Here is a 57,671-nt window from a genome sequence, read left to right as displayed (position 1 = left end):
GACGAGCGATTGACTCACCAACAAGGTGTGCATCCAAATCAGGTTGTTTGATTTCGATGATGTTGATGTGTACTTGCTTACCAGTCAATTTGTTCAATTGAGCACGAAGTGCATCAACGTTGCTACCAGCTTTACCGATAACCATACCTGGCTTAGCAGTGTGGATAGAAACGATTACTTTATTTACAGCACGTTCGATTTCGATTGTTGATGTTGACGCATCAGCCAATTCTTTTTTGATAAAGTTGCGGATTGCAAGATCTTCATGAAGGTAATCCGCGTATTCTTTTTCAGCATACCATTTAGCATCCCAATCACGGATGATGCCAACACGCATACCAATTGGATGTACTTTTTGACCCACGTTTTTACCTCCTTATTTCTCTGCCACAACTACAGTGATGTGAGCTGTGCGTTTGTTGATTGGTGAAGCAGAACCTTTCGCACGTGGACGGAAACGTTTCAACGTTGGTCCTTCGTTTGCGAATGCTTCGCTGACTACCAAGTTAGCTTTTTCCAAACCAAAGTTGTTTTCAGCGTTAGCGATTGCTGAGTTCAAAACTCCCTCGATAATGCCTGCAGCTTTGTTTGGTGTGAATTTCAAGATTGCGATTGCGTCTGCTACGCTTTTGCCACGGATGTTATCCAAGACAAGACGTGATTTACGAGGTGAAACACGTACTGTGCGAGCAGTTGCTTTAGCTGAAGTAATTTCTGCCATTGTGTTTTCCTCCTAAATTATTTACGACGAGTTTTCTTGTCGTCAGCAGCATGACCTTTGTAAGTACGAGTTGGTGCAAATTCACCAAGTTTGTGACCTACCATGTCTTCTTGAATGTATACAGGTACGTGTTTACGTCCATCGTAAACTGCGATTGTATAACCGATGAAACTTGGGAAGATCGTTGAACGACGTGACCAAGTTTTAATTACTTTTTTCTTTTCGTCGTTTGCTTGAGCTTCAACTTTTTTCATCAAATGCTCATCGACGAAAGGTCCTTTTTTAAGACTACGTCCCATTTTAGTGTTTTCTCCTTTAAAATATGTACCACAGCGGCTTGTCCGCAAAATAGCGGACTACCGAGTTGGCGGATGATATAGAATGCTAAGCAACTAAGATTAGATTATTTTTGGTTGCGACGACGAACGATAAGTTTGTCAGATTTAGCTTTCTTGTTACGAGTTTTCAAACCAAGAGCTGGTTTACCCCATGGTGTAGATGGTGCTTTACGACCAACTGGTGCTTTACCTTCACCACCACCGTGTGGGTGATCGTTAGGGTTCATTACAGAACCGCGAACTGTTGGACGGATACCTTTCCAACGGCTACGACCTGCTTTACCAAGGTTAACAAGACCATGTTGTTCGTTACCTACTGTACCAACAGTAGCACGGCAAGTACCAAGGATCATACGAACTTCACCTGATTGAAGGCGAACAAGAACGTATTTACCTTCTTGACCAAGAACCTGTGCAGATGCACCAGCAGCACGAACCAACTCACCACCGCGACCTGGTTTCAACTCGATGTTGTGAACAACAGTACCGACTGGGATGTTTGCAAGTGGAAGTGCGTTACCAACTTTGATATCTGCTTCTGGACCTGAAACGATGCGTTGACCAACTTCAAGACCTTTAGGAGCAATGATGTAAGCTTTAACACCGTCTGTGTAGTGTACAAGAGCGATGTTTGCTGAACGGTTTGGATCGTACTCGATAGTTTTAACGATTGCTTCAACGCCATCTTTGTTACGTTTGAAGTCTACCAAACGGTAGAAACGTTTGTGACCGCCACCTTGGTGACGAACAGTGATGCGACCGTTGTTGTTACGACCAGTTTTGCTCTTCAAAGCAACAAGCAAGCTTTTTTCTGGAGTGCTTGTTGTGATTTCAGCGAAGTCCAAAGAAGTCATGTTACGACGGCCATTTGTCGTTGGTTTATAAACTTTAATACCCACGTTAATTCCTCCTTTGATTATTCAGCGTCAGCTGTAGCGAACAATTCGATCGCTTTTGAATCAGCAGCCAATGTGATGATTGCTTTTTTCACTTTGTTTGTGCGACCTACATAACGACCTACGCGTTTTGTTTTAGGTTTCACGTTGATTGTGTTAACATTTGCAACTTTAACACCCTCGAATGCAGCTTCAACAGCTTGTTTGATCAAGAGTTTGTGTGCACGAGTGTCAACTTCAAATACATACTTGCCTGCTTCGAGTTGGCCCATTGAGCTTTCTGTGATGACAGGTTTTTTGATAACATCATACAAATTCATTATGCAAGAACCTCCTCAATTTTAGAGATAGCTGCTTGAGTTACAAGAAGTTTGTCTGCATTTGCGATGTCAAGTACGCTTGCAGTTGTTGCAGTTGCAACTTTAACTCCTGGGATGTTACGAGCAGAAAGAGCTGCGAATTCGTTGCCTTCTTCAAGAATAACAAGGACTTTAGAATCAATGCTCAATGCTGCAAGTACTTTTGCAAATTCAGCAGTTTTTGGAGCTGTGAATTCAAGTGAGTTAACAGCTACAAATTTGTTTTCAGCAACTTTTTCCGAGTAAACAGATTTAAGTGCCAAGCGACGAACTTTTTGTGGAAGTTTGTACGCGTATGAACGTGGAGTTGGTCCGAAGACTACGCCACCGCCACGCCATTGTGGTGAACGGATAGAACCTTGACGAGCACGTCCAGTTCCTTTTTGACGCCATGGTTTGCGTCCGCCACCTGAGACTGCTGAACGGTTTTTAACTGCGTGAGTACCTTGACGAAGGCTAGCACGTTGGCTGATGATCACATCAAATACAACTGCTTGGTTTGGCTCGATACCAAAGATCGCATCGTTAAGAACTACTTCACCAGCTTGTTTACCAGTTTGGTCAAATAATGTTACGTTTGCCATTTCGACTGATTTCCCCTTTCCTTATTATTTACCAGCTTTAACTGCTGACTTGATAGTGATAAGAGATTTCTTAGCACCTGGTACGTTACCTTTGATAAGGATAACGTTCTTTTCTGGAACAACTTGTACAACTTCAAGGTTTTGAATTGTTACACGGTTGCCGCCCATGCGACCTGCAAGGTTTTTACCTTTGAATACACGGTTAGGTGCAACAGGACCCATAGAACCTGGACGACGGTGGTAACGAGAACCGTGAGCCATAGGACCACGTGATTGACCATGGCGTTTGATAACACCTTGGAAACCTTTACCTTTAGATGTACCAGTTACATCAACAACATCACCAGCTGCGAAAGTTTCAACTGTAATTTCTTGTCCAACTTCCAAGCCTTCAATGTTTTTGAATTCACGAATGAAGCGCTTAGGAGCTGTGTTAGCTTTAGCTACATGGCCTTTGGCAGGTTTGTTGCTCAATACTTCACGTTTGTCATCAAAACCAACTTGAACTGCTGCATAACCATCAGTTTCAACTGTTTTCACTTGAAGAACAACGTTTGGAGTTGCTTCGATGACAGTAACAGGGATAAATTCACCAGATTCAGTGAAGATTTGAGTCATTCCCACTTTTTTCCCTAAGATTCCTTTTGTCATGAGAAAAATATTCCTTTTCTTATTTTATAGTCAAAAAGTTTTTAACGAGCGTTTTTTATGCTCAAAATCAATTAAAGTTTGATTTCTACGTTTACACCACTTGGAAGATCCAATTTCATCAACGCATCAACTGTTTTTTGAGTTGGGTTGATGATGTCGATCAAACGTTTGTGTGTACGCATTTCGAACTGCTCACGAGAGTCTTTATACTTGTGAGTCGCACGGATGATTGTGTAGAGGCTACGTTCTGTTGGAAGTGGAACTGGACCTGCTACTTGAGCACCTGTACGTGTTGCAGTTTCAACGATTTTTGCAGCTGCTGTATCAAGTGTACGGTGTTCGTACGCTTTCAAGCGGATGCGGATTTTTTTGTTTGCCATCTTTTTCTCCTTTTCGTCTATTTAACATAATAGGCTAGCTCCACAAGAAAACCAACACGTGTTGCGTGGCAATGCAACCGAGCGTGTCGCAACCTCTTGCATCAAAGCTACAGCCGTAATTTTTACGGCACTAGAACATTCTATCAGATTATATTTCTCATTGCAAGAGTTTTTACTCAAAAATTCAAAAAATCCCAAAACTTTTATTTCAGGATTCTTCATTACTTCTATCCATTATGTCTAATATGACCAAAATATTTTTATCAGCCAGTAGACGCCTCTCTAATTCCTCACTCAGCCTCTTACTTCTTTCTGTAGATCTATCTTTCATCTGGCCTCCCTTTTGATTTTCAGGCTCATGATAAAAAGGTCCACTGGACCTTAATTCACTTTCTTGTTTTCAGGCTCACGATAAAAAGGTCCACTGGACCTTTTTATTCCTCTTCCATAAAGCTGTTAAAGACTTCTTCAATCATATCCCATTCTGCTGTTGCGTCTTCTGGGATAGGTTGCAAATCGCCTTCTGTGCCATTCTCATTCTCAATGTATGAGTAGGCTTGGATTTCAACTTCTCCGTTCTCATCTTCTTCTGCACTTGCAGGAATCAAGAGAACATAGTTCTTACCAAACTCTTCTTGACCGTCAATCGTCAATAAGATTTCAAAAAGTGTTTCGTTACCTTGGTCGTCTACCAAAGTAATCAATTCACGTTCGTCGTGATTGTGGTCGTGATTGTGGTCGTGTTCATGGTCATGATGATGTGCCATTAGAATCTCCTTTAAAATGTTCTATCTAAATAATTTTGTAAAATCAGCTGAGCTGCTAATTTATCAATAACTTTCTTGCGTTTTCCTCGGCTGATATCCGCTTGCTCAATCAGCATCCGTTCTGCTGCAACAGTTGTTAAACGTTCATCCTGATAATCAACTGGAAGTTTATAACGCTCAGTCAATAAATCACCGTAAGCTTGACTAGCTTCCACACGTGGGCCACTAGTATTATTCATATTCTTCGGCAAGCCTATAACAAATTTATCAACCTTGTACTGTTCTACAAGTTCGGTCAATCGCTCCAGACCGAATTCGCCCTTTTCTTCATCGATTGGGATGATTTCCAACCCTTGGGCCGTGAAACCTAATGGATCTGAAATGGCTACACCAACTGTCTTGGAACCGACGTCTAATCCCATTATTCTCATTAGAGGTCAATCCCATTCCCTTTCAAATAGTAGCGCACCAATTCTTCAATGATTTCATCTCGTTCATGCTTACGAATCTGATTGCGGGCATCATTATAGCGAGGAATATAAGCAGGGTCCCCACTTAATACATAGCCAATGATTTGGTTAATCGGATTATAGCCCTTTTCCTCTAGCGAACGATAAACACTAGTCAATGTTTTGCTGATTTCTTGTTTATCTGTATCATCTAGGCGAAAACGAACGGTTTCTTCGGTAAATCCCATACTTACACCTTCTTTCCCTATTTTTTACATTATATCACAAATTTTAATTATTCTCAAAAAATGCGCAAAAAGAACCCCAAAAGAGTCCTTTTGTACATCTTATAGAGCTGCTCTCATACGAGCTTGAGCATTTTCAACATTGCGCACTGCACGTGGCAAGAAAGCGCGTATATCATCTTCTTTATAGCCCACTTGAAGTCGTTTCTCGTCAATCAAGATTGGACTCTTCAAAATACGTGGGTTAGAGGTAATTAAATCAATGACCTCATTCACACTCAACTCTTCAATATCAAAGTCCAGACTCTTTGCATAACGGTTTTTTGACGATACGATACTTGCAATACCATTCTCTGTTTTTGTTAAGATGTTTAGGATTTCTTCCTTAGTAATGGCTTCCTTCGCAAGATTATGCTCATTATAAGATAATTGGTGAGCATTTAACCAATTTTTCGCTTTCTTACAAGAAGTACAACTAGATACAGTATAAATTTTAATCATGTAGTCACTCCTTTGCTACATTTTATTAAGCACATTATAGACTATTATATCATAAATTCCCTCGGTCTGCAGACCTATTTTTTGAAAAACATTAAATTTTAGGGTAAAAATTCGGTTTTTATTAGAAAAAAGCCTGGAATCTCCAGACTTTTTCGTGCTTATACTAAACAATTTCGCACATACCTATAATAGATATGCGCCAATGGTTCAATATTAAATCTATTTTGTTAGGAATTAATCTTCTAATTCAATACCGCCATCAAGATCTAGGATAACATCTTGGATCTCTTCCGCAACAACAGGAGCTTCTTCGGTCGCAACCTCTTCAACTCCATCTGCTTCAATCAAACCATAATGAACACGAATCTTGCGGTCAATTTCATCAAAGATGGCTGGATTATCTGCTAAGAATTTCTTAGCATTTTCAGAACCTTGGCCAATTTTCTCTCCATTATATGAATACCAAGCACCTGCTTTTTGGATGATACCGAGGTTGCTACCAATCTCAATCAATTCACCTGTGCGAGAAATTCCTTCACCGTACATGATTTCAACAACAGCTTCTTTAAATGGTGGCGCCACCTTGTTTTTCACAATCTTCACCTTGGTTTCCTTACCAACGTTTTGATCTTTCTTGTCGCCTGTTCCTTTGATTTGTGTGTTTCCACGAACATCCATACGGACAGATGCATAGAATTTAAGCGCACGTCCACCTGGCGTTGTTTCAGGGTTACCAAACATGACACCGACTTTTTCACGCAATTGGTTAATGAAAATAGCTACTGTTTTTGTTTTGTTAATGGATGCACCGAGTTTACGCATGGCCTGACTCATCATACGAGCCTGCAAACCAACGTGGCTATCACCAATATCGCCATCGATTTCTGCACGTGGTACAAGGGCTGCAACCGAGTCAACAACAACCAAGTCAACCGCACCAGAGTCAATCAGCTTGCCTGCAATTTCAAGACCCTGCTCTCCTGAGTCTGGCTGTGACAAGAGCAACTCATCAATATTGACACCAAGAGCTGCTGCATAGGCTGGATCCAAGGCATGCTCCGCATCGATAAAGGCAGCAATACCGCCATCTTTCTGGGCTTGAGCTACTGCGTGAAGGGCAACAGTTGTCTTACCTGAGCTCTCTGGACCGTAAATCTCAATGATACGTCCCTTCGGATAGCCACCCGCTCCAAGCGCAATGTCGATTGACAAGCTACCTGAACTCATGACTTGAACTTTTTGCTCAGCACGCTCACCAAGACGCATGACAGCACCCTTACCAAAATCTTTTTCAATTGATTTTAGGGCATCATCCAGCGCTTTTTTACGCTCATCGCCAAATTTCTTTGTAATATCTTCTAATTTTTTTCCTGGTTTCTTAGCCAATGATTTTCTCCTCTTTTCTTAGTCAAACTATTATAGCAAATATCTGCTATTTCACAAAGTGTTTCGTACAAAATCCCAGGCCTGCAGACAAGCAAGCTGGCGAAGGTATTGCCACGAATAACCACCTAAATCTATCTCTTTTTGGGAAATACCCGAGGTCATAGCCAAAGTGAGATATACTTTTGCAAGTACGTTGTCCTCTGTCGACTCAGGCTTGATAAGCACAGACACAGCCAGACCCAAATCAGCTTGCAGCTCCTGCCGAATGCAGTCAACTTCCTCTGATAGCCAGCCCGATTCTGTCCCTAGCTGACCGATGACTTTCCCTTCGCTAAAATACGGCTGATCAGCCAAAGCCAAACTCAATTCAGCTTGCAAGAGACCACCTGTCCCCTGTTCGACGATGGCTATAGTTTGTTTTTTCTCTATCAAACAAGACGCTACCATTTTGACCAAACTATTGTCCTCTCCGTAGGCATAGAAATAGTCTGCCAGTTTGTCATGTTGTAAGATTTCTTCTTCCAACTGATTCAAACGTAGATTTGCTTCTTCTTGGCTGGTCGCCTTGGTGGACAAGCGTAAAGTTACCTCTCCAACCTTAGCATAGGGTGCAAGAGTTGGGTCTGTCTGCTTGTCAATCAAGTCCGCCAAAACAGTCACCAACTGGCTTTCACCAATGCCAAAAAAGCGTAGGACTCGCGAATAAAGTTGCTGCTGAGATTGAGTCAAAAAAGGTAACAAACTCTCAGAAAACATAGCCTTGAGTTCACTTGGTGGTCCGGGTAAAACAATATAAGTCACACCATCTTGCTCAATCATACCACCAACAGCTAACCCTGCTGGGTTCTGTAGCGCCCGACTTCCCTCCACAATCTGCGCTTGACGCTCATTATTAGGTGTGCGAACACGACCTGGTCGACTGGCAAAGAAACGGTCTAATTTTGCCATCGCTAGTTCGTCAACAACCAACTCTTTTTGCAAAAATGTCGCTAAAGTTTGCTTAGTCAAGTCGTCTTCAGTAGGACCTAAACCACCACATAAAATGACCATATCACTCCGTTTACTTGCAATTTCAAGTACAGACAATAGTCGCTGTTCATTATCTCCAACAGCTGTGTGGAAATAAACATCAATTCCCAGCTCTGCACATTTCTCCGAAAGGAACTGAGCATTGGTATTAACGATTTGGCCTGTCAAAATCTCCGTCCCAACGGCGATTAGTTCTGCTTTCATATTCCTCCTCTGTCTAGGGTGCGATTGCTCGCTCATCTAATTAGTTCGTAATTTCTTTCCAATCTCACAAGTTTCTTCATGTTCATTCAACAGACCTGCAGCCTGCAAATAAGAATAAATACAGACAGGACCTACAAATTTGAAACCTCGCTTTTTCAAATCTTTTGAAATTCGCTCAGACAAGTCGTTCTTGGTCGGCAATTCTCGGAAGGACTTGACAGGGTTGTCGATAGATGTAAAGTTAACCCATTCCCAAAGATACGTATCAAACGTGCCGAATTCCTCCTGTACTCGAAGAAAGGCCTGGGCATTAGCACGGGTGGCGTACAGCTTTGCCTTGTGGCGAATGATGTTGGGATTGGCAAGAAGACCGTCTAACTCGCTATCTATCATGGCCGCAACCTTTTGAATATCATAGTTGAAAAAAGCAGAGCGAAAAGCCTGGCGTTTGTTGAGAACAATTTCCCAGGAAAGTCCAGCTTGGTAGGATTCCAAGCAAAGCAACTCGAATAGGGCCTGCTCATCGTGAAGTGGCTTACCCCATTCATCATCATGGTAAGCAATATAAAGTGGATTATTTAGATTAACCCAAGCACAACGGGACATAGAAACTCCTTTTCACATACAGTTTACTTAATACTTTTAGCTACTTGATTCAGCAAGCATCGTACTGGTAGGGTAATCGAACACGGCTACGATACTTTGCAAATCGTAACTCTAAGTCCTAAATATCACCGAGTAACGCAGTTGACATCTGGCAAAAGGCTTCGTCAAAACTCGCCTTTTACCTAGTTGTCATTGCGGAGGTCTCACAACGAAATTTTCTAACAAAATTTCTGTTCGGCCGTCTATTTTCTCTTTGTATCGCTTAACGCCTTTGTATCTGGACACGACATGAGCCGCAAAAATCGACATTATTTTTGTGGCGAATTAGTAAGGTACCTAGGCAAGTCGCAAATAGCGATTGCCGTAGTATGATGAGTTACTTTAGTAACCATCATACTGGTACGTTACTTCATCAACATTTTAAGGGCTGACTTGATGTAGTTTTCGGCGGTGTCATTGGTGCCGTCGAAGAATTTCTTGATTTTCTTGAGTTCGGCTGGTCGGTAACCAAGGGCTTCCATAGCCTCCATAGCTTCTTCGAGGGCGATATTTTCACTGGCAGGAGCTGTTGGTTGGACAGGACCAGCTTCTTCGCTGATAACAAACTTGCCTTCCAGGTCCAAAATCATCTGCTGGGCTGTTTTCTTGCCAATCTTCGGAAACTTGGTCAGGTAGGTAATGTTTTTCTGCTCAATGGCACGAACAAGCCCATCATTATCATCGACAGCAATAATAGCCAGAGCCGTTGTTGGACCAATTCCTGATACTGAAATCAGACTCAGAAAGACGGATTTTTCATTTTCTGTAGCAAATCCGTAAAGCAGATGAGCATCCTCACGAATCACCTGATGAGTATAGACAGTCACTTCTTGCTGGACTTGTCCTGAATAGGCGTAGGGGTTAGCAACCTGCAAGATATAGCCTACTCCATACGTTTCTACCACAATATATTTTGCAGTTATTTTCGTTAAAATTCCTTTGATATAGTCGTACATATACTTCCTTTACTAATGTGTCAACTTTTTCAACTATGTTAATACTTGCCCAATTCACGCAAACTCGTGTGATTTTCCTGAATGCGACGGAACATTTTTTCCATGTCCGACTTGCTAAAATGCACTAAGACAGGGCGACCGTGCGGGCAATTATAGGGATTTTGGCAGTAAGACAATTGTCTCAATAAATCACGCGCCGAATAATCATCCAAAGCATGGTTGGCCTTGATTGACCGTTTACAAGACATCATGATAGCCAGTTCTGCCCGATACTGCTTGATTGACACCTGATCCGTCAAGAGCAACATGTCACACATCTCATAGATGCCAGACTCAATCTCCTCTTCCTTCATCCAAATAGGATGTTCACGCAAGATGAATTGATTGACACCATACTCTTCCAAGTTGACACCAACTTGACGAAGAGCATCCATTTTGTGGACAAGGTTAAGGGCATCATTCTGCGGAAATTCAAAAATATACGGCACCAATAACTGTTGAGCTGAATTGTCAACCTGTCCAATTTTCTCACGATAGTATTCGTATTTGACCCGTTCTTGTGCGGCATGCTGGTCAATGATATAAAGTCCTGTCTTACCTTGTGCAAATAAATACGTCCCATGCATTTGACCAAAATATTCTAACTCTGGAAATGTCGAGGTTTCCTCACGGTCTAATTTATCTGCCAGTTTTGCCAATTCTTTTGCACTTAGATTAGGATGCTCCTGATCTTCTGATTCCACCGACTGACGTTCTGCAAATTGAACAGATGTAGGTTTATTTTCGACAGGCGACTCAACAATCTCTTGCCTATCCTCTTCGAGAGGTTTGACATCCTCAGCGACCACGTCTGGTTTTAAGAAGAAGTCTTGCTTAATCGTATCATAATAGATTTTTGGCTCTTTGAGTGGTAAGGTGCCTTGCTCTGCTTTTACTTTTGGTCGAGTACTTGACTGAGCTAAATTCTCAAGAGCATCTGGTATCAAGTCCTGCTCTTTAAGCGCTTGACTAATCGCCTCTCGAATCAAGGTCATGAGTTCTTTTTCCTTGGAGATGCGAACTTCCTGCTTGGTCGGATGGACATTGACATCAGCCAAATAAGGATCAATCTCAATAGAAATCACCGCCAGCGGAAAGCGTCCAACCATCAACTTACTACCATAACCTTCCAAAATCGCTCGATTAAGCAAAAAATTCTTGATATAGCGACCATTGATGAAAATGGAAATGTAGTTGCGGTTGGCACGAGTCAACTCTGGCAAGGAAACGTAACCTGAAATCTGAAAATCCAGGTCTTCTGCCTCAATTTCAACCATTTTTTTGGCAGAAGCAATCCCATAAATCCCTGAAATTGCCTGACGAAGTTTCCCTGTCCCTGCAGTTCTAATTAATTCTCGTCCTTCGTTTACTAAGGCAAAAGCTATTTCCGGATGAGCTAGACTCAATCGATTTACAACATCAACAATATGTGATAATTCAGCCTGTTGACTGCGAACGTATTTGAGACGAGCAGGGGTATTGTAAAATAAATCCGAAACATTAATCTGCGTACCAACTGGACGACTAACTGGCTCCTCTTTCTCGATGACACCGCCTTTGGCCTCCAAATGAAGCCCATGTGCAGAGTCTGCCGTAGCTGTCTCAATAACCATATGACTGACAGAAGCAATGGAAGGCAGAGCTTCTCCACGAAAACCGAGGGTACGAATACGAAACAAATCCGATTGACTTTTTATCTTACTGGTGGCGTGACGGCGGAGGGCAAGCGCTACTTCATCAGGGGCAATCCCCTCACCGTTATCCGTGATTTGAATCATTTTAAGGCCAGCCTCTTCAACACTAATTTCAATCTGACTAGCCCCTGCGTCAATGGAATTTTCCACCAACTCCTTAACCACACTGGCTGGTCGCTCAATGACCTCACCAGCCGCAATCTGGTTGGCTAGTATTTCTGGTAGTTCAATAATATGTGACATCATTTCTCCTACATTTCTTTAATAATTTTTCCCGAATGCTTATTTTTCCATTATACCACATATCCACTTTCCCTCCTTTTCCCAGATAGGCTATAGAAAAAATGACTGCCTGAGCAATCATTCATTCTTTTGATAAATCGTAAAGTAATCCGTTGTCTGAACAGACTGGTACTGTGATTCTAAATTTGTCTTGATTTCATCTAGAATTAGCAAATTCTTATTGACGACTACAAATTTTGCCTCATTTTTATTGATGTCATACATCAAGCTATTTTTATTGTCGTCAGTATTCAGATAGGGTTCTGCTGTAGTAATCGTTGCGGCGGATAAACGTTGACTTGAAAGATAGATACTTGCGCTATTATCCCAAACATAAATCTTATCCGAATCTTTCGTTTGTTCACCAATGTAATTGGCAACTTGTTCACGGTCAGTTCTCAAATCTCCCTGTACCAAATAAAGATAAGCAGGTTGAGCGATAATACCCAAGCAAATAGCTAATGGAAGGAAGAATTGACGACGCAAATACCCACGATGATCTTCTACATCCTCATCACGCAGGTAAACGACTGACATCGCAAAACCATACGGTAAAAGAAGAATGAGTTGGCTCCATTGAAAGTTTGCATTCCCAATAATAAAGACACATTGAACTAAGAAAGTCAGTAATAGGAGAACTTTGATATAGGTATGTCTTCCTTGTTTGAAAGAAAACACCATTTGGATGAAACTTTTAAAGAATCCAGATAAGAGTAAAAATACAGACACAATCGCCAAGGCTAAATATAGATAGGAATGGTGAAAGTCTAACTGTAAGTTATAAAGGAAAGTTTGTTGAATAGCTGTCCCCAGAATCTGTGCCTCAAAAGCATAATAACCTACCGCATATAGAATCAGAAGAAAACCAAAAATGGTCGCTAATAATTGATAGATTCCTCGAGTAACTTGGCGGTGTTGGATATTAAAAATAAATAAAACTAGACCCGCAACTAACCAAAGAATCAGACTTTTTGGGTAAATTAAAAATACCAATGCCGCATCGATTCCGTAGAGGATAAATGCCTCATCACGCACTGCATTTTCAAAATAGCGGACCAGAAACCACACACTAGTCAAAAGAAACGGAAGAGCAAACATTTCTGCATACATCCCTCCAAAACCAAGTGCAAAAATAAACACATAGAACCAATGACTAGAACTTGTCGCGAGGTGTTCTGACTGACTAAAATAAGCTACAATCTTATAGAAATAGATTCCCGCTATCAGTAACGCTATAAACTGGAGGATTCCAAAGATAATGAAAGTCCCTCCCAGATGACCTAAGAAAGCAAGTAAGTAGAATAATAACCCGCTTGTACCAAAGAAATCACCATAAGGGATTTGTCCATTTGCCATTGCCATCCCTGCATATAAATTTTGAGTTTGTATATTGGTTGCAAATGGCATTAGCAGTGGATTGGCTACGCTAAAAACACTTAAAACTAAGCTCCAAACAAGAGCTGGCCAATACTTTGTCTTTAATACTCTTTCATGAAATTCACCATTCAGTTGCACTTGCTGTCTGCGTGATGCTCTACGACTACGCCGATAAGTTTCCTCAGGATGAGTAACTACGTCCGAAACTACATCTAATTCTGTCATTTTCTTCTCCTTGGATTTGCTTTCCTTATTATATCAAAAAGCACTCCCGATGTCATTTCCTATCGGGAGTTCTAGAAATTTTTGCAAACTGTTCTAACTGGCGAAAGGTATGGCGTTTGAGCTTTTCAAATTCCTTTAGAAATGCTATTTTTTCTGCATGTGTCATACCTATTTATTCGCAAAATGATTGTCATTTTTTAAAAATCCGACGAACTTCTGAGATAAAGTAAAGAGAACCTGTGACAATCAAAATCCCTTGCTCGCTAGATTGCCAGTCTTCTATAAACTGCTGATAGTTCTCAACATAATCTCGTCCTTGACGGTTTTCCTCGGACAAGGCACCGTCATAAGCAAAGCTGGTTAATATAAGGGCAATATGTGGTAACTTTTCGTCCAATAATTCCAGCATTTCTTGAAAGTCCTTGCGCCGAAGAGCTGAAAAGAGAATGGTAACAGGCTCTTCTTGAACCTGAATAAATTCAACCAAACGTTCGATAGCTGGGACATTGTGGGCTCCGTCCAAATAGATTTTTGGCTCTTGAGCAACCAATTCCAAACGACCAGGCCAGCTGGTTTGGGCAAGGGCTTGTTGAATCAACTGAGGTTGAATATCTTTTTGGATATTGGTCATATAGAGTATAAAAGTTTGTAGGGCTACGGCCGCATTCTCTTCTTGATGATGGCCTGCCAGACCCAGAACTAATTCCGACAGATCGATGTCCGTATTGCTGAACTGTCCTGCTTTATAGGTGAATTCCTGACCAAATTGGTAGACAGGTGCTTGTTTATCAAGGGCAATTTGGTGACAGATGGCTGTGGTTTCTGGACAAAGTGGTCCAAGGACGACAGGCACGTTTTCCTTGATAATCCCTGCTTTCTGCTCTGCTATTTCCCCTAAAGTCGAGCCTAATAAATCCTGATGGTCCATGCCGATGGAGGTGATCACGCTTAGGGCTGGTGCCACGACATTGGTCGTATCCAAAAGCCCTCCGATGCCCACCTCTACTAGTGCCACATCGAGCTGCTGGTCCTGGAAATAGAGGAACATAATGAGCACCATGACCTCAAAATAGCGAAAAGGCTCATAACGAGTGGCGACTTCCTGCTCCAAGTCGTAGACTTTCTGTAAATAGTGCTGAAAATCATGGTCAGAAATGGGCTGGCTGTCGATACAAATCCTGTCGTGTACGCTCACCATGTGGGGTGACACGAAACTGCCGACACGCAAGTCATGTGCCTGAAATAGCTGGCGCATAAAGGCAATAGTCGATCCCTTGCCATTGGTTCCAGCAACATGAATGACCGGCACTGCAAACTGGGGATTTCCTAGCTGTTCTAGGGCATACTCAATCTTTTCCATCTTGTAATGAAACACCTGACCTTGCTTGGTGTTTAACCAATTTTCTAACATAGCCACCTCCTACATACTGTCTAGTATAACAAAAAAGCCTAACGGATGTTGGCTTTTGATAATACATTGAGGAACTCTATTATCCATCAGTCCATTTCCCCCAGTTACCACCAAGACGACCAAAAAAATTCAAAAAGTTAAACATATTACTAATCTCCTTTAATCTTTATGAGTTTAGTATAATGCTTTTTGCAATTCTTCAACAGGACAAAAATGTCACTTTTCCTCTTCTCTCCATGATGATTCTAATTTTTCTACTAAATGGGAGTCTCCTATTAATTTTGCGAACATAACTGCTTCTTCATAAAACCGTCTAGCCTCCTCGCTATCATTGTTCACATACAACTCATATTTCCACTTAAGCAGATTGAGAATGGGTTTCTTTTGAAAATCTTGAGTTGAAACCATAATTCTATCTAGAGCATCAAAAAGTGGAGGTATCTTGCCATATTCTTCATGTTCGCCAAGAATCCCTATCGACGTCAGCATCACATCTCTTAAAATAAATAATTCTCCAGATTCAATCAATTCTACTTGGCTTGGTAACTTTTCCACCAACTCTAAAAAGTGCTGAAAATCACTGCTCTGTTTAATTTCCATTCTCAAATTGATTAAATAGAGTCGAATTATCAACAAATCATTGGCTGAAAATTGGTTTTTTCTTTGGATTTGTTCAAAATAATCTTCTAGAATATCTTGACCAAATTCTGCTGTCTTCGTTTCAAATACATCAATAATAGATTGAATGGCATCAATCGCTATTTTCTCTTCTTCAGGCAAGTCATCATAATAGTCATCATAGATTTCTGTCATCATATCTGCCCGTTTTTCCATCAATTCCTCATTTTCATAAGTCGGTGTACGGAGTACATCAAACTTCAGTTTGGAATATCGTTCAGGCAGAGACACATAATCTGGCATAAGCTCATAGAGCCCCATGCCTAAGCGGGTTGCGATATATTGGATTTTTGAAAAAGTCGGCTTAGAAGTACCTGCTTCGATACGGGTTAATTGGCGGACGGAGAGCTCCAGTTCATCATCACAAAACTGTTCACGCGTCATATTGGCTGATTCTCGCAGCTGGCGCACACGTTGTCCAAATTCCTTATCGTTCATAAAATACCTCCAAATATTCTTTTGTATATTATAGCAAAATCATTACTCAATTTCCATACCTTTTTCTGTTTTTAAATAAAAAACAAACGGTTTTACGTTTGTTTTTGTTTGTATTCATCGGTTAATATTTGTTTTATGTTCAATAAAGAAACAATCTTCCAATTCTTCTCCACACCATCAATTTGCAGGTTGATACTCTGAATCCCTGCGTTGACAGCTGTCTCCACATCAAGCAGACGGTCACCAATATAGTAGGTCTTTTCCTTGTCCAGTCCGTATTTTTCGATGAGAAATAGCAGAGCTTCTGGACTTGGTTTGCGGGCAAAACCAGAATCACTGGTCAAGATTTCTGTGAAATGGTGAGCAATGCCCAACTCCTCCAAAACCTGAAAAGCATTGTCACTCTTGTGGGTATAAACGAAATTTTGAATTTCTTTCTCTGCTGTCCAACCCAGAATTTCACGCGCACCAGCCATCAAGGGAATCTGCGTATTTTTCTCCTTCAAGGAAGTCGCACGCACACGATTAAGTTCATCGCTATCCAGACCGTACTTGGCCGCATCACGCACCAGCAAATCCTTGACAGAATAGCGAAGAATGAAATTTCTTACTTCTTCGCGGTCAAAAGGAAGATCATAGTGTTCATAGGTTTCCTGAATTCCAGCCAAAATCGCTTCATAGGAATCCAAAAGGGTTCCATCCAAATCCCAAATAAATGTCGGTATCATCTTATCTCCATTCATATGCTTGATAGGGCTTGTCCAATTGGTAACCCAATTTTTCAGCCAGTTTCAAGGAAGTCAGAGTATGGGCATCCCAGCTAGGATAGAGATTACGGTCTAAACAAGCTAAGATTAACTGAGCAGCACAAGCTCTAGCTAAACCCAAACCTCGATAGTCTTCCCTAGTATCCACTTCTATCTCAATCCCACCTGAATAACTGGCATAGGATGAGGCACCTGACACCACCTGTTCCTTATGCAAGATGACATAGCCTAGACCCAAGTCTAAAAACTGCTCCACATCAGCATAATTACCCACCAAATCGCGTGACCATTCTTCTACCAGACAGGCATCATACAGATTACGGTCAATCACTTTCAGGTCAAACTCTTCAGGTAGGGCATCAATCAGTTTCTGCAAATGCCCAAGGTCAAAACTAGTATCTTTTTTCGTAGCATAACGGGTAAAGGACCGGATTCTGTCTCCGTAAGTCCCTTCTATCAAGTCTGACCAGGCTTGGTTTTGGGGTACTAAAATAATATCCTTTCCCTCACACATTTTTAGCAAGTCCACATTTGGTTTTCCGGCCAAAAAACCAAAGAAGCTCTGCCGTCCATAGAGAGCTAGGACTGACTGGGGAGACTGGGTATTATCTACATGAATCTGTCCCATTCTGCCCTCTAAACAGGTCCAAATAATTGCCTCAGGCCAATCTTCAAATAAACTGGCTACTCGTCTCATCTGCTCTGCCATTATTTTTCCGTATAAGGATAACCCAAGTGCTCGTAAGCCTTGGCTGTCGCAACCCGCCCCGTCCGTGTCCGCATGAGGAAGCCCTGCTGAATCAGGTAGGGCTCGTACATGTCCTCCACCGTTTCACGCTCCTCGGCGATATTGACCGACAGGGTGTTGAGGCCGACAGGACCGCCGCCGTACATTTCAATCATGGTACGGAGAATCTTTTGGTCCACATAGTCCAGACCTTCACGGTCCACGTCCAACATGGTCAGGGCCTTGTCCGTAATGCTATCGTCAATCAGGCCGTCACCCATAATCTGTGCAAAATCCCGCACTCGCTTGAGCAGGCGGTTGGCGATACGAGGGGTCCCCCGCGAACGACGAGCCAGCTCGATCGCTGCTTCATGGGTAATCTCCATCTCAAAGATATCCGCTGTCCGCTCGACAATCTCGGTCAAATCAGCCAGTTCGTAATACTCCATGTGACCAGTGATACCAAAACGGGCCCGCAGGGGATTGGACAGCATCCCCGCACGAGTGGTCGCTCCAATCAGGGTAAAAGGTGGCAACTCCAGATGCACAGAGCGACTGGCCTCCCCAGTCCCAATCATGATGTCAATATAAAAATCTTCCATGGCAGAGTAGAGAATCTCTTCAACCGCCATGGGCATACGGTGGATTTCATCGATAAAGAGGACATCGCCAGGCTCCAAATCGTTGAGAAGGGCCACTAAATCGCCTGCCTTTTCAATGACGGGACCACTGGTCTGCTTGATATTGACGCCTAGTTCGTTGGCAATGACAAAGGCCATGGTGGTCTTACCCAGACCTGGAGGACCAAAAAGAAGAGTATGGTCCAAGGCTTCATCACGGAGTTTTGCCGCCTCGATAAAGATTTTCAACTGGTCCTTGACCTTGTCCTGACCGATGTATTCATTTAATTTCTGCGGACGCAGGGTACGCTCAACGTATTCCTCGTCCTGCATTTGTTCCATGTCTAAAATTCTACTCATGCATCTATTATAGCATAGCCCGTTAACTGATAGAGAAAACTTATACCTCCCATTAAAAAAATAAAATTTTCAAGCAAAAGCATATATGTTACTATAAATTCAATACTTCACAAAGGAGGTGAATCTTCTGGATTGGAACTTTATTCAAGAATCCATACCACTCTATCAAGAGGCATTCATTCTAACGATCAGACTCGCATTCCTCGGAATTATCGGTGCTTTTAGCTCGGGGTTGATTATTAGTATCATCCGTTATTACCGTATTCCAGTTCTACAACAGATTTCTACAGCTTATATTGAGTTGTCACGCAATACTCCCTTGGTCATTCAACTTTTCTTCCTCTACTATGGTTTGCCGAGATTGGGAATTGTGCTAGATGCTGAAGTCTGCGCCATTGCTGGTTTGATTTTTCTAGGTGGTTCCTATATGGCAGAATCCTTCCGTAGTGGATTTGAGGCTATCAAGAAAAGTCAGATAGAAATCGGAGCTAGTTTGGGTCTGACAAATTGGCAAATTTTCCAATATATCTTGCTCCCTCAATCACTAGCTATCGCTCTACCTTCCTTTAGCGCCAATGTCATCTTTCTCATCAAAGAAACTTCCGTCTTCTCCATTATTGCCTTGGCCGACCTCATGTATGTCGCTCAAGATTTGATTGGACTACAATACGAAACAGATGAAGCACTCTTTCTCCTAGTGAGTTCCTACTTGATTGTCCTGCTTCCACTCTCGCTTTTCTTTTATTACCTAGAAAGGAGGATTCGCCATGCAGGATATGGGCATTAAAGTCTTACTAGAAGGAAATAATTTGCAACGGCTAATGGCTGGGCTTGGTGTCACACTCTGGATTTCCTTCCTCTCTATCGGTATTTCCACCATTGCTGGACTAGTATTTGGCATCATCATGACTTCAAAAAATAAGCTGATCGTATGGATGTCACGGATTTATTTAGAAACCATTCGCATTGTACCCCAGCTGGTTCTACTCTTCCTTTTCTACTTTGGATTAGCACGGGGATTCAATATCAATATTTCCGGTGAACTGGCCGCGATTATAGTATTCTCACTTTGGGGGACGGCTGAAATGGGAGATTTAGTTCGAGGAGCCATCACTTCTCTACCTAAACACCAATTCGATAGCGGATTAGCACTTGGTTTGAGTAAAGGGAGTCTTTATCGGTATGTGATTATTCCCCAAGTTATACGAAGACTACTCCCACAGGCAATTAACTTGGTCACCCGCATGATTAAAACCAGCTCTTTGGTTATCCTCATTGGTGTGGTCGAAGTCAATAAAATCGGGCAACAGATTATTGATTTTTACAGGACTACCTCTCCTAGTGTGTCCTTATGGATTTACGGAGTAATTTTCTGTATCTACTTTATCATCTGTTTTCCAATATCTGCATTTTCTCGCTATCTCGAAACAATTTGGAAGGAGTGAAGTCGTGAGTCAACCTGTCTTAGAATTACAAAATATTACTAAAAATTTTGGTCAACAAACCATTCTCAACCATCTTTCCTTATCCATTAAGGAAGGAGAAGTTGTCGTCATCCTAGGACCCTCTGGCTGTGGAAAGAGTACACTACTCCGTTGCATCAACAAACTTGAAAGCATTCAAGAGGGCGATATTTTACTAGATGGCCAATCTATTCTGTCTGGATCACTTTCTCTACAGGATATTCGGCAAAAAATTGGCATGGTCTTTCAAGATTATGAACTCTTTCCCCATATGGATGTCTTACAAAATCTGACCCTTGCTCCTGTCAAAGCCCTAAAACGCAACAAAGAAGAGGTCCAAGCAGAAGCCGAGACCTTGCTAAAACGGGTCGGACTTGAACAGAAAAAACATAGTTATGCTAGAGAATTATCTGGCGGGCAAAAGCAACGGGTAGCTATCATTCGTTCCCTGCTGATGCATCCTGAAATTTTATTATTTGATGAAGTCACTGCTTCTCTTGATCTAGAAATGGTTCGGGAAGTCTTGGTTCTCATCAATGATTTGGCAAAAGAAGGACGGACCATGCTGATTGTGACGCATGAAATGGAATTCGCACGCGCCATTGCTGACCGCATCATTTTCATGGACAAGGGAGAAATTATCGAAGAAAATACTGCTCAGAATTTCTTCCAACATCCACAAACGCAACGGGCTCAAGCCTTTCTAACAACTTTTGACTTTAATCATTTTTAAAAGGAGAATTTTATGAAAATCTTTAAACCTATTTTTGCTATTTTTAGTGTCTTAGCTGCAGTTATTTTAGTTGCCTGCAGTAACGCAAGCAGTTCTTCAACTAGTTCCAGCAGTTCCACAAGTGGGGCAACCGCACGTACTCTTGAAGAAATCAAAGAAAGTGGAACAGTCAAAATCGGTGTTTTCAGTGACAAGAAACCATTTGGCTATGTGGATGCAAATGGTGAATACCAAGGATATGACGTCTATCTAGGCAACCGTTTGGCAAAAGAATTGGGCGTTGAGGTAGAGTACGTCCCTGTCGAAGCCGCAAACCGTGTGGAGTATCTCACTTCTGCCAAGGTTGACATCATCCTAGCCAATTTCACAGTAACAGATGAGCGAAAAGAACAGGTTGACTTCGCCCTTCCTTACATGAAAGTATCCCTCGGCATCGTGTCTCCAAGCTCTGCTGTCATCACTGATCCAGAACAACTCAATGGTAAAACTCTCATCGTCAGCAAGGGTACCACAGCTGAACTTTATTTTGAAGAGAATTATCCAGAAGTCAAACTTCAAAAATACAACCAATACAGCGAGGCCTATGCTGCCCTCTTAGACGGACGTGGCGATGCCATGAGTACAGACAATACTGAAGTTCTCGCATGGGCCTTGGAAAACAAAGGTTTCGAGGTTGGTGTAAAAGCGCTAGGGGATGTAGACACTATCGCTCCTGCCGTCCAAAAAGGAAATACCGAATTACTTGATTTCATCAACCAAACAATTGAAAAACTTGGTGAGGAAGAATTCTTCCATAAAGCCTACCAAGAAACCCTTCAACCAGTATATGGTGATGCTGCTCAAGCTGATGATCTTGTTGTAGAAGGTGGGGTTATTAAATAATATTTGAAGAATAATAAGGTGCAGAAATTCGTCTGCATCTTTTTTTGATAAAAATGAAAACAGCCGACTTTTGCCGACCGCTCTCAGGAGATTATATGAAAAAGAAAAGTTTTCGCTATTTCTAGCTTGGATATAGTATAACTCGCCAAGCTTAAGGGAAACTAAAACAGAATTCGTTTTATGTGTTTTTCATTATTTATAAAAACATCTGTGATTTTTGCTCACAGCTACTTTACTCCTCAATTCGCACATGAACAAACCATTTGTCAATTCGCTTCTTCCCAGATCGCCGTAACCGCTCTGCGATCCCCTCCATATATTTTTCAAACTTTTTTTCCATCTTTGAAACTTTCGAATCCCCGCTATCATTTCCTCCCAAAGATAATGTGTAAGTTGTTTGTTTCATTCTTTTCTCCTATCTATTTATTGTACAAGTAATCATCAGTATTCCATTTTATTATTAGGTAACCCTAGACTTAGACTGGTCAGTCCATCGACTCCCATTCACTAACTGGCTTGCGGTAAGCCTCTTAAGAAATCTTGATAGAGATGATTTCTCTCTACTAACTGCTGATGAGGACCATAGTCAGCCACTTGCCCATTTTTATCTAAGATCAGAATCGCATCCGCCTCACGCACTGTGTGCAAACGGTGAGCAATGGTTAGCCTTGTTTTCCCAGCTGTTAAACGGTCAATCGCTTTGCTAATGACACGTTCTGTGACAGTATCTAAACTTGCTGTCGCCTCAGCCAACAAATAGATAGGATGCTCTAACAACAAGGCTCTCGCAATGCTAAACCGTTGTTTTTGGCCTTCCGACAAACCTGTCCCATTTTCTGAAATCCGAGTATCTAAACCATCTTCCAACTCAGCTACTAAATGAGACAGTCCCAACTCCTTGAGAATATGAGCAATACGCTCTTCAGACACAGTCTCGTTCTTTCCATACAATAGATTTTCTCTAATCGTCCCATGGAAGAGAGTATTATCTTGAGGTATGAAGGAAATCAATCTTCTCATCTCCTTGGTTGAAATATCACTTAAGCATTGTTGACCAATTCGAATCTCTCCTTGGTAGTCTTGATAGTATTTCATCAGCAAGGCAAAAATAGTTGATTTTCCTGCCCCACTTGGACCAACAATCGCTACATGAGCTCCCTCAGGAATTCTAACCGATACTCCATTCAAAACTGGATCTGTATGATAGGAAAACCGAACATTTTCTAATTGGATACTAGCTTCATCAACCAACTCTGTATCTGCCTGTTCTTCCTTATTCAGATCTAACAACTCTACCAAACGTTTAGACACCGCATGAAACTCCGTTAGTTCATTTAAGGAAGAGGCAATATCTGTTACTGGATCAATCAGCTGCATCATGTACAATACAAAGGTTGTCAATGTGGCCATGGTCATCACACCCTTGGTCACTTCTATACCTGCTACAAGCAACATCAGAATGATAAATCCTGTCATCAAGCTACTAACTAAAGTATGTTGCACCGCTGACAGTCTAATCATTCTCTCAAAGGTTTGCGACAGATTCTGAAAAGACTTGCCCATCTCTCGTTGTTCATGCTTTTCTCCCTGAAAGGCCTTCATCAAACGAATCGTTGTAAATTTATGACTAATTCTACTAGAAACCTGCCCTAATCCTTCTTGGTAAGCAGAGTAGTAACCTTCCAGCCGCTGATTCATTGGAATCATAACCATTGACAACAAAGGAAGCAACAAGAGACTAAGACCCGTGAGCCACGGACTGATGGTCCACAGAAAATAAATTGACCCGATAACCATCAAACCATTCATCAAGAAATTTGGAAGAATAACGGTAATGAAGTTCAGAACAACCGACATATCATTGGTCAAACGACTAGCAAGATCGCCAGATTGGTACTGATCCAAGTCCTTTACAGATGTGGTCAACAAGGATTCATAAATATATTGTTGCAACTGTTTGAGTGCGTTACTACCGCTACGCCCGATGAAATAATTGGATAGGGCTTGTACCGTATAGACCGAGACAAAGAAAAGGATGAAGCCAGCCAGCAATGCTGGTCGTGTTAATAGATTGCTTAAATAGGTTTGATCTAGCAACTGACCAATAAACTGGGGAAGGAACAAGCCCATTCCAACCCCAAGAGCACTCAGCACTATTCCAAACGAGAACATCGTTTTATTGAGCGATTTCAACAACACTCCTACGAGTCTTCTATTCATACCTAGAACTCCAAATTCTTGAACTTTTTCGCAGCAATTTTAGTAAATACGAGTACGTAAACAATTGTAACACCGATAGCTCCTAAGTAAGCAAGTCCCACTCCTGTAAGACCTTCGCTCGCCAAAGGCATATAACTAGTTGGAAAAAGCATCGCAACTGGACCGCCAACAACTGCTAAAATCATCATCGTAATCGTCACCAAAAATCCTGTGACCATTGTGGTAATATTTTTCAGATACAGGTAAAGAGCAGTTGCCAAACTAACCGATAAAATATCTTTTAGCAAATAAGCGACAATACAAAACACATTACTCAAACTCTCTGCCAAACTAGTATCAAAAACGGACGGACTACCAAAAGGCAGATGGATTACCCTGACATAATGTACAAATGCAGATGTCGCAAAGAAGAGACCATAGAAAATAACAATTGTTGCTAAGAGACCCAAATATTTAGACCAGAAAATCTGTTTCCGCCCAAGATCTCTGTATAAAAACATGGTATGTTCATCTACTTCTTTCCTAAAGACAGAGATAGCCAAGAAATACAGGGTCAAACTAGGAAGAATAAAACTATCCACAGAGCTCATCATCATATTCGTAAAGGCAACAAGGCTAACCGCCCCCTCACTAGCATGAATTTGCATAAAATTCGACCCTTCAATAAATGAAGTAACCATATAAATAATAGGAAACAAAGTGAACAGGAGATAGATCTGCGTCTCCTTTCGCTTCCAAATCGTTCTAAAGATAGCTGGAAAAATTTGCTTCATACTCACTACCCTTTCGTAAAGATTTCTTTCAAGTGATTCTCTTTCACTTCTAGTTTCACAATCAATTCTTGACGAGCCAATACACCAAAAATCTGATTTAGCTCACTTGTAGGTGTAGCAGTGGAAATCTCTAACACTTCCCCCTCTAGCACCACATGGTCATTGAGCAAAGCCTCTACAGAGTCTAGGTTTTTAGTCGTATTCAACTGCACGAGCACACTTGGATGAGATTTGCCTTCAAAAGCCTCTGCCAATTCTCCCGATTCGATATAGACATAGCGGCTGCACAAGGCCTCCAGCTCACCTAGTTGGTGACTCGAAATCAACATGGAAATTTGTCGCTCACTTGACCACTGCTTCAAAATATCAATCAATTTCTGAACACCAATCGGGTCCAAGCCCACAAACGGCTCATCTAAGATAAGAAAATCTGGCTCCGCAACCAAGGCAATCGCCAAAGCAGTCCGTTGTTTCATACCAAACGAGAATCCCTTGGGTTTCCGATTACGAGCTTCCCACAATTCTACTAATTTCAAAGTCTTCTCAATATTTGGATAGAGGTCTTTTTTCCCATGTAGGTCCAAATAAAACTTGAGATTGTCCATAACGGTCATTTCTGGATAGAAGACTGGATCAATCATAATCCCAAAGTCTACCAACAAATTATCCTGGCTAAAAATATCCGTACCCTTATAAGTAATGGTTCCTGAACTTGGTTTTAGGGACTTGGCCATTAATTTCATGAGCGTGGATTTTCCAGCTCCGTTTTTCCCAATCAGCCCAACAATCTCGCCCTTATTAATCTCCAAACTCACATCCTTTAGTGAGTAAAATTCGTTTCCTGCAAACTGTTTTGATAAATGATTGATTTTAAGCATAAGTAACTCCTTTTTCTTTCTGACGACTTGTTTGTTGAATAAAGTATGTAGCAATAGCTACACCATAATACACTACAGCAACAAATAGTATTTGTGATGGAGCTAACAGATTACTAGCTACCTCGACACTCATGACATCGTCTGAAACTGTATTCAGTTGAGAAAACTGAGCCCACTGACCATTACTACTCGTAATGTAGGCAAAAGTAGCATAAAATATCATTGACATTGTTGGAAAAATGCCTGCTGACCATGCTTTCCAAGAATTATCCTTTTGCAATCCTAAACAGATTGAATTGACAATGGGTGGTAGCAAATAGGTCAACAATAACAAAATAGGAACCGAAAGGCTTAACAGTAGTTGCGAACTTACAACTGTCAAACAAGTATAAAATAAACTCAATAGTAGAATAAATATCATCATAACCCTCACAATTAAAATGGAAATCTCGACACCAACAGATTGTAGATCCAATGTCCTCCGATAGCATACTGCAATCCAAAACGTGTAGCTAATACAGAGAACAATAAACCTAGTGGAGTTCGAATGATTAGATTATCCAACAATGGATAATTCATATGTAGCAAAACTCCAAACAAGAGAGAAGTGACCAACATAGCTAGCCAAGTAGGGTATTCACTTTTTAGAATACGATAGATAAGATAACGGAACAAGAATTCTTCACAAGTCGCAATAATAAATTGATTGACATATTCTTCACTTTGAATAAACCAGAAATTGATCAGGAAAATTGCAATAGCCAGCAAAACAAAACTTTTCCAACTGAAATTTACTTCCGATAGCTCCTGGCAAAGTTGATAACGCTTGGTTAACATAGATGGAAGTAGAATAAACCCTATTGGCATTCCGACCATAATAGAAAATAGGTAGGCTACCTGTAAAAATTGACTGGGACTAAACAAAACCAAAGATGTTGTCAGAAGATAAGAAATTGATGCTAAAATAATCAAAGCAATGGATAAGGCAACCGGTCTAATATAGCGAATTACCATAAAATACCTCTAAAACTCCAGCTTTTCAAAGTTCGAACGGCCTTTGAGATAGATAGCAACAATATAAAATGTCGTTATAGCTGCTACCAAGGACCATGCAAGCAGTGGCTGATTAAGGTTCATCTGAGCATAGCCATTCGGTACGACATAACGAACTCCAATGAGAAATGGTGCAGTTGTTGTAAACAGCGACCAAAAAACTCCTGCTAGAACTGCCTGTAAGGATTTCACCTTGATAGAAACCGTAGTAACCAATAGAATACCGATAACATTGATTGAAATTGTTGCAAAAATAGATAGGAGAGTGGACTGTACATTATTCCAATCATCCGATACTACTTTTCCAGAAGCATTCAAGAAGCCAAAATAAGCAATCGCACTTGTCAGCATTGTTAGAAGGACATAAGAGGTGTACATCGTCACTAAACTAATGATTTTTGCATTAAAAAGTCGAGTTCTATTCAGATCTTTATATAAAAATAGAATACCGCTATCAATCTCATCCCTAAAAACTGCGGAAATTATCAAGGATAACAGCAATGTTGGTAACACAATCCCATCCTGTGTTGCCAATGCTGCCCCTAGAAAATCTAAAAAATTGTCTGTATATTCAGCCTTTACGCCTACCAAAAATTTGGACAATATAGGAACTAAGATTGGTAAACCAGCAAAGGCATAGAACAAAGCAACATCTCTTCTATAGATAATCGATTTAAAAATAGACCTAAACATATTCATATTGTTTCCCCTTTTTATCAATAAGATAGATGAGCAATAACTCCCTCACCTATTTATTCGTAAACAAAAAGAAAAATTCTCTGGAAAAACCAAAGAATTTTAATACTCATATTTCACCATCAATTATGGTCTCAAATAATGTGCCGCCACATAACCAACAACGAAACCTGTAACTGCAGCTACTAGCATGTATTTCTCCTCCTTCATAATATAATACTCTTTCTTCAATTTCCTATTAGTTTTGAATACAATAAACAATAATTCCTACACCGACACCGATAATGAATGCTGATACCATAAATTTCTCCTTTCTAATTTATTCATATTATAAAGAATATTGAATTTTTTCTTTTATTCCTGATAGAGAGTTCCTAAAATATTTCCTCCAATTTCCCAAATAGAGAATCAAGGCCAAACTAATCAGGACAATCCACCCCAATAGGTAATAGAATTCTTGATTCAAAAGTTCAAAATGGGGATTTTTGAAAAATTCAATATAAGCTCCAAGAAAACTATATTTCAAAATCTGCCCTACTGTCTCATTCATCAAAGACAGGCTAGGTCCCATAGACACCGCCATTGTGATAAGCATCGAGGTAACCTGTGACTTGGATTGAGATTGGGAAGTTGCCCCGATTAAAAGATTGATTAAAATGGAAGCCAGTGATGTCAAAAGCATGATAACCGAATAGCTAAGAACATATCCTGATACATCAGCCTGTGTGATAGCTGGAAATAGAATAAGATTGACAAAGCTAATGACAACAGGATAACACAAAATAGACAGCACATATTCACTCGGGCGAACACCTGTCAGTAACAAGGTAGACAAATTATTCTTTTCCTTTTCTTCAGAAATCATTGCTGATATAGGACTTCCTACTGACATACCAATAGCCATTGAAAAACAAATTCCCATTAAATCCATTGCCTTGGTATCATCTGTTTTCATCACAAACTTAAACAGTAGTAACATGAAATAGGGCATCAATACTGGCAATAGAATGTTCTTATTGGTCACCAAGACTTGTGTTCGAAGCCAAAGTAAGGCTAAAAATCGTTTATACATTTAAGGTTGCTCCTGTCTGTTGAATAAAAATATCTTCCAAAGTCGGCTCACAAGAGTGAATAGTTGTCGCCTGAGCTAACTTTTCAGGTGTCAATTCACTAAACAATAGCTCATGATCACTACCGTCCTCAAAAGTAACCCTCACTTTTTTAGTGACATTGTACTTATGAATCAAATCCTGCGGACTTCCCTTTTCAACCAAATTTCCTTGATTCAATAGAACCAATTGATCACATAAGAATGTCGCTTCTGCCATATCATGCGTGGTCAAGAAGAGCGTCGTCCCCTTACCCTTTAGCTCCAATAAGAGTTCATGAATCCGCTTTGAAGTTGTAGGATCTAGACCGCTTGTCGGCTCATCAAGAAACAATACTTTTGGTGAATTGATTAAGGCTCTTGCAAGCAACATTCGTTGCTTCATGCCTGTAGATAGTTTTTCTGCAATTGTCTTTTTACTATCCAGCAATCCTACTTTTTGTAGAATAACCTCTACTTCTTTCGAACTGACACCAAAGAATTTTGCATAGAACAACAAATTATTTTCCAAGGTCATCTTCTCGAAGAAACCACTTGAATCACTGACCAAGCCCATTGCTTCAAAGTCCTCTGGCGACAATAGGGTCGATTCTTTACCTAGTAGATAAGATTTTCCGCTATCTGCTGGTAGCTGCCCGGTAATAATCTTAATCATGGTTGTCTTTCCCGAGCCAGAGGGACCCAAGAATCCAAAGATTTGTCCTTCTTGAATGTCAAAGCTAATGTTGTCTAAGGCAACCTTGTCTCCAAACTGTTTATGGATATGTTGAACTGTTATCATCTCTACTCCCCTAAATTAAAACAAACTTATTTTTTCCACCATGATAAAATCCATAAAGCTGGTGCTATAATCATCCTTCTTCTCCTTTCATTTTTCCTACACTTGTTTATTCGTAAATCATTTGGAAAATGATTTATTTTTTCAAGTGTGTATCTCCTTGAGGGGAATTTTCCCTCTCACTTACTTATTCGCAAAAATTTTCTTTTTTGGAAAAATTTTTTATAGTCTTTTAGTTTACTTTTAGTACTAGGCAACGAGCCGCAGGCATAACTCAATGCTTTCTTGTTTCTAGGCATTGACTTGAAACAGTCCCCCAGACTGTTTCAATCAGGCAAGGCGAGTTCAAACACTCCAGTGGAGTGTTTGAAGTTGGAAATAAGGAAACGATGTTTCCTCAATCGTCGAAGTAATAAAAGAAAAACTAAATGACGATACTTTTTTTGAATAAGCTGTGAGCTTTCTTCCCCTACACTTATCTATTCGTAAACTTTTGTAAAAAATAATTTATTTTTACTCACGAATGATTGTCTAGCGGAAGAAGGTTGTTTTCCCCTTCACCTATTTATTCGCAAGTAAACAAAAAAATTCTCTGGAAAATCCAAAGAATTTTGATTTTTTTATAATCCAAGTCGAGCAAAGATGTCATCCACCCGCTTAGCATAGTAGTCTGGGTTGAAGAGTTCATCGATTTCTTCCTGACTAAGTTTAGCTGTCACACGCTCATCCGCTTCAAGAAGAGGCTTGAAGTCCACTTGATTATCCCATGACTGTGCCGTTTTTGGTTGCACCAAGTCATAGGCTTCCTCACGGGTCATCCCTTTCTCAATCAATTTGAGCATAACACGCTGGCTGTAAATCAAACCAAAAGTTGACTCCATATTGCGTTTCATATTTTCAGGGAAGACCGTCAAGTTCTTAACAATATTGCCAAAACGATTGAGCATGTAGTTAATAAGGATAGTCGTATCCGGCGTGATAATCCGCTCCGCTGACGAGTGGGAAATATCGCGTTCGTGCCAGAGAGCCACATTCTCAAAAGCCGTCACCAAGTGTCCACGCACCACACGAGCCAGACCGGTCATATTTTCAGAGCCGATAGGGTTGCGTTTATGGGGCATAGCAGAGCTGCCCTTTTGGCCTTTGGCGAAATACTCTTCGACTTCACGTTGCTCAGATTTTTGTAGCCCACGGATTTCTGTCGCCATACGCTCGATAGACGTTGCAATCAAGGTTAGGGCTGAGAAATATTCTGCGTGGAGGTCACGAGGAAGAACCTGGGTAGAAATTTCCTGCGGACGAATGCCCAATTTGCCACAAACATACTCTTCCACAAATGGAGGAATATTAGCAAAGTTTCCAACCGCACCTGAAATTTTACCAGCCTCAACACCCTTGGCTGCCACATCAAAACGCTCCATGTTGCGTTTCATTTCGCTATACCAAGTCGCGAGTTTCAAACCGAAGGTCGTTGGCTCCGCATGAACACCGTGAGTCCGCCCCATCATGATAGTGTACTTATGCTCACGTGCCTTGTCAGCAATGATATTGGTAAAGTTTTCAAGATCGCGACGGATGATGTCGTTAGCCTGCTTGTAGAGGTAGCCGTAAGCCGTATCCACCACGTCGGTCGATGTCAGACCGTAGTGGACCCACTTGCGTTCCTCACCCAGACTTTCCGAAACCGCACGCGTGAAAGCCACCACATCGTGACGGGTTTCCTCTTCAATCTCTAAAATGCGGTCGATGTCAAAAGTCGCCTTCTCACGAATCAAGGCCACATCTTCTTTGGGAATCTCACCCAACTCAGCCCAAGCCTCATCAGCGAGGATTTCCACCTCCAGCCAAGCCTTGTACTTGTTCTCTTCACTCCAAATAGCCGCCATCTCTGGGCGGGAATAACGATTGATCATTGTTTATGATACAGAGGGCGTTAAGAAAGCAAGAGAAAAATAGGAAACTGCCGCTATGCGCTAGCACACAAGACCGTTTATCATTTTTCCGACGCTTTTAGCCCGAGTTCAAAGACTCGGAAACTCCCTCACTCCTTTCTTTTGGTTAAAAATGTAGTATTCATCAATATTAAAGAACAGCGACTTGTGCTCGAACAAAAATTTATCTTTTTCGGCCAGTCCGTAGCCCATATTCAGTTCAACGAATACGAGTACCCTTGTTCCTTTCTATATTTTTTAAATTTAGTTCCTTAGATTTCTAGGAAAGGCGGTTTAGCTTCTTCCGAGCTTGCCCCCCGGGTTCAGTTTGGTAAGTCTGGTACCCGTTTCCTTTCTTTTTTGACTTTCTAATATATATGTTTATGTATAGATTACTTCAACAAAACAAACTATTGTTAAAAGTTATTTGATATTTCAATTATTATTTTCTTCAAGATTAGCACTATCTTTGATAATTGTCTGTGCAACTTCATCTTTTAGATTCTTACTTAACCATCTTTCTCCATTTTTTTCCAAAAAAAATTTCCAAAGCATTAATAAAATCATAAAAAATAGCAGTAAACCTAGTGAAATATATAGTCTGACTTCAATATTTTGTTCTTCAAAAAAATAAACACCAATTGCCCATGCAGCAACTATCGAACTAATAAATAATTTTATAAGTTGAAACCTATTAAAAATTTCTGGCTTTATGTCACCATCAGAAATTTTGATCTTTGGACTTATTAAAATGGCAATATTTTTGGGGTCGATCAACCAAGTTATAACCACGGTAATCAGGCCAATTACGGTAAATTTACCCCGATCAATATGATAAAAAATAATAAAAGCTATAGCTGGCAATATCATAAAACATATTTTGATAAAAATACGTTTTATTTTATCGAATAAGTTCAAATCTATTGTTTTGTACTTTTCAGGAACGAATATGTTTAAAAAGTATGATATCGCTAAAATTTGAATTATAGGTGCACCTATTCTTACATAGCTCTCAAAAGAATCAGTCATATTCTGATAATTGCTACTATACCTATTAACTATGTTTAAAAGTTCATTAAATTGAATAGTATCTGGAAATAATAATGCTGTTGTAACTGCCAACCCTAAGAATATTGAGCCAAACCAGAAAATCATTCCCAATAAAAACGCAACAACTAAATATAGTATAATTATACCTAGCAAAAAACGTTTTTCTATGAACAATTTTATAATAGTTTTCGCATAATAAATGAACAGGATAAGATTAATTATAAACATTGTCAACGGTATAGTCATAGCCGAGAGCGGTAAGTAACTAAATGTCAAGCTAACAATTGCAAAAACTAGTTTGTTTATCATAAAAGGCAGTAAATATAAGAGTGCATATATCATACCAATTATGTGCTCAGAGTCAATAGTTCTACTCTTAAAAAATTTATATACTCTTTTGGGGAACGATCCTATAAATTTTATTGTTTTTCTAAAAATCTTAAACTCGCCTCCTTATTAGAATTCTACAACCATATCCGCTTCATCACTAAACACCGTCACGTGTCCCATTTTACGATTGTGCTTCGCTTCTAGTTTACCATAAAAGTGGGGATGAGCGGTAGGATTTTCTTGAAGAAAGGCTTGTGCTGCTTCCATGTCTTGTCCTAGGATGTTAATCATAACGGCTGGTGAAAACAGGCGAATAGGAGGTAAAGTCTGTCCGAGAATGCCTCGGATATGGGTATCAAACTGTGAAAAATCACAGGCTTCAATAGAATAGTGCCCTGAATTGTGTGGGCGAGGGGCAATTTCGTTGACCAGAATGTCCTGCCCTGCGACAAACATTTCAACACAGAGGGTGCCTGCTAAATGGAGCTTGTCTGCGATTTGCAGAGCCATTGTTTTGGCTTTTTCAGCTAGTTCATCTGAAATACGGGCAGGCACGATAGTTTTGTAAAGAATATTATTGCGGTGGATATTTTCCTGCACAGGAAAGACGGTGTAGTCGGAGCCATTCCCAGACACAAGGACGGAGATTTCCAGGTCAAAATTCACAAACTCTTCCAATACACACTCGGCAGAGTTGGCTAACTGACTAGCCTCTACCAAGTCCGCCTCTTCTCGAATGACCTTCTGGCCATGTCCGTCGTAGCCCCCAGTGGCTGTTTTCAAGACATAGTTTTTGCTGAGGTCTAATCCTTCTAGGTCTAGGCTAGATGTGACGACTTTGTAGGGGGCGACTTGCACGCCAGCTTTTTTTGCCAAAAAATCCTTCTCAAAAATGCGGTTCTGGGAAATGCGGAGGAGGTCTGTGCCTTGAGGGAGCAGCCCGTCCTTGATGACCGCGTCCAGTCCTTCGGCGTCGACATTTTCAAACTCGTAGGTCAGGACATCGCACCGCTCCGCCAACTGTTTGAGGGCCGCCACATCGTGATAGGGAGCGACGATAACCTCGCTGACCTTGGAGGCTGGGCAGTCCGCCGCGGGATCCAGCGTGATCACCTTGTGACCCATATAAATAGCGGAAATAGCCATCATCTGCCCCAGCTGACCGCCGCCGATAATTCCGATTGTCTTAGATGAGGTCATCTGTCATCGCCTCCGCAATTTTTTCCTGTTCCTTGGCAAAATCTACCAGCTGAGCTGCAATGGTTTGGTCTTCAATGGAGAGAATACGAAGAGCTGTCAGAGCTGCGTTGGTGGCACCTGCTTCACCGATCGCCATAGTCGCAACGGGCACACCGCCAGGCATTTGCACGATAGAATAGAGGGAATCCACACCGCTGAGGGCACGGGATTGAACAGGGACACCGATAACAGGCAGGGTGGTCTTAGCTGCCACCATACCTGGCAAATGAGCTGCACCGCCTGCTCCTGCTATGATGACCTTGATGCCACGGCCACGCGCTTCCTCAGCGTGACGGAACATGAGGTCTGGTGTGCGGTGGGCAGAGACTACTTTCTTTTCATAGGCTACGCCAAATTTATCCAGCACTTCGGCTGCTTTTTTCATGGTTTTCCAGTCAGAACTAGACCCCATGATGATGGAAATTGGAATGTTCATGCTTATACTTCCTTTTCTTTATCCCTTATTTTACGGCCTTGCTTCCAATATCTGTCCGATAAAAGAGGCCTGTCGTATCTTGACTTTTCAACTCCGAGTAAATTTTTTCCTGGGCTTCTTGGACGGTGTCTGCTGTGGTGACTAGCATATAAACCCGACCGCCGTTAGAGAGCAGTGCTCTGCTATTTTCCGCAAAACGAGCCCCGGCATAGTAGGTCGTGATGTCGTCCTCGGTCTTTGCTGGCAACTCTACGCCTTTTGCGTAATCCAGAGGGTAACCGTTTGAAGCCACGACTACACCCAGCGTCACGCCATTTTTCAGCCAGGTTAACTGTGTAGGACGTTTGTGGAGGATGTCGTCGATATTCTGAGCAAAGTCAGAAGTCAGGCGAGGTAGGATAATCTGGGTTTCTGGGTCGCCGAAACGGGCGTTGAACTCGATAACCTTGGGACCTTGGTCGGTCAGAATCAAACCAGCATAGAGCACGCCCATATAAGACCGCCCTTCCGCAATCATGCCGTCCAGAATAGGCTTGACAATGGTGTCAACCGCTGTATCTACCACGCTTTGAGGCAAGTGGGGAACAGGAGCGTAAGCCCCCATACCGCCTGTGTTGGGACCTTGGTCGCCGTCAAAGGCACGCTTGTGGTCCTGGGCTGTCGGCAGGATATAGAGCTGGTCGCCGTTGACTAGAGCAAAGAGGGAAAACTCCTCGCCCGCCAAGAACTCCTCGATGACCACGCGGGCACCCGAGTCGCCGAACTTGTTGTCCAAGAGCATCTCCCGTGCCGCATCGATCGCCTGCTCGACGGTTTCTGCCACGACTACGCCCTTGCCCAGTGCCAAGCCGTCCGCCTTGACCACGATTGGAGCCCCCTGCTCTTCGATGTAGGCTTTGGCTTCTTCGAAGTTGGAAAATGTGCCAAAGGCTGCTGTTGGAATGCCGTATTTGACCATGATTTGCTTGGCAAAGTCTTTTGACCACTCTAGCTCCGCGGCCAGACGACTGGGACCAAAAGCCTTTAGTCCCGCCTGTTCAAAATCATCAACGATACCTGCTGCCAGAGCATCGTCTGGACCAACAAAAGTCCATGCAATGTCATTTTCCTTTGCAAAATTAATGAGAGCAGAATGTTCGGAAATTCCGATATTAACTAACTCAATACCGTCTAAAGTCATTCCGTCATTTCCAGGAGCGACAAAGACCTGTTCCACCCGTTCAGACTCTAACAATTTCTTTGCTATAGCGTGTTCACGACCACCAGACCCAACAACCAAAAGTTTCATTTTTTCACACCTCAAAAACGGATTTTATATAAACAGTATAGCAAAAACAGACGGATTTTGATAGAAAAAGCAGGGGAATGTTCGGGAATAAAAAATATGGGTTTGCAGGTAGATATTTTACATCTACCGACAAACCCTAGTAAAATTTGTTCTAGTCATCACAATGCTCTTAAGTTATATTTCAAACCATCTCTTTTGACAACAACTGTAATCTTAATTTCTTGTTTAAAATCGTACGACTCAATCGCTAACTTTAACAATTGAAGTCTTTGCATAGATGAAAGGTTCCCTTCTTTAAATCGAATACTCCCTCCAATCACAGGGCATACAAACTCTTTATTCCCTGTTTTATTATCCATTTCTTTGCATAACTCATAAATCATTTCAAAATATTCTTTATAGTTAGAAAGTTCTATATGATTCCTGTGGTTAAACTTAGCTATCTTTAAAAATAAATATTTATCATCTCCTGTTATTCTATTCCCATTATTTCGTACGCTATCAAGTTCTATTCTCGCCTCTCTTAACTTCTTACTCATAAATTGATACTGTATAGAGGTTATGCGCATCTTACCTTCACAATTTTGTGTAATATCTTCGTCTACCGGAATAACACGAACACTTGTATCATACTTTTCGCTAAATATATCTCCATGTTTTATTTCTAAAATCAATTTGGACTTCTCAGGATTTCTATAAGAATATTGATTATTTACCAAATTATAAATAGTAACACCTACGATTGAAAGAACAATAACAACTCCCTGAAATTTCAAAAAGTCATCTTGAAATACTGATGATAAAAATTGGAAATAGCCAAAAACTGAACCTATTGGTAAAAGCCAGCTTTTAAAAAAATTTTTAATAGTTTCTTTCATTCATAATTCACTCCTATATTTTTGTAATAATATTTTGGGGGATTTTGTTTCATTTGGGAGTCATTGTTGTTTAGTCTCTTTTGCTTTATTTGATCTAAATCAATACAACAAATATCAATATGAGTGTTTTTAGATCCCTTATGAGAGGAAATCCGTCTCATATACTCTGTTTTATATGGGATATATACCTCCACTCCTCCTAACTTTGAATAATTTGTGATTGAGGTTATAGCCATTAAATCCCTAGACAGGGTTTCTGCAATCTGGTAATAATATTTAATATCTCTATTGTTCGTTATCAAATGTACAATTTCTGGATCATCTTTTGAAATCGCATATTTCAACTCGATAGAAGTAGCCTCATAACAGTTCAAAACAGCATGTGTGTAACCTCTGAACGCAACAATATGGGACATAGCAACTTCTTCTTTATTAGGGATATATATTTCCCAATTATTTCCATCTCTTGGCCTTGAATTGTGGAAAATAGTATACTCCTCTGGCGAAGGATAAACCTTGTGTAGAAAAATTATTTGAGCATCTTTATATTCTATTCTGCCATTTACCGTTTTTATCGGTTTTATTATAAACGTTAAGTTATAAACTGTATCTTTCAAATAAATAAAATCCAAACCGCCAATAATTAACGTTTTGGTTCTTACCGCAAACTTTGTGAGTGAAACAAAGTCTTGTAACGCAACTCCTTGTTCAGGATATAATAAAAGATCCACCTTCTCTCTATCTGCTTCATTTAAAGTTTTAATAATATCATCTATATTAGATTTATTCTTACAAGCCTTTAAAAAATAGTCCTTTCGTTCATCATAGCTATAAAAATTACTTTGCCCTACTATTAGTTTATTTTTAATGTCATAATCCTTAAATTGTTCGCTATTATTTTTATCAGAAAAATTATTACGTATTATTTTTTCAAAGCCTTCTGGTGTTAGCGAGTCAATTTTGACTAAACTTCGTAATTGCCTTTCATAATTCAATAAATACTCATTCTCAACAAGATTTTCCAGTTTATACTTTGGAAGTCTAAAATACTCTTGAAGTTGAAATAATAGACTCTCCTTATCAGACGCCAAGAGTACTCCTATAAATTTATTATAATTTTCCATAAACTCATTTAGCATTTCATTATCACTACTAGTCGCATATTGTATTAAGGATTTGCATCTATTTTGAAAATGTACACATAAATTTATGTTCACACCTGTACTAGCACCAATTTCAATTCCATTTGATATAAGTTCGATAATACATAATTGGTACCAATAGTCAAATAGCTCCAAGAAAAATTCATCATCTACAAAAGAATAGAAATATTTAATAAACTTTTTAGATAATTCTATATTCTGCTCATGTATATCTTTTTTCAGATTCCAAAAAATATAATAAAAGATTGTAGAAATAGTTCTACTAATAAATTTTTTATCTCTTACTATTGTGAATAAATCTGACATCTTTGTAATATCTTTTGTAAGATTGTAGGCGTTCTCAAACTCCTTATCATATTCATTAGGGTCAATCAAGCGATAATTGTCACTTGATAATTTCTGAGTTTCCTTTTCAAATTTATTCAAGTAATTAATATCATTTTTCTTATCGATGATAAAAAATAATGTCTTATCTTTATTTAGTTCGACATACTTTTTTTCAATTTCATCTTTAATTTTTCCAATATCTTCTATTATTTTCTTTACTGTAGTTTCATTATCACCATCTGATATTCGTTTTTTCACAAGAAAAGATATATCATCTACATATCTTCCATAGTTCACAGGGTAGAATTGTTCTTCTATTAATCTATCTAAATCAACTAAATATATATTAGCAAGAATATTACTAGGAAGAAATCCTATCGGTAATACAGCTATTTTTTCATTTTCGAGTTTCAAAACTTTAGTTTTAAATTCTACTATATTTTTTAAACTATTGTACGAATCTATAATTTTAAAAATATGATTATTCAAAGTAGTTAAATTCTTGTGCTCACTAATTTTTTCATCAATAGCTGATTTCAATGCCTCAGTATCTATCCTGTAGAAAAATCTAGATAAATCCGTCTGTATATATATCCCTGTTTCCTCATTTGTTACCCAATTCCTCATTTTTTTAAAATTAGAATCTCGAAAACTTGAATAAGCTTCAAAATACGGTTTAAAAAAATAACTATCATTAGCTGATAATCTATTGGCATATATGTCACTTGAAAGAGAAGAATCTAGCAACTTTCCGACTGTTTCCACCCAGATTGCACTCAAAATAAAGTCCTGTAATCCAATTTTAATAAAGTAATTAAAATTTACTTCACCTGAAATTCGCTGACTGGCTGAGAAACTAACAATATTGTGGACTAATACATTATCTTCTTTTTCTTCGTCTTCTTTTACAATATTTTTATATACTGGTATCGCATCTACTTCTTGTAATTTTATTTCTCTTCCATTGTTAATGTCAGACACAAGATTTTCAATTTCCAACTTTAGTTTCTTCCTAAGATTCTGCTCTGTAGGTTCATCAAACCACGTTGTCCAATTGTATATCAAACGTTTATTATATTTTAATTCGTTTAATATTTTTGTTACCAATATTTCATTGTTGATGCTGATTTTTTCCACTCTCTGCTCCCTTTCCTGTATTTAAATACAATAAAATTATTACTAAACTTTTGTTGACCTGTAATAATTCAATAAATATCCTTCCGATACCGATCTCAAAACATCTCAATCACAATTCCTTCATCATAGATATGGGTAAGAATACGGTAATTCCCTCCCCTGTAACGCCATTCTCCTGATCGATTTTCGGTCAACCCTTTACCATATCGTCTGGGAACCGTTATCTGATAAAGATTATTTTTAATCCCAAAAAAAGATAGAATTTATTGTAAATGCATCTAATTTCCGAAGTTGCTTATTCGCTTTTTATACAAATATAAATTTGTGCTCCATGTTCCGAATTCATCAAATAAATCTTGAACTGAAATGCGAATCCTTCATCTTCTGTTATCGGTTGTCGCAAGAATTCTAAGTCATACTTATCTTCTATTTTTTCAAGCATAGATTGACAGGAAAAGTCTGAAATTGTTAAGTCATGTAATGAGGTATTCTTTGTCAATTCTCATCTTAATTATCAACACAAAATATCAATGTATTTTTCTAACTTCAATAAATTTGCATTTTCATTTATTATATACCTAATAAATCTCTTTGTCAAAGCACAAATCCACCCCAACTTCTCCAGCTGGGGTGTTCCTCTTTCTCCAAATTTCTCAATGTCTAAAATGTCTGACTCCTGTAAAGACCATGGTCAAGCCGTACTTGTTGGCCATGTCAATGGAGTCTTGGTCACGGACGGATCCACCTGGCTGAATGATCGCCTTGATGCCTGCCGCAGCGATTTCTTCCACATTATCAGCAAATGGGAAGAAGGCATCCGACGCTAAAACGGCTCCTTCCAAACGGTCCTTGGCCTGCTCAATAGCGATACGGACGGAGGCCACACGATTGGTTTGCCCCGGTCCCACTCCCAAAGTCATCTTGTCATTGGTGATGATGATTCCGTTGGACTTGACATACTTGGAGGACTTCCAAGCGAACTCCATAGCCGCCCACTCTTGCTCGGACGGTTGACGCTCAGTCACAACCTGCCAGTCCGCTGGGCTTTCTACCACCACGTCCTGATCCTGCACCAAGAGCCCGCCGACAACGCCTGTAAACTCTTTTTCAACTTCGCTCGCATCCTGTGCGTCAAAGGCCAATTCTAAAATCCGCAGATTTTTCTTTTTATTAGTCAAAATAGCTAACGCTTCTGCCGAATAGCTCGGTGCGATGATGATTTCTAAGAAAATCGGGTGCATCTTTTCAGCCGTCGCAGCATCTACTTCTCTGTTCAGTACGACGATGCCTCCGAAAATCGATACTGGGTCAGCCTCATAAGCATAATCCCAAGCCTGTTCAATGCTTTCTGCCTGCCCGATACCACAGGGGTTCATGTGTTTAAGAGCCACAACAGTTGGACGGTCCTTGAAATCACGGATAATCCGAATGGCCGCATCCGCATCACGAATGTTGTTGAAAGACAGCTCCTTACCATTTAACTGCTTAGCAGAGGCAATCGAATAATCTGTTGGAAGGGCATTTTGGTAGAAATCCGCATTTTGCTGGGGATTTTCACCGTAACGCATCGGCTGATTGAGGTCATAAGTAATGGTTAATTTTTCAGGCTTATTTTCGCCTACTTGCTTGGTAAAATAATCTGCTATTAAGGCATCGTAAGCTGCGGTATGACGAAATACCTTTGCAGCCAGTTGCTGACGTGTTGCATAGCTCGTTTCCCCCTGCTCTGCAATTTCCCCTAAAACCGTCGGATAATCTGTCGGATCCACTACAACTGTCACGCTGGCGTGGTTCTTAGCTGCCGAACGAAGCATAGAGGGACCACCGATGTCAATATTCTCCACCGCCAAATCATAGGTCACATCTGGACGTAAAATAGTCTCTTTGAAGGGATAGAGGTTGACCACCACCAAGTCAATCAAGCCGATTTCATGGTCGCTGGCTGCTTGTAGGTGGCTGTCCAAATCCCGACGTGCTAACAAACTACCGTGTATTTTCGGATGAAGAGTCTTGACACGACCGTCCATCATCTCAGGAAAACCAGTCACATCGTCAATGGCAATGGTAGTTACACCAGCCCGATCCAAGGTAACCTTGGTACCACCGGTGGAGATAATTTCCCAACCAAACTTGGTCAATTCTTGGGCAAACTCTACAATGCCTGCCTTGTCTGATACGCTAATTAACGCACGTTTTGTCATGATTTCTCCTTATTTTCTCACTGCCCCCAACTCCTCCAAGACTGCTGGATAGAGTTGGTATTCTGCTTCATGTATTCTGGCTTCGAAGGTTTCCAGGGTATCCTCAGCCAGTCTGGGCACACGGACTTGTTTGATAATTTGTCCTGTGTCAACGCCGCTATCAACCCAGTGGACTGTTACACCACTTTCAGACACGCCAGCCTGCCAGGCATCTTCAATCCCATGGGCTCCTGGAAATTCAGGCAAGTAGGCGGGGTGGATATTGATGATCCGACCTTCGTACTGAGTCAGCAGGGTTGGTCCCACAATCTTCATATAACCTGCCAAGACCACCAAGTCAATCTGGTGTTGGTCTAAGAGTTGGATAATGGCTTCTTCGTAGGCCTGCTTATCCGCAAACTCTTTTAGTTCAAAAGCAAAGGCTGGCACACCTAGTTTTTCAGCTCGTTCCAAGACGTAGGCATTTCGGCGGTCTGAAAAGACGAATTTCACTTCAAACTGCTCTGCGATGACTTGGAAATTGGATCCGTTGCCTGATGCAAACACTGCTATTCGTTTCATTTGATGACCACACTCTTGTCTTCCTTGGCGATAATGTGGCCAATGGTGTAAACTTCCTCGTCAACTAGTTGACAGACACTGTCAACCTTGTCTGGACTGACTGCCAGGACCAAGCCGATTCCCATATTGAAGATTTCAAACATTTCTTCATGTTTGATGTGGCCATATTTTTCAAGGGCCGTAAAGATTGGAAGGACTGGAATCTTATCCTCTTCAATTTCAGCTGCAAGATTATCAGCAAACATACGGGGAATATTTTCGATGAAGCCACCGCCTGTGATATGGGCAATACCATTGACCAGCCCTGCTCTTACTAAAGGCAATACCTGCTGGACATAGATGCGTGTCGGCTCTAAGAGGACATCCTTCAGAGCTCTGCCATTGAGCTCTGGCAACAGAGCGTCGCCAGAAACATCTGCAAAAACGCGTCGGACCAGGGAATAGCCGTTGGAGTGGATGCCGCTAGAAGCTAGGCCGAGGAGAATGTCGCCCTCCTGGACCTTACTGCCGTCGATAATCTGGGACTTCTCCGCAATGCCGACAGCAAAGCCAGCCAGGTCATAGTCATCCTCTCCGTACATACCAGGCATTTCAGCCGTTTCACCGCCAATCAGGCCGCAACCAGCTTGGACACAGCCTTCAGCCACACCGGCCACCACCTGCTCCAGCTTGGCTGGTTCATTTTTTCCTGTCGCGATGTAGTCGAGGAAATAAAGTGGCTCCGCACCTGCTGCGATGATGTCGTTGACACACATAGCCACGCAATCCTGGCCAATCATGTCGTGCTTGTCGTACTGAATCGCCAACATGAGCTTGGTGCCGACACCGTCTGTTCCTGATACCAAGACTGGCTCTTTGACATCCAGTTTGGTCAGGTCAAACATACCGCCAAAACCACCAAGAGCTCCCATCACACCCAAGCGTTCTGTCCGAGCTACGTGTTTCTTGATACGCTCGACAACTTCATATCCAGCTTCGACGTCAACGCCCGACTGGGCGTAGGCATTTTTATTTGTCATTTTGATTCCTTTCAACAGTTTACAGGTCTGTCAAGTAACATTGACACCTCGGTCACTTACTTGACGTTTTCAATGTAGAAACTCGTTTTCTCTTCTAGGCTACGGAGATATTCTTCCTCATAGTCATAGAGAGGCGTTGGAAATTCTCCATCAAAGTAGGCTACACAGAGCCCGCCTTTTGGCGCATCGGTTTCGATGCCTATGGCTGCAATCATCCCTTCAAGAGAAAGGTAGGTCAGACTGTCTGCCCCAATAATCTCACAGACTTCCTCAACGGTATGGTTGGCTGAAATCAGCTCCCGACGGGTCTGAATATCAATGCCATAGAAACACGGGTACTTGAGTTCTGGGCTACCGATAGCCACATGGACTTCTTTTGCCCCTGCATCACGAAGAAGCTGGACAATGCGGCGGCTAGTTGTACCGCGAACAATAGAGTCGTCAATCATAACCACGCGCTTGCCTTTGACAACACTTGAAACGGCTGACAACTTCATGCGAACCCCCTGCTCCCGCAATTCCTGGGTCGGTTGAATAAAGGTCCGCTGGGTATATTGGTTTTTAATTAGCCCCATTTCATTTGGCAAACCAGATTCCTCTGCAAATCCCATAGCCGCAGATAGGGAAGAGTTTGGCACACCAACGACAATGTCTGCTTCCTGTTGAAATTCCTGGGCCAAACGACGTCCCATATTTTTACGAGCCGTGTGGACATTGACCCCATGGATAACGGAATCTGGGCGAGCAAAATAGACATACTCCATAGAGCAAACAGCCAGTTGCGTATCGCTTGTATAGCTATCATATTGAATTCCTGAATCATCAATGACGACAATTTCACCAGGCTCCACATCTCGCACCCAGTCAGCCCCCACTACTTCAAAAGCACAAGTTTCACTAGCAACTACCCAGGCACCATTTTTCATTTTGCCTATTGAAAGTGGTCGGAAGCCATTTGGATCCAGGGCTGCGACCAGCTTGTCTTCCAGCATAATCAGGTAGGCAAAGCCACCTTTAACAGTATTGAGGGCTTCCTTGATTTTGCCCATAAAGTCTGGATTGTGACTGCGGCGAATCAAGTGCATGAGAATTTCAGTGTCAGAAGAAGAAGAGAAAATGGAACCATTTTTTTCAAGTTCAGCTTTCAAACTGACCGCGTTGGTCAAATTCCCATTGTGTGCCAAACCCACCTGCATATCTGCAAAATCAAAGAGGAAGGGCTGGATATTATTGATAGAAGCAGAGCCAGAAGTTGCATAGCGGACATGACCAATAGCAGCCGTTCCTGTCAAGGCTTCTAAATCTACTGGATTTTTGAAGACTTCTGCAATCAGACCTGTTCCACGATGGCGACGCAAACACCCACCATCATTGGCTAAAATCCCTGCCCCTTCTTGACCTCGGTGCTGCAAACTATGAAGTCCGAAATAAGTAACCTGAGCAGCCTGCGGATGTCCCCAAATGCCGAAAACACCGCATTCTTCGTTGAGTGATTTAACTTCGTATGTCATATTTATTTTCCTGTAAAATAGCGAACAGCTGAAACAAAGAGTTCTTGGTCTTTCTTACCTGGAATGTTTTGGAAAAGACCGTCCTCATACCGCTCCGAATGCCCCATTTTCCCGATAATCTGACCGTTGCGACTGGTAATGCCCTCAATAGCATGACTAGATCCGTTTGGATTGTACTTAGAATCCATGCTTGGCTGACCAGTAAAGTCAACATACTGACTGAAAATCTGACCATTATCCCGCAAGATAGCGAATTCCTCGTTCGTCACCACAAACTTTCCTTCCCCGTGAGATACTGGAATAGCGTGGATGTCACCAACTTGGACACCTGCCAGCCACGGAGAGTTGACATTGGCAATTCGCGTTTCTACCATTTTGGCAACATGCTGGTTGGCATCGTTGTAGAAGAGGGTCGGACTGCTTTCACCGGCATCCTCAAAGTTTCCATACGGCAGCAAGCCCGATTTGACAAGTGCCTGGAAACCATTACAGATACCGATGATGAGGCCACCTTTTTCGATAAATTGGTCAATAGCAGAGCGGACCTTGGCGTTTCGTAAGATGGTCACGATAAACTTGGCAGACCCGTCTGGCTCATCCGCAGCCGAGAATCCACCTGCGAAGAAAAGAATATGTGCCTTGTCAATGTTGTCAACCATGGTGTCAACCGACTTTTCAATGCTCTCTGCATCCAGGGTTACAAACGGTACCAGATTAACCTTAGCACCAGCCTGTTCAAATGCCTTGGCGGAATCATATTCTGAGTTGGTACCTGGGAAGACTGGGATATAAACCACAGGCACCTCAACGGCTTCTTTTGCTTTTATAACCGCTGAACTTGTGACTGGAGGAACATCCTGCAACTCTGTCGCCTGTTCAAATTCTGTTGGGTAAACCTCTTCTAACTTACCTTCAAAGACTACCTGTAAGTCCTGCCCTGCTAGGTTGACACCGTTGACAAGGAGTGTAAAGTCAACGGTGGTTTGTCCAATTTTCACAGCATCTGGAATATCTTCTTTCGATGTGAAGACAAAGCCGCCAAGCTGACCTGTCAAGCTGATTTCAAGGTCTGCAAGCTCGACTCTTGCTCCGATTTGGTTTCCAAAGGACATGAGGGCTAGACTTTCTAGAATACCACCATACTTGACTGCACTAGCAGCCGTAATCACGTAATCGCTCTGCCATTTTTCAAAAGCCTCAAAATTAGACTTCATAAGGGCAAAATCAATATCTTCGGACAAAATCTGACCTGGTAAGTAGTAAATGTACTCGCCAGCCGCCTTGAACTCAGGCGAGAGGACCTTGCGACTATCAGCCGTGGTCACACCAAAGGCAACCAGGGTTGGCGGAACTGTCAAGTCCTCAAAGGTACCAGACATGGAATCCTTGCCACCGATAGAGGGCAAACCAAGCTGAATTTGAGCCTCGATAGAGCCCAGAAGTGCTGCTACTGGCTGACCGAAACGCTCGGCCTGCTTGTCCATTCGCTGAAAATACTCCTGATAAGAAAAACGAGCCTTAGACCAGTTAGCCCCCGTCGCCACCAAGCGAGCTGTCGCTTCAATGACCGCGTAGGCTGCAGCGTGATAAGGAGACCATTCTGCCAAATAAGGATGATAGCCCTGAGCCATGACAGAAGCCGTCGTCGTCACACCGTGTTGGACAGGCAGCTTTTGCACAGAACTTTCTGTCGGTGTCAGCTGGTGACGACCTCCGAGAGGGTGGTTGACGGTTGAACGACCAACAGATGAGTCGAAAATCGTCTGCAAACCTTTCTGACTAGCATGGTTGAGGTCTGATAGAAGATCTTTCAAGTCCTCTTGTAGTGTTTCGGAAGATGTTGTGCGTGTTTCTGGCAAGTTGACAGCACTGTCAACTACCTTGGCATCGACGACTACACGGACACCGTTGGTATCAAGGAAGGAGCGCTCCAAATCAACAATGGTTTGTCCATTCCAAGTCATGACTAGGTTTGGTTTTTCCGTTACTTTGGCTACGACAACTGCATGGATATTTTCCTGACGGCAGGCTGCGATGAAAGTGTCTACGTCTTCCGGACGAACAACGACGCTCATCCGCTCTTGTGATTCCGAAATAGCAATTTCCGTTCCGTTCAAGCCTGCATACTTTAGAGGTACCTTGTCCAAATCAATTTCAAGACCGTCAGCCAGTTCCCCAATAGCTACGCAGACACCGCCTGCACCAAAGTCATTGGATTTTTTAATCAAGCGAGTCACGTCACCATTGCGGAACAAACGCTGAATTTTGCGTTCTTCAATAGCATTTCCTTTTTGGACTTCCGCACCTGCTGTTTCGACAGACTCAACTGTCTGTACCTTAGACGAGCCTGTCGCCCCGCCGATACCGTCGCGACCTGTTTTGCCTCCTAACAAGATGACCACATCGCCTGCGACTGGTTTTTCACGGACCACATTTTCCTTAGGTGCTGCACCAACAACAGCACCCAACTCCATACGTTTAGCGACAAAGCCTGGGTGGAAATATTCACGCACATAGGTGGTCGCAAGACCGATTTGGTTACCGTATGAAGAATAACCATGTGCTGCTGTTTTAGAAATGATTTGCTGCGGCAATTTCCCTGGACGAGTAGCTGTCAAAGGCTGGGTAATATCGCCTGCACCTGAAATCCTCATGGCTTGATAAACATAAGAACGACCTGATAAGGGATCACGAATGGCTCCACCGATACAGGTTGCTGCACCACCGAATGGCTCGATTTCTGTTGGGTGATTGTGGGTTTCATTCTTGAACATGAGGAGCCATGGCTCTTTCACGCCGTCCACATCCACTTCAATCTCCACCGAGCAGGCATTGATTTCATCCGACACTTCCATGTCATCCAGACGACCGTTTGCCCGCTCGTAACGGCCAAAAATGGTCGCCATATCCATAAGCGTCTGCGGTTTATCTGTCCGACCTAACTCAGTTCGCATAGCTAGGTACTTGTCATAAGTTGCTTGTAATTGCTTGTGGAATTTTGAAGCTGAGAAGTCTATAGACCTCAGTTCGGTTTCAAAAGTCGTATGGCGGCAGTGATCACTCCAATAAGTATCCAAGACCTTGAGTTCTGTCTCAGTTGGGACTCGACCGATTGACTTGAAATAGTCCTGAATAAAGAGCAGGTCTTCCACTTCCATAGCCAAACCAGCCTCACGCTTGTAAGCCGCAAATTCCTCTGCCCCATAGCTATCAAAAAAGTCCAAGTTTGGAATAGTCGCATCTGACACCGAGAACTCCTGAGCCACCAAAGGAGCATCCAAGTCCTTGAACCGCGAATCCACAGGGTTGAGCAAATAGTTCTTGATAGCAGCTAACTCTTCTTCCCGCACATCGCCATTCAAGATATAGAGCTGACCTGTATCGACACGCACCTCCTGACGACTGCCCAATAAGAGAAGGGCCTCCTGACTGCTGGCAGCTCGCTGATCAAACTGCCCAGGAAGAGCCTCAATCGCAAAATAAGCAGCCTCGGCCAAGTCCAGTTCCGCTTCCGACAAGACCTTGTCCGTCACCTGCTCGGTAAAGATATGTTTGATAGCCTTCTCCAGCAAGTCCTCCTCAAGATTGAAAACATCATAAACCTGCACCAGACGTACACTCGTCAAACTCGTCAGCTGCAAATTATGGGTCAACTCCTTACGAAGAGCCTCCGCCTTAATCTGAAAATCCGCCTTTTTCTCAACAAAAATCCGCTTCGCCATTTTTTCCAATCCTTACTTCACTTCTTGTAACTTTGCCAATACGACCTCGTAAACCTCGGTCAACTCCCCGATACCCCGACGGAAAACATCCTTGTCCAGATGGTTGCCATCCGCATCCCACAAACGACAATTATCAGGAGAAAACTCATCCGCCAATAAAATCTGACCAGACGAGTCAACCCCAAATTCTAGCTTGAAATCCACCAAAGTCAGCCCAATCTGCGCAAACAAGTCCTTCAAGAACCCATTGATTCGCCTTGTTTCTTCCTTGATATAGGCAATTTCTTCTGAACTAGCTAGATTAAGGAAAAAAATATGCTCATCGTTGATAAAAGGATCGTCCAATTCATCTTTTTTATAGTAAAATTCTACGATAGGAGTAGGTAAGGCTATCCCTTCCTCCACCCCGAAGCGTTTTGAGAAAGACCCAGCTGTCACATTTCGCAAAACAACCTCAAGAGGAATGATTTCCACCCTCTTATTCAACTGTTCCGTATCCGACAAACGCTTGATAAAATGCGTCTGGACACTCGCTTCATTCAATTTTTCAAAAATCAAAGAGGAAATCAGATTATTGAGCCGGCCCTTACCCACAATCTGTTCTTTCTTACCACCATTAAAAGCCGTCGCCTGATCCTTATAAACCGCAACAATCTGGTCGCTGTCAGCCGTTGCGTAGATATCTTTGGCTTTTCCTGAATAGAGAAGGTCTGTTTTCATGAGAATGTTCGCCTTTCGTAAAATATTCTAGTCTTTTCGTTTATTCTAACACACAATATTCGCGTTCACAACAAATTTACGGTTATTTAGGAAAAAACAAAGAAAAACGCCCGTAAACTACGAACGTTTTTTCACTTCTTCATAAATAAAATCAACAATATCAGATAGGACCTCAAAATGCTCAATAGCAGCATCTGGGACATCTACATGAAATTCATCCTCCAAATTAAGAACAAATTCCATAATTTCTACTGAATCTGCTGCAATATTATCTGCCAAAGTAGATTCAGGTTGAACTTGAAAATCTTCTCCCTTTTCATCCTGAATTAATTCAACAACCCGCTGATAGACCTGCTCTCTAGTCATGACTCTCCTCCACTACTGAAAATTTGGCCACTGATTTTTCAACAATGCCTGCCTCCAAAATCGAACGCGTCTGCTTGATCGTATAGAAAATTGACTGAGCATCGCTGGATCCGTGCGCCTTGATAACAGGTGCTTTCAGACCAAGCAAGACAGCACCACCTGCAGTTTTATAGTCCATAGCCCCCAAGGCCTTTTTCAAGGTTGGTTTAACCAAAAGACCACCCAATTTAGCACGCAGACCACCATTCTTGATTGAGCCAGTCAACTGACCAACGATGGATTTTGCAGTCCCTTCGACTGTTTTCAGCACAGCGTTTCCCGTGAAACCATCCGTCACGACCACATCCGCCACGCTGTTAAGCAACTCACGCGCCTCCACGTTGCCAATAAAGTTGATTGACTTGTCTTCCGCCAAGAGTTTATAAGCTTCTTGGTGAACTGGCGTGCCCTTGGTATCTTCCGTACCGTTGTTCAAAAGTCCCACACGAGGTTGTTTGACACCACGCACATGCTCCGCGTAAAATGAGCCAAGAATACCATACTGATAGAGGTGATGAGCTGTATTTTCAGCATTTGCCCCCAAGTCCATCATATCAAATCCCTTACCGTCCATAGTCGGCAAGGTAGACATAAGACCAGGACGGTCGATGTTCTTGATGCGACCGACGACAAAGACGCCTGCCGCCAAAAGAGCACCTGTATTTCCAGCTGACAAGACTGCATCTGCCTGACCATCCTTGACAGCCTTGGTCGCTAGGACCATAGAAGCCTCTTTCTTACGACGAATAGCCTTGACAGGCTCATCATCTGAATTGATTTTCTCCGTCGTATGGACGATGCTGACACGCTCTGTCACTGTCAAATACTGCTTGATTTTAGCCTCATCACCATAAAGTTGAATTTCAATGTCCGGAAAGGCAGCCAAGGCTTGATTGACACCTTCTACCACTGCCTGAGGGGCATGGTCCCCACCCATAGCATCTACTGCAATACGTTTCATTCTGTTTCCTCATTTTCTGTTCTTGGTTTCATAATCTGCCCCCAAGAAGACAAATCATCTATAAATTTCTTGGATTTCAAGTGAATCCCCACATATTCCTCGTACAGCTGGTCAATAAAAAGCCGTAATTTTCGCTTCATCTCAGGCTTGATGGAAATGGTTTCCAGCTCATCAAAGGAAATAGCCTGAAATTGATCAAGTAGATAGGGAACATTGGGATCCAGATAAGCCCGTCGCTCATCTTGTTGATAGTGTTGCGGACACAAGACACCGCTGTACTTGTAGGAATAGTCGAAAGGCAGGCCAACCCGATGACAAAAAGCACACTCGTGAAAATTCAGACTGATCCCAAATCGTCCCAAGAGTTGAATTTCAAAGATATTGGTCAAAATTTCATAGTCCAAACCCGACTCCATCAAATCTAAGGTCTTGACCAAAAATGCAAAGAGGGCTGGGTCATAAACCTTATCCTGCAAGGCCGCATCTGCCAAGGCCAAGATATATGTAGCATAGCTAAGCTTGAAAATATCGCCGTTAATATTCTTAAATGGCTGTACCTGATGAAAATCTTCGATATAAGACAGACCATCATCATTGATTTTAACGATAAAATCCGCATAGGTCAAAGGCTGGATAGAAGCTACCAGCTTGGACTTAGAGGCATGTTTCACAAAAAACATTCGCTTGCCAGCCTTCTCTGTAAAAATCTTGACCAGCTTGTCATCTTCTCGAAAATTCCGATTGTAAAGGACTAATCCCCTAGTTTCAATTCGTTCCATTTTCTTCCAGATATTCCTTCAAACGAGCCATAGCTGTTTGAATTTTCTCCATACTTGCTGCATAGGAAATTCGCACATAGCCTTCTCCATACTGACCGAAGGCTGCACCCGGAATTAAGGCCACCGCTTTCTTTCTCGCAAAGTCTTGCAAGAAGCTAAAGGAATCTTGATTGTAACCCGCAGGGATTTTTGCAAAGATGTAAAATGCTCCATCAGGCTTGATAATTTTAAAGCCCAAGTCCGTCATCTTCTCGATGATGTAATCCCTACGCTTGATATACTCCGTCCGCATTGGCAGAGCATCATCCTTACCATTTTTCAAGGCCTCAACCGCACCATACTGCATAGCAGTTGACGCTGCTGTCACAAGATACTGGTGGCTCTTGATAATTTGAGCGATGATGGGAGCCTGACTCATAATCAATCCAATCCGCCAACCTGTCATGGCATGAGACTTGGACAATCCCTGAATCAAAATGGTCTGTTCTGGCAAAAACTCCGCAATCGAAGTATGGGGCTGGCCAGTGTAAGTCAACTCCGCATAGACCTCATCTGATAGGACAAAGACAGGATACTTACGCAAGACATCCGCAAAGGCCTGAATCTGCTCACGTGAGTAGGTCACTCCCGTTGGATTGGCAGGATAGTTGAGAATGACAGCTTTTAGCTTATCCCCCTGCTCAATAATCGCCTCTTCCAACATCTCAGGTGTCAAAACAAAATCATTTGCCGTCGTATCAATTTCAACAATGTCTGCTCCCACCATATTGACAATCGGCTCATAACCAGGATAGGCAGGTGCAGGTAGAAGTACCGTATCCCCAACTTCCAAAATAGCAACTAAACTCGCTGATAGAGCTTCTGTCGCACCGATTGTAGAGAGGATTTCATTTTCTGGATTGTAGTGTAAATTATATTTTTCAGCCACAAACTCAGCTGCTGCTTGGCGCAACTCCAAAAGACCAGCCATACCAGTATAATAGCTCTGGTTAGCATCGATTGCAGCCTTAGCCGCTTCTTTGACATGATCAGGCGTTGTAAAATCAGGCTCTCCCAAGGTCAGTTTCAAAATCCCTGGAACATCCGAAATAGACTGATCAAATTGACGAATCATCGAAACCTCAATCCGATTCAAATTCTTATTAAAACGATTTAATAAATCCATTCTACCACCTCAAAAACATATAAAACTATTATAATACATTTTGAAAATAAATGTAAAAAAGAAGAGTCATTTGACTCTCCTCATACCTATTTAACACGACTTGCCTCAAACAAAGGTGACAAGGGACGTTTTTCATGAATACGAATAATCGCTTCCGCTAATAATTCTGCCGTTGAAATATGTTCGATTTTATCGATTAAGCGATCTTCTGCAATTTCAATTGTATCAAGAACAACCAATTTCTTAATTGCTGACTTACTAATGTTATCCATAGCAGGCCCTGACAATACTGGATGCGTACATGAAGCATAAACAGCTGTTGCCCCTGCATCTGCCAAAGCATCCGCTGCATGACAGATGGTACCCGCAGTATCAATCATATCATCAATCAAGATACAAGTTTTATCCTTAATATCTCCAATAATGTTCATCACTTCTGATGTATTCATCTTATCAACACTACGACGTTTATCAATAATAGCAATCGGTGTCTTCAAGAACTGTGCTAACTTACGGGCACGTGTCACACCACCATGGTCAGGTGATACAACAACATAGCCATCACCTACCATACCACGACGCTCAAAATAATCCGCAATCAATGGAGCACCCATCAAATGATCAACAGGAATATCGAAGAATCCCTGAATCTGCGCAGCATGTAAATCAATTGTCAACAAACGATTGACCCCCGCTGTCTGCAACATATTAGCTACCAATTTTGATGTAATTGGTTCCCGTGCACGAGCCTTCCGGTCTTGGCGTGCATAACCATAATAAGGCATTACTACGTTTACTGATTCAGCAGATGCACGTTTAAGAGCATCAACCATAATCAAAATTTCCATTAAATTATCATTAACTGGTGAGCTAGTGGATTGAAGAATGTACACATGAGTTCCACGAATGGATTCCTCAATATTTACCTGAATTTCACCATCTGAAAATTGACGAACACTTGATTTTCCAAGAGGAATTCCTATTTTTTTCGACACCTGTTCAGCTAACTTCTGATTTGACGAAAGAGCGAACAATTTTAAGTCAGTAAACGCCATGACAGCCTCCTATATATTTCTACCTTTACTATTTTAACCCTTTTTCCTTCATTTTTCAAACAAAAATAGAGCGCAAATCCACACGCTCTATTTGAAAATTTCTTAATATGGAGGGTAAATGTAGTAAACTGCTCCCTCAGAAGTCGTTGTTGGATTGAAATAACCACCACGATGGTTACCAATATAACGACGACCCATGTAGTTTGATTCAACAACTTGGATACTTGTTGAAGATTGAACAGCCGTAACCACCGCTACGTGCCCATAATAACCACCTGTCCAAACAGCAATCGCACCTACTTGTGGCGTAGAACCTGTACTAAAACCTTCAGCACGTGCTGATGCTAACCACTGCTTAGCATCTCCCCAGTAAGGACCAACCCATGAAAGTTGAGATTTAACTCCCCAAGTACACTCACCAACTGGGTAAGATGAAGCATCATAACGCGCATTATTTGCTGCCGCTGAACTACCTGAACCTGATGATGTAGATGTTGTAGGTGTACTTACCGTTGGTGTAGATTGTGATACTGTTTGAGTAGGAGCTGCAACCGTTTCAGTCACTGTAGTTTCTACTGGCGTTGACACGACTGGTGCTGATACTGAAGCTACTTGTTGCTGTGCTAGGGCTGCCTGTTGTGCTTGATACTCCGCTTGACGAACTGCCGCTTGACGAGCTGCTTCTTCTGCAGCTGCTTTTTGCACCAACAATGAATTTTTCTCATCTTCAGCAGTAGCTTTCTGCACAGCCAAATTTAACTTAGCAGCTTCCAATTCAGCCTGACGCACTTGCAATACTTGAGCGTCATCTTCCAATTTTTGGCGATTAGCTGCCAAAGTAGTGATTGCCTCTTGGTTTGCCTTTTGTTTTTCAACAATTGCTTCCTTATCAGCTTTTTGTTGTTCCAACATACGGTTATTAGCTGAAACAATCTCACGCATTGCATTAACACGCGAAACAGCATCAACGATTGATTTTGAATCTAAAATTGTATTAATATAGCTTGAAGCAGAGCCATCAACTTGAGCACTACGCGCCTGCTCCTTTAAAGCACCATCACGCGACACAATATCAGCTGACAAACGCTCAATATCTGCCGCCAATGTCTGCGATTCTGCTTCCAAACGAGTGTTTTCTTCTGTTAATTTCGCCTGTTCACTAACAATTGCATCAACTTGTCCTTGAATAGCATCAACTTGTTGTTGAGCTTCAGCTTGTTGTGCTGTCAACTCACTAATCTGTTGATTTTTTGCTGCAATCTGACTATCTACATCATTCGCACTAATCACAGCTACATAATTAGCATTAGATAGAACGACTGTACTTAACATAATTGTAGCCAAGATTTTTTTCTTCATATCCGAACATAACTCCTCTATACTTTCTGACTCTCTCATTTTATCAAAAAAATTGCGTAAGTATATTACGCAATTATTACATTTCTATGTCTTGTTTGTTATTCCAAATAAACGCTCAAATAACGGCTGTAGTACGAAAAATAAGGCCAAATTGAATAGTAAACTTGGAAGTAATTTATTAAAAACAAAGATAAACACAGACAAGTTTGTTATATGAAAAATACGAGCAAATGAATAACTAATAAATTCAAATTGAAAAATAGCTACTAGTAAAATCAGAATATTAATTCCTCGCTTGCTGACTGCACTTTGGAAGAAGAAATAGATACAATACAAAACTAAAGGAAGGGTTGTAGTAGCAATACCAATCAGATTAAGATAACTAATATCATATACCAAACCTAGCAAAGTAAATATGAATAATGAAAAACCAAGAGACACATAGTTAGCATAAAAAATAGCTAACATAAGTACCAAATGACTTGAAATAGTAAATAATCCAACCGACCAATTTGTTACCAACGTTGAAATCTGTCCATCAAGTAATAAAATAAAGAACAAGATGGGAAACATGAATATTTCTATCATTTTATTGCGCATTTGTTTGACCTACCACTAAAACCGAATAAATGTTTGAAAAACTAGCTGTCGGCTCAACATATACTTCTCTATTTAAACTGTTACTATTTGATTTAACCGATAAAACTTTACCAATTTGGACATTTGCCGGAGTCGCACCAGCCAAATCACTCGTTACAACATTGCTGCCCACTGCAATTTCATCAACTGAGTTCAACTGATTAATGATAAAACTATTTGTATCTGCATCATAGCCTGATAAAATACCATAAATTTCTTTAGAATCAACAGAAATTTTCACAGGCAACTTCGTGAATTCATCCGAATTCGTAAATAAGGTAACAACCGCCGAATCTGAACTCAATGAACTCACGATGCCAACTAATCCACCATTAGCAACCACAAGTGCATTAGATGTCACACCACTAGTCTCACCAATATTAATTGAAATATGCTCCGACCACGATGAAGGAGTCCTCACTAAAACTGATCCTGGAATAAGTTGTTTTTCTGGAAAATTAGACACCACACCTAAACTGCTACGAAGCGATGCATTCTCTTCTTTCAAGCTAGTATTTTCAGCAGCCATCCCTTCAAGGCTCATAATAGCTTCCTTTAATCGTTTATTTTCCTCGTAAGCGTTCATCAAATCTGTCAAGACATCTTTCTGCTCAGAAAAAAATCTAGTAGGTACTGAAATAACCGATTGAATTGGCGTTACAACAACACTAACGATATTATTTAAATATGGTAGCTGTAACCCTTTAGAGAAAGTCACAAACAAAAGAGAAAATGACAGTAATAAAAAGATAGAAACAACTACTACTAATTTTGAAAATTTATTCATAATAGACCCTCACCAAGATACAATAAAACGAGAATATCAAGCGATAATCTCGTTCACTACGGAGAATAAGGGATTCGAACCCTTGCGCCAGTTACCCGACCTAACGATTTAGCAAACCGTCCTCTTCAGCCTCTTGAGTAATTCTCCATCAATATAATATGGGCACGAGTGGAATCGAACCACCGACCTCACGCTTATCAGGCGTGCGCTCTAACCATCTGAGCTACGCGCCCAAGATAATAAACTTGGACAAAGTTAAATTAATGGCGCGAGACGGAATCGAACCGCCGACACATGGAGCTTCAATCCATTGCTCTACCAACTGAGCTACCGAGCCAAATTCTTAAAGAAATTGCGGGAGCAGGATTTGAACCTACGACCTTCGGGTTATGAGCCCGACGAGCTACCTAGCTGCTCCATCCCGCGGTAGTAGAAAAGGAGGATGTGGGATTCGAACCCACGCACGCTTTTACACGCCTGACGGTTTTCAAGACCGTTCCCTTCAGCCGGACTTGGGTAATCCTCCAATAATATGGACCTTGTAGGACTTGAACCTACGACCGCTCGGTTATGAGCCGAGAGCTCTAACCAGCTGAGCTAAAGGTCCAGCAAACAAGAGTATATAGCGGCGAAGGGGATCGAACCCCCGACCTCCCGGGTATGAACCGGACGCTCTAGCCAGCTGAGCTACACCGCCAAAATAATATAATCGGGAAGACAGGATTCGAACCTGCGACACCTTGGTCCCAAACCAAGTACTCTACCAAGCTGAGCTACTTCCCGATACTATTAAAAATAAAGCTCCCCTAACGTCTCCATTAAGCGAGTGATGCACCCTAGAGGATTCGAACCTCTAACCGCCTGATTCGTAGTCAGGTACTCTATCCAGTTGAGCTAAGGGTGCTAACTATTATAATCTTCATGCCGAGGACCGGAATCGAACCGGTACGATGTTGCCATCGCAGGATTTTAAGTCCTGTGCGTCTGCCAGTTCCGCCACCCCGGCCTCTCAAAGCGAACGACGGGATTCGAACCCGCGACCCCCACCTTGGCAAGGTGGTGTTCTACCACTGAACTACGTTCGCAATCTTTCCTAATGCCGGCTACATGACTTGAACACGCGACCCTCTGATTACAAATCAGATGCTCTACCAACTGAGCTAAGCCGGCCTATTTCTATTCTATGCGGGTTAAGGGACTTGAACCCCCACGCCCGAAAGCGCCAGATCCTAAATCTGGTGCGTCTGCCAATTCCGCCAAACCCGCATATGACTCGTGCTGGGCTCGAACCAGCGACCCATTGATTAAAAGTCAATTGCTCTACCAACTGAGCTAACGAGTCTTGTCTCTTTTCTAAGAGGACGTAAGCTACGCTTACTTCATACAAACTTCAAAATATCTTCTAGACATCTCGAACGGTCCCGACGGGAATCGAACCCGCGATCTTCGCCGTGACAGGGCGACGTGATAACCGCTACACTACGGGACCAATGGGAGTTAACGGGATCGAACCGCTGACCCTCTGCTTGTAAGGCAGATGCTCTCCCAGCTGAGCTAAACTCCCAATTTGCTAAGCGACTACCGTATCTAACAGGGGGCAACCCCCAACTACTTCAGGCGTTCTAGGGCTTAACTGCTGTGTTCGGCATGGGTACAGGTGTATCTCCTAGGCTATCGTCACTTAACTGTTGAGTC

At 41.7% G+C, this 57,671-nt stretch carries 57 protein-coding genes, 16 tRNA genes, 1 rRNA gene and 2 pseudogenes (1 of these 76 running past the window's edge); 4 read left to right on the top strand and 72 right to left on the bottom strand.

Annotated elements, in window-relative coordinates:
* From rpsC to ruvB, 23 genes are all read right to left on the bottom strand, one after another.
* On the bottom strand, positions 1-364 hold the 5' portion of the coding sequence (rpsC, locus tag K5Q22_RS09060; RefSeq protein WP_002936661.1) for a 30S ribosomal protein S3. It extends 290 nt beyond the left edge of the window; only the first 364 of its 654 coding nucleotides appear in the window; the start codon lies at positions 362-364; the stop codon falls past the left edge of the window.
* A 12-nt stretch (positions 365-376) separates the two neighbouring features.
* The gene (rplV, locus tag K5Q22_RS09055; RefSeq protein WP_002936662.1) at positions 377-721 is read right to left on the bottom strand and encodes a 50S ribosomal protein L22; all 345 of its coding nucleotides are present in this window, start codon (positions 719-721) and stop codon (positions 377-379) included.
* 17 nt (positions 722-738) lie between these two features.
* Positions 739-1,020, bottom strand: a complete 282-nt coding sequence (rpsS, locus tag K5Q22_RS09050) for a 30S ribosomal protein S19 (RefSeq protein ID WP_000533766.1) — start codon at positions 1,018-1,020, stop codon at positions 739-741.
* A 104-nt stretch (positions 1,021-1,124) separates the two neighbouring features.
* Positions 1,125-1,958, bottom strand: a complete 834-nt coding sequence (gene rplB, locus K5Q22_RS09045) for a 50S ribosomal protein L2 (protein WP_205014403.1) — start codon at positions 1,956-1,958, stop codon at positions 1,125-1,127.
* 17 nt (positions 1,959-1,975) lie between these two features.
* Positions 1,976-2,275: a 50S ribosomal protein L23 gene (locus K5Q22_RS09040; protein ID WP_004195491.1), complete on the bottom strand. Its 300-nt coding sequence runs from the start codon at positions 2,273-2,275 to the stop codon at positions 1,976-1,978.
* Positions 2,275-2,898, bottom strand: a complete 624-nt coding sequence (gene rplD, locus K5Q22_RS09035; protein WP_004195490.1) for a 50S ribosomal protein L4 — start codon at positions 2,896-2,898, stop codon at positions 2,275-2,277. The genes K5Q22_RS09040 and rplD overlap by 1 nt, the downstream gene beginning before the upstream one ends.
* 24 nt (positions 2,899-2,922) lie before the next feature.
* Positions 2,923-3,549 carry a 50S ribosomal protein L3 gene (rplC, locus tag K5Q22_RS09030; protein ID WP_011921686.1) on the bottom strand — a complete coding sequence of 209 codons (627 nt, stop codon included), beginning with the start codon at positions 3,547-3,549 and terminating at the stop codon, positions 2,923-2,925.
* Between the two features lie 71 nt (positions 3,550-3,620).
* Entirely contained in the window at positions 3,621-3,929 is a 309-nt protein-coding gene (gene rpsJ, locus K5Q22_RS09025) for a 30S ribosomal protein S10 (RefSeq protein ID WP_002939332.1), read from the bottom strand.
* Between the two features lie 434 nt (positions 3,930-4,363).
* A complete protein-coding gene (locus tag K5Q22_RS09020; RefSeq protein WP_023369048.1) occupies positions 4,364-4,696 on the bottom strand; it encodes a DUF1292 domain-containing protein in 333 nt (110 codons plus the stop codon).
* Between the two features lie 11 nt (positions 4,697-4,707).
* Entirely contained in the window at positions 4,708-5,127 is a 420-nt protein-coding gene (gene ruvX / locus K5Q22_RS09015) for a Holliday junction resolvase RuvX (protein ID WP_032513027.1), read from the bottom strand.
* Complete coding sequence (locus K5Q22_RS09010) at positions 5,127-5,393, bottom strand: IreB family regulatory phosphoprotein (protein WP_002939360.1); 267 nt, start codon at positions 5,391-5,393, stop codon at positions 5,127-5,129. The genes ruvX and K5Q22_RS09010 overlap by 1 nt, the downstream gene beginning before the upstream one ends.
* A gap of 99 nt (positions 5,394-5,492) precedes the next feature.
* Positions 5,493-5,891, bottom strand: a complete 399-nt coding sequence (spx, locus tag K5Q22_RS09005) for a transcriptional regulator Spx (protein WP_002939362.1) — start codon at positions 5,889-5,891, stop codon at positions 5,493-5,495.
* A gap of 234 nt (positions 5,892-6,125) precedes the next feature.
* Entirely contained in the window at positions 6,126-7,277 is a 1,152-nt protein-coding gene (gene recA, locus K5Q22_RS09000) for a recombinase RecA (RefSeq protein ID WP_011922545.1), read from the bottom strand.
* A 51-nt stretch (positions 7,278-7,328) separates the two neighbouring features.
* The gene (locus tag K5Q22_RS08995) at positions 7,329-8,510 is read right to left on the bottom strand and encodes a competence/damage-inducible protein A (protein WP_205014404.1); all 1,182 of its coding nucleotides are present in this window, start codon (positions 8,508-8,510) and stop codon (positions 7,329-7,331) included.
* Positions 8,511-8,546: 36 nt separating this feature from the next.
* Entirely contained in the window at positions 8,547-9,116 is a 570-nt protein-coding gene (locus K5Q22_RS08990) for a DNA-3-methyladenine glycosylase I (protein WP_205014405.1), read from the bottom strand.
* A 404-nt stretch (positions 9,117-9,520) separates the two neighbouring features.
* Positions 9,521-10,111, bottom strand: coding sequence for a Holliday junction branch migration protein RuvA (gene ruvA / locus K5Q22_RS08985; RefSeq protein ID WP_205014406.1), 591 nt, complete (start codon positions 10,109-10,111; stop codon positions 9,521-9,523).
* Between the two features lie 38 nt (positions 10,112-10,149).
* Positions 10,150-12,087, bottom strand: coding sequence for a DNA mismatch repair endonuclease MutL (mutL, locus tag K5Q22_RS08980; protein WP_205014407.1), 1,938 nt, complete (start codon positions 12,085-12,087; stop codon positions 10,150-10,152).
* 117 nt (positions 12,088-12,204) lie between these two features.
* On the bottom strand, positions 12,205-13,728 hold the full coding sequence (locus K5Q22_RS08975; RefSeq protein WP_205014408.1) for a quinol oxidase: 1,524 nt from the start codon (positions 13,726-13,728) through the stop codon (positions 12,205-12,207).
* A gap of 190 nt (positions 13,729-13,918) precedes the next feature.
* Positions 13,919-15,139, bottom strand: a complete 1,221-nt coding sequence (locus K5Q22_RS08970) for a folylpolyglutamate synthase/dihydrofolate synthase family protein (RefSeq protein ID WP_205014409.1) — start codon at positions 15,137-15,139, stop codon at positions 13,919-13,921.
* A 216-nt stretch (positions 15,140-15,355) separates the two neighbouring features.
* A complete protein-coding gene (locus K5Q22_RS08965) occupies positions 15,356-16,255 on the bottom strand; it encodes a helix-turn-helix domain-containing protein (protein WP_024385076.1) in 900 nt (299 codons plus the stop codon).
* 92 nt (positions 16,256-16,347) lie between these two features.
* Complete coding sequence (locus K5Q22_RS08960) at positions 16,348-16,983, bottom strand: HAD-IA family hydrolase (RefSeq protein WP_205014410.1); 636 nt, start codon at positions 16,981-16,983, stop codon at positions 16,348-16,350.
* Between the two features lies 1 nt (position 16,984).
* Positions 16,985-17,731, bottom strand: a complete 747-nt coding sequence (locus K5Q22_RS08955) for a GNAT family N-acetyltransferase (RefSeq protein WP_136628840.1) — start codon at positions 17,729-17,731, stop codon at positions 16,985-16,987.
* Complete coding sequence (gene ruvB / locus K5Q22_RS08950; RefSeq protein ID WP_167786988.1) at positions 17,731-18,729, bottom strand: Holliday junction branch migration DNA helicase RuvB; 999 nt, start codon at positions 18,727-18,729, stop codon at positions 17,731-17,733. The genes K5Q22_RS08955 and ruvB overlap by 1 nt, the downstream gene beginning before the upstream one ends.
* A 127-nt stretch (positions 18,730-18,856) precedes the next feature.
* Here ruvB and K5Q22_RS08945 point away from each other — a divergent pair, with 127 nt between their 5' ends.
* From K5Q22_RS08945 to K5Q22_RS08930, 4 genes are read left to right on the top strand one after another with little or no spacing between them, the layout of a single operon-like run.
* A complete protein-coding gene (locus tag K5Q22_RS08945; protein WP_205014433.1) occupies positions 18,857-19,516 on the top strand; it encodes an amino acid ABC transporter permease in 660 nt (219 codons plus the stop codon).
* Positions 19,497-20,174, top strand: coding sequence for an amino acid ABC transporter permease (locus tag K5Q22_RS08940; protein ID WP_205014411.1), 678 nt, complete (start codon positions 19,497-19,499; stop codon positions 20,172-20,174). Before K5Q22_RS08945 ends, K5Q22_RS08940 begins: the two co-directional genes overlap by 20 nt.
* A 4-nt stretch (positions 20,175-20,178) precedes the next feature.
* A complete protein-coding gene (locus K5Q22_RS08935; protein ID WP_205014412.1) occupies positions 20,179-20,925 on the top strand; it encodes an amino acid ABC transporter ATP-binding protein in 747 nt (248 codons plus the stop codon).
* 12 nt (positions 20,926-20,937) lie between these two features.
* Positions 20,938-21,807 carry a cysteine ABC transporter substrate-binding protein gene (locus K5Q22_RS08930; RefSeq protein WP_205014413.1) on the top strand — a complete coding sequence of 290 codons (870 nt, stop codon included), beginning with the start codon at positions 20,938-20,940 and terminating at the stop codon, positions 21,805-21,807.
* Between the two features lie 232 nt (positions 21,808-22,039).
* Here the strand turns inward: K5Q22_RS08930 and K5Q22_RS08925 are convergent, their stop codons facing one another.
* From K5Q22_RS08925 to rrf, 49 genes and pseudogenes are all read right to left on the bottom strand, one after another.
* Positions 22,040-22,213: a hypothetical protein gene (locus tag K5Q22_RS08925; RefSeq protein ID WP_170239921.1), complete on the bottom strand. Its 174-nt coding sequence runs from the start codon at positions 22,211-22,213 to the stop codon at positions 22,040-22,042.
* 101 nt (positions 22,214-22,314) lie between these two features.
* Positions 22,315-24,027, bottom strand: coding sequence for an ABC transporter ATP-binding protein (locus K5Q22_RS08920; protein WP_170239922.1), 1,713 nt, complete (start codon positions 24,025-24,027; stop codon positions 22,315-22,317).
* A gap of 2 nt (positions 24,028-24,029) precedes the next feature.
* Positions 24,030-24,800: a hypothetical protein gene (locus tag K5Q22_RS08915; protein WP_205014414.1), complete on the bottom strand. Its 771-nt coding sequence runs from the start codon at positions 24,798-24,800 to the stop codon at positions 24,030-24,032.
* A gap of 5 nt (positions 24,801-24,805) precedes the next feature.
* Positions 24,806-25,678: an ABC transporter ATP-binding protein gene (locus tag K5Q22_RS08910; RefSeq protein WP_205014415.1), complete on the bottom strand. Its 873-nt coding sequence runs from the start codon at positions 25,676-25,678 to the stop codon at positions 24,806-24,808.
* On the bottom strand, positions 25,671-26,099 hold the full coding sequence (locus tag K5Q22_RS08905) for an Msa family membrane protein (protein ID WP_168800267.1): 429 nt from the start codon (positions 26,097-26,099) through the stop codon (positions 25,671-25,673). Before K5Q22_RS08905 ends, K5Q22_RS08910 begins: the two co-directional genes overlap by 8 nt.
* A 14-nt stretch (positions 26,100-26,113) precedes the next feature.
* On the bottom strand, positions 26,114-26,692 hold the full coding sequence (locus tag K5Q22_RS08900) for a CPBP family intramembrane glutamic endopeptidase (RefSeq protein ID WP_205014416.1): 579 nt from the start codon (positions 26,690-26,692) through the stop codon (positions 26,114-26,116).
* A gap of 9 nt (positions 26,693-26,701) precedes the next feature.
* A complete protein-coding gene (locus K5Q22_RS08895; RefSeq protein WP_205014417.1) occupies positions 26,702-27,430 on the bottom strand; it encodes an amino acid transporter in 729 nt (242 codons plus the stop codon).
* 325 nt (positions 27,431-27,755) lie between these two features.
* Positions 27,756-28,499, bottom strand: coding sequence for an ABC transporter permease (locus K5Q22_RS08890; protein WP_044683413.1), 744 nt, complete (start codon positions 28,497-28,499; stop codon positions 27,756-27,758).
* Positions 28,492-29,316, bottom strand: a complete 825-nt coding sequence (locus tag K5Q22_RS08885) for an ABC transporter ATP-binding protein (RefSeq protein ID WP_053867152.1) — start codon at positions 29,314-29,316, stop codon at positions 28,492-28,494. Before K5Q22_RS08885 ends, K5Q22_RS08890 begins: the two co-directional genes overlap by 8 nt.
* A gap of 617 nt (positions 29,317-29,933) precedes the next feature.
* Positions 29,934-31,226 (bottom strand): adenylosuccinate lyase, encoded by a 1,293-nt coding sequence (gene purB / locus K5Q22_RS08880; RefSeq protein WP_205014418.1) that lies wholly within the window; start codon positions 31,224-31,226, stop codon positions 29,934-29,936.
* Between the two features lie 453 nt (positions 31,227-31,679).
* The gene (locus K5Q22_RS08875; protein WP_260619272.1) at positions 31,680-32,603 is read right to left on the bottom strand and encodes a beta-carotene 15,15'-monooxygenase; all 924 of its coding nucleotides are present in this window, start codon (positions 32,601-32,603) and stop codon (positions 31,680-31,682) included.
* Between the two features lie 147 nt (positions 32,604-32,750).
* On the bottom strand, positions 32,751-33,824 hold the full coding sequence (gene purK, locus K5Q22_RS08870; RefSeq protein ID WP_205014419.1) for a 5-(carboxyamino)imidazole ribonucleotide synthase: 1,074 nt from the start codon (positions 33,822-33,824) through the stop codon (positions 32,751-32,753).
* Complete coding sequence (purE, locus tag K5Q22_RS08865) at positions 33,811-34,299, bottom strand: 5-(carboxyamino)imidazole ribonucleotide mutase (RefSeq protein WP_205014420.1); 489 nt, start codon at positions 34,297-34,299, stop codon at positions 33,811-33,813. Before purE ends, purK begins: the two co-directional genes overlap by 14 nt.
* 25 nt (positions 34,300-34,324) lie before the next feature.
* Entirely contained in the window at positions 34,325-35,587 is a 1,263-nt protein-coding gene (gene purD, locus K5Q22_RS08860) for a phosphoribosylamine--glycine ligase (RefSeq protein WP_205014421.1), read from the bottom strand.
* Positions 35,588-35,745: 158 nt separating this feature from the next.
* Positions 35,746-36,465, bottom strand: a complete 720-nt coding sequence (locus tag K5Q22_RS08855) for a macro domain-containing protein (RefSeq protein ID WP_205014422.1) — start codon at positions 36,463-36,465, stop codon at positions 35,746-35,748.
* Complete coding sequence (locus K5Q22_RS08850) at positions 36,462-39,092, bottom strand: RNA-directed DNA polymerase (protein WP_205014423.1); 2,631 nt, start codon at positions 39,090-39,092, stop codon at positions 36,462-36,464. The genes K5Q22_RS08855 and K5Q22_RS08850 overlap by 4 nt, the downstream gene beginning before the upstream one ends.
* A 95-nt stretch (positions 39,093-39,187) precedes the next feature.
* Positions 39,188-39,425: pseudogene (locus K5Q22_RS09825) on the bottom strand (type II toxin-antitoxin system RelE/ParE family toxin).
* Between the two features lie 106 nt (positions 39,426-39,531).
* Positions 39,532-39,591 (bottom strand): annotated as a pseudogene (locus tag K5Q22_RS09820) (hypothetical protein); the annotation flags it as partial.
* Positions 39,592-39,745: 154 nt separating this feature from the next.
* On the bottom strand, positions 39,746-41,293 hold the full coding sequence (gene purH, locus K5Q22_RS08840; RefSeq protein ID WP_205014424.1) for a bifunctional phosphoribosylaminoimidazolecarboxamide formyltransferase/IMP cyclohydrolase: 1,548 nt from the start codon (positions 41,291-41,293) through the stop codon (positions 39,746-39,748).
* Between the two features lie 9 nt (positions 41,294-41,302).
* Positions 41,303-41,854, bottom strand: a complete 552-nt coding sequence (purN, locus tag K5Q22_RS08835; RefSeq protein ID WP_205014425.1) for a phosphoribosylglycinamide formyltransferase — start codon at positions 41,852-41,854, stop codon at positions 41,303-41,305.
* Complete coding sequence (purM, locus tag K5Q22_RS08830; protein ID WP_205014426.1) at positions 41,851-42,873, bottom strand: phosphoribosylformylglycinamidine cyclo-ligase; 1,023 nt, start codon at positions 42,871-42,873, stop codon at positions 41,851-41,853. The genes purN and purM overlap by 4 nt, the downstream gene beginning before the upstream one ends.
* 56 nt (positions 42,874-42,929) lie before the next feature.
* Positions 42,930-44,384: an amidophosphoribosyltransferase gene (gene purF / locus K5Q22_RS08825; protein ID WP_205014427.1), complete on the bottom strand. Its 1,455-nt coding sequence runs from the start codon at positions 44,382-44,384 to the stop codon at positions 42,930-42,932.
* Positions 44,385-44,386: 2 nt separating this feature from the next.
* Positions 44,387-48,106 carry a phosphoribosylformylglycinamidine synthase gene (locus K5Q22_RS08820; protein WP_205014428.1) on the bottom strand — a complete coding sequence of 1,240 codons (3,720 nt, stop codon included), beginning with the start codon at positions 48,104-48,106 and terminating at the stop codon, positions 44,387-44,389.
* A gap of 12 nt (positions 48,107-48,118) precedes the next feature.
* Positions 48,119-48,826 carry a phosphoribosylaminoimidazolesuccinocarboxamide synthase gene (gene purC, locus K5Q22_RS08815; protein WP_205014429.1) on the bottom strand — a complete coding sequence of 236 codons (708 nt, stop codon included), beginning with the start codon at positions 48,824-48,826 and terminating at the stop codon, positions 48,119-48,121.
* Positions 48,827-48,943: 117 nt separating this feature from the next.
* Complete coding sequence (locus K5Q22_RS08810; protein WP_014637254.1) at positions 48,944-49,192, bottom strand: phosphopantetheine-binding protein; 249 nt, start codon at positions 49,190-49,192, stop codon at positions 48,944-48,946.
* Positions 49,185-50,192, bottom strand: coding sequence for a phosphate acyltransferase PlsX (gene plsX, locus K5Q22_RS08805; RefSeq protein ID WP_044756061.1), 1,008 nt, complete (start codon positions 50,190-50,192; stop codon positions 49,185-49,187). Before plsX ends, K5Q22_RS08810 begins: the two co-directional genes overlap by 8 nt.
* A complete protein-coding gene (gene recO, locus K5Q22_RS08800) occupies positions 50,189-50,971 on the bottom strand; it encodes a DNA repair protein RecO (protein WP_024385103.1) in 783 nt (260 codons plus the stop codon). The genes plsX and recO overlap by 4 nt, the downstream gene beginning before the upstream one ends.
* Entirely contained in the window at positions 50,958-52,136 is a 1,179-nt protein-coding gene (locus tag K5Q22_RS08795) for a pyridoxal phosphate-dependent aminotransferase (RefSeq protein WP_205014430.1), read from the bottom strand. The genes recO and K5Q22_RS08795 overlap by 14 nt, the downstream gene beginning before the upstream one ends.
* Before the next feature lie 86 nt (positions 52,137-52,222).
* Entirely contained in the window at positions 52,223-53,191 is a 969-nt protein-coding gene (locus K5Q22_RS08790; RefSeq protein WP_002935337.1) for a ribose-phosphate diphosphokinase, read from the bottom strand.
* A 102-nt stretch (positions 53,192-53,293) separates the two neighbouring features.
* On the bottom strand, positions 53,294-54,550 hold the full coding sequence (gene pcsB, locus K5Q22_RS08785; RefSeq protein ID WP_205014431.1) for a peptidoglycan hydrolase PcsB: 1,257 nt from the start codon (positions 54,548-54,550) through the stop codon (positions 53,294-53,296).
* Positions 54,551-54,634: 84 nt separating this feature from the next.
* Complete coding sequence (gene mreD / locus K5Q22_RS08780; protein WP_024385106.1) at positions 54,635-55,150, bottom strand: rod shape-determining protein MreD; 516 nt, start codon at positions 55,148-55,150, stop codon at positions 54,635-54,637.
* Positions 55,140-55,976 carry a rod shape-determining protein MreC gene (gene mreC / locus K5Q22_RS08775; protein ID WP_205014432.1) on the bottom strand — a complete coding sequence of 279 codons (837 nt, stop codon included), beginning with the start codon at positions 55,974-55,976 and terminating at the stop codon, positions 55,140-55,142. Before mreC ends, mreD begins: the two co-directional genes overlap by 11 nt.
* 59 nt (positions 55,977-56,035) lie before the next feature.
* A tRNA-Ser gene (locus tag K5Q22_RS08770) sits at positions 56,036-56,123 on the bottom strand.
* A gap of 12 nt (positions 56,124-56,135) precedes the next feature.
* Positions 56,136-56,209 (bottom strand) — tRNA-Ile (locus K5Q22_RS08765).
* Between the two features lie 31 nt (positions 56,210-56,240).
* A tRNA-Phe gene (locus K5Q22_RS08760) sits at positions 56,241-56,313 on the bottom strand.
* A 15-nt stretch (positions 56,314-56,328) separates the two neighbouring features.
* A tRNA-Met gene (locus tag K5Q22_RS08755) sits at positions 56,329-56,402 on the bottom strand.
* Positions 56,403-56,412: 10 nt separating this feature from the next.
* Positions 56,413-56,502: transfer RNA gene (locus tag K5Q22_RS08750), tRNA-Ser, on the bottom strand.
* Positions 56,503-56,509: 7 nt separating this feature from the next.
* A tRNA-Ile gene (locus K5Q22_RS08745) sits at positions 56,510-56,583 on the bottom strand.
* A gap of 16 nt (positions 56,584-56,599) precedes the next feature.
* Positions 56,600-56,673: transfer RNA gene (locus K5Q22_RS08740), tRNA-Met, on the bottom strand.
* A gap of 12 nt (positions 56,674-56,685) precedes the next feature.
* Positions 56,686-56,759 (bottom strand) — tRNA-Pro (locus K5Q22_RS08735).
* Between the two features lie 47 nt (positions 56,760-56,806).
* Positions 56,807-56,880, bottom strand: a tRNA-Arg gene (locus K5Q22_RS08730).
* A gap of 18 nt (positions 56,881-56,898) precedes the next feature.
* A tRNA-Leu gene (locus tag K5Q22_RS08725) sits at positions 56,899-56,982 on the bottom strand.
* A 7-nt stretch (positions 56,983-56,989) separates the two neighbouring features.
* A tRNA-Gly gene (locus K5Q22_RS08720) sits at positions 56,990-57,061 on the bottom strand.
* Between the two features lie 12 nt (positions 57,062-57,073).
* Positions 57,074-57,146, bottom strand: a tRNA-Thr gene (locus K5Q22_RS08715).
* A 14-nt stretch (positions 57,147-57,160) separates the two neighbouring features.
* Positions 57,161-57,242 (bottom strand) — tRNA-Leu (locus K5Q22_RS08710).
* A gap of 3 nt (positions 57,243-57,245) precedes the next feature.
* Positions 57,246-57,318: transfer RNA gene (locus tag K5Q22_RS08705), tRNA-Lys, on the bottom strand.
* 74 nt (positions 57,319-57,392) lie between these two features.
* A tRNA-Asp gene (locus K5Q22_RS08700) sits at positions 57,393-57,465 on the bottom strand.
* A gap of 2 nt (positions 57,466-57,467) precedes the next feature.
* Positions 57,468-57,540, bottom strand: a tRNA-Val gene (locus tag K5Q22_RS08695).
* A gap of 5 nt (positions 57,541-57,545) precedes the next feature.
* Positions 57,546-57,661, bottom strand: a 5S ribosomal RNA gene (rrf, locus tag K5Q22_RS08690).
* Positions 57,662-57,671: the final 10 nt, after the last annotated feature.

The organism is Streptococcus sp. 2018162, from assembly GCF_019754175.1.
Lineage (GTDB): Bacteria > Bacillota > Bacilli > Lactobacillales > Streptococcaceae > Streptococcus > Streptococcus hashimotonensis.
Note: the sequence above shows the minus strand (reverse complement) of the source record. Positions and strands in the feature narration are given on the sequence as shown.

Coding starts and splice junctions, on each gene's coding strand:
- K5Q22_RS08810 (WP_014637254.1), bottom strand. CDS start 49,192: ATGACTAGAGAGCAGGTCTATCAGCGGGTTGTTGAATTAATTCAGGAT.
- purE (WP_205014420.1), bottom strand. CDS start 34,299: ATGAACATTCCAATTTCCATCATCATGGGGTCTAGTTCTGACTGGAAA.
- K5Q22_RS08855 (WP_205014422.1), bottom strand. CDS start 36,465: ATGAAAGAAACTATTAAAAATTTTTTTAAAAGCTGGCTTTTACCAATA.
- K5Q22_RS08955 (WP_136628840.1), bottom strand. CDS start 17,731: ATGGCAGAGCAGATGAGACGAGTAGCCAGTTTATTTGAAGATTGGCCT.
- K5Q22_RS08995 (WP_205014404.1), bottom strand. CDS start 8,510: ATGAAAGCAGAACTAATCGCCGTTGGGACGGAGATTTTGACAGGCCAA.
- ruvB (WP_167786988.1), bottom strand. CDS start 18,729: ATGAGTAGAATTTTAGACATGGAACAAATGCAGGACGAGGAATACGTT.
- rpsJ (WP_002939332.1), bottom strand. CDS start 3,929: ATGGCAAACAAAAAAATCCGCATCCGCTTGAAAGCGTACGAACACCGT.
- K5Q22_RS08885 (WP_053867152.1), bottom strand. CDS start 29,316: ATGATAACAGTTCAACATATCCATAAACAGTTTGGAGACAAGGTTGCC.
- K5Q22_RS08925 (WP_170239921.1), bottom strand. CDS start 22,213: ATGAAACAAACAACTTACACATTATCTTTGGGAGGAAATGATAGCGGG.
- purC (WP_205014429.1), bottom strand. CDS start 48,826: ATGAAAACAGACCTTCTCTATTCAGGAAAAGCCAAAGATATCTACGCA.
- purN (WP_205014425.1), bottom strand. CDS start 41,854: ATGAAACGAATAGCAGTGTTTGCATCAGGCAACGGATCCAATTTCCAA.
- K5Q22_RS08790 (WP_002935337.1), bottom strand. CDS start 53,191: ATGGCGTTTACTGACTTAAAATTGTTCGCTCTTTCGTCAAATCAGAAG.
- purH (WP_205014424.1), bottom strand. CDS start 41,293: ATGACAAAACGTGCGTTAATTAGCGTATCAGACAAGGCAGGCATTGTA.
- ruvX (WP_032513027.1), bottom strand. CDS start 5,127: ATGAGAATAATGGGATTAGACGTCGGTTCCAAGACAGTTGGTGTAGCC.
- ruvA (WP_205014406.1), bottom strand. CDS start 10,111: ATGTACGACTATATCAAAGGAATTTTAACGAAAATAACTGCAAAATAT.
- K5Q22_RS08915 (WP_205014414.1), bottom strand. CDS start 24,800: ATGAAGCAAATTTTTCCAGCTATCTTTAGAACGATTTGGAAGCGAAAG.
- pcsB (WP_205014431.1), bottom strand. CDS start 54,550: ATGAAGAAAAAAATCTTGGCTACAATTATGTTAAGTACAGTCGTTCTA.
- K5Q22_RS08940 (WP_205014411.1), top strand. CDS start 19,497: ATGCAGGATATGGGCATTAAAGTCTTACTAGAAGGAAATAATTTGCAA.
- rpsS (WP_000533766.1), bottom strand. CDS start 1,020: ATGGGACGTAGTCTTAAAAAAGGACCTTTCGTCGATGAGCATTTGATG.
- K5Q22_RS08910 (WP_205014415.1), bottom strand. CDS start 25,678: ATGCTTAAAATCAATCATTTATCAAAACAGTTTGCAGGAAACGAATTT.
- K5Q22_RS08820 (WP_205014428.1), bottom strand. CDS start 48,106: ATGGCGAAGCGGATTTTTGTTGAGAAAAAGGCGGATTTTCAGATTAAG.
- rplV (WP_002936662.1), bottom strand. CDS start 721: ATGGCAGAAATTACTTCAGCTAAAGCAACTGCTCGCACAGTACGTGTT.
- K5Q22_RS08875 (WP_260619272.1), bottom strand. CDS start 32,603: ATGATAAACAAACTAGTTTTTGCAATTGTTAGCTTGACATTTAGTTAC.
- rplD (WP_004195490.1), bottom strand. CDS start 2,898: ATGGCAAACGTAACATTATTTGACCAAACTGGTAAACAAGCTGGTGAA.
- mutL (WP_205014407.1), bottom strand. CDS start 12,087: ATGTCACATATTATTGAACTACCAGAAATACTAGCCAACCAGATTGCG.
- recO (WP_024385103.1), bottom strand. CDS start 50,971: ATGGAACGAATTGAAACTAGGGGATTAGTCCTTTACAATCGGAATTTT.
- K5Q22_RS08990 (WP_205014405.1), bottom strand. CDS start 9,116: ATGTCCCGTTGTGCTTGGGTTAATCTAAATAATCCACTTTATATTGCT.
- K5Q22_RS09010 (WP_002939360.1), bottom strand. CDS start 5,393: ATGGGATTTACCGAAGAAACCGTTCGTTTTCGCCTAGATGATACAGAT.
- rplC (WP_011921686.1), bottom strand. CDS start 3,549: ATGACAAAAGGAATCTTAGGGAAAAAAGTGGGAATGACTCAAATCTTC.
- K5Q22_RS08960 (WP_205014410.1), bottom strand. CDS start 16,983: ATGATACCGACATTTATTTGGGATTTGGATGGAACCCTTTTGGATTCC.
- K5Q22_RS08930 (WP_205014413.1), top strand. CDS start 20,938: ATGAAAATCTTTAAACCTATTTTTGCTATTTTTAGTGTCTTAGCTGCA.
- K5Q22_RS08895 (WP_205014417.1), bottom strand. CDS start 27,430: ATGAATATGTTTAGGTCTATTTTTAAATCGATTATCTATAGAAGAGAT.
- purF (WP_205014427.1), bottom strand. CDS start 44,384: ATGACATACGAAGTTAAATCACTCAACGAAGAATGCGGTGTTTTCGGC.
- K5Q22_RS08900 (WP_205014416.1), bottom strand. CDS start 26,692: ATGGTAATTCGCTATATTAGACCGGTTGCCTTATCCATTGCTTTGATT.
- K5Q22_RS08965 (WP_024385076.1), bottom strand. CDS start 16,255: ATGAACGATAAGGAATTTGGACAACGTGTGCGCCAGCTGCGAGAATCA.
- K5Q22_RS08920 (WP_170239922.1), bottom strand. CDS start 24,027: ATGAATAGAAGACTCGTAGGAGTGTTGTTGAAATCGCTCAATAAAACG.
- K5Q22_RS08890 (WP_044683413.1), bottom strand. CDS start 28,499: ATGTATAAACGATTTTTAGCCTTACTTTGGCTTCGAACACAAGTCTTG.
- K5Q22_RS09020 (WP_023369048.1), bottom strand. CDS start 4,696: ATGGCACATCATCATGACCATGAACACGACCACAATCACGACCACAAT.
- K5Q22_RS08970 (WP_205014409.1), bottom strand. CDS start 15,139: ATGTTAGAAAATTGGTTAAACACCAAGCAAGGTCAGGTGTTTCATTAC.
- purD (WP_205014421.1), bottom strand. CDS start 35,587: ATGAAACTTTTGGTTGTTGGGTCTGGTGGTCGTGAACACGCTATAGCA.
- K5Q22_RS08975 (WP_205014408.1), bottom strand. CDS start 13,728: ATGACAGAATTAGATGTAGTTTCGGACGTAGTTACTCATCCTGAGGAA.
- K5Q22_RS08905 (WP_168800267.1), bottom strand. CDS start 26,099: ATGATATTTATTCTACTATTGAGTTTATTTTATACTTGTTTGACAGTT.
- purM (WP_205014426.1), bottom strand. CDS start 42,873: ATGACAAATAAAAATGCCTACGCCCAGTCGGGCGTTGACGTCGAAGCT.
- plsX (WP_044756061.1), bottom strand. CDS start 50,192: ATGAAACGTATTGCAGTAGATGCTATGGGTGGGGACCATGCCCCTCAG.
- purK (WP_205014419.1), bottom strand. CDS start 33,824: ATGACCTCATCTAAGACAATCGGAATTATCGGCGGCGGTCAGCTGGGG.
- spx (WP_002939362.1), bottom strand. CDS start 5,891: ATGATTAAAATTTATACTGTATCTAGTTGTACTTCTTGTAAGAAAGCG.
- K5Q22_RS09040 (WP_004195491.1), bottom strand. CDS start 2,275: ATGAATTTGTATGATGTTATCAAAAAACCTGTCATCACAGAAAGCTCA.
- purB (WP_205014418.1), bottom strand. CDS start 31,226: ATGATCAATCGTTATTCCCGCCCAGAGATGGCGGCTATTTGGAGTGAA.
- mreD (WP_024385106.1), bottom strand. CDS start 55,150: ATGCGCAATAAAATGATAGAAATATTCATGTTTCCCATCTTGTTCTTT.
- mreC (WP_205014432.1), bottom strand. CDS start 55,976: ATGAATAAATTTTCAAAATTAGTAGTAGTTGTTTCTATCTTTTTATTA.
- K5Q22_RS08795 (WP_205014430.1), bottom strand. CDS start 52,136: ATGGATTTATTAAATCGTTTTAATAAGAATTTGAATCGGATTGAGGTT.